Origin of the sequence: Streptomyces sp. NPDC051963 (genome assembly GCF_044593495.1) — a bacterium.
GTDB lineage: Bacteria > Actinomycetota > Actinomycetes > Streptomycetales > Streptomycetaceae > Streptomyces.
On sequence record NZ_JBIUCC010000006.1, the window covers coordinates 1 to 56,583 of the forward strand.

The following is a 56,583-nucleotide window of genomic DNA, read 5'->3' on the forward strand; positions in this document are numbered from 1 at the left end:
CGCCACGATCAATTCGCGCGCCCCAGCCCCCATCATGCCCAGTTCAACGAGCTACCCGGGGCCAAGCCACGGCCAACCGTGCACGAGGTCGTTAGAGGTTGTCCCGTAACCGGTGGGGCGGTTGGTGCGTTGGCCGGGCATGGGTGGGGTGATCTCAGCGCATGATCCGAAGTGGATCGAGCCGTTCTCGACGAGCTCTTCAGCACCCTGTGCCGCGGGCACGGCCTGCCGGGATCAGCCCAGGACTGACAGGCCATCCGACTTGGCGTTGCAGATCACCCATACCGGCGAGACCGCCTCGAATACTTGATCAGGTCCTCGAACGTCAGTCGCCCGATGTGAGGCTGGCTGAGTGATCCAGCGGCATTGCTGCCGTAAATGCGGCGTGTTGGCTGGCACCTTCGCCCGCATGCGCCCCACCCAACGATCTACCGCCCGGCACTGGGACGGCACACCGGTTGTCCCTCATCGTGTGCGCCGTTCCCTGCAGGTCTCCCTCGACGGTGTCAGCCGGCTGCTGCGGTGCGGTCAAAGCGACCGGTGCCGCGACTGCGGCAACCGGATCGAGTGGTACCACCGCGGCAATGAACGGCCCGCGTGTCTCCATCCCCAGGAACTGCCGATCGCCCGGGTGCCTGACGAGTGCCGCTGGCACGTCAGCTCTGGTGTAGCCCACCCGGCCGGGGACGGCAGCGACTGGTGCCGTCTGCCGCACGCCGTCGTCTGTCCCGCCCGGGACGCTCCCCCGACTCCTCCCGAACTCGCCGAGCTGCGCCGGTCGCTGGCCGTGAACTCCCGCCGTCTCATCGATGCCCGCGTCTTCACCCCTGCTCCAGCCCCGCAGGACGGCGCGGCGCCCCATGCGGCCGTCTGCCGCCCGGCCCGGCCCGTCGTGCAGTTGCTGTACGTTCGCTACCTTGCTGCCCGCCCGGTGGATGAGATCCAGTGCGTCGCCCAGACCCTTCGACGTCACCGCTGCACCAGCGCACTGCTCACGTCCGATGGCCCGCACGGCACCTGGATGTTGGCCCCGGCCACCGCAACCAGCGGTCAACTCGCCCTGCCCGCTGCCGTCATGGCCATCTACGAACTCAGCAACCTGCCGTACACGGAGCAGTTGCGCTGGCGCGCCCAGCGCTGCCCTCAGCACGCCGCCACGCCCACGGCCGCCGACCTGGCGGTGACCGAGTGGGAGCCCTTCGATCCGCTGCGCCATCACGAGCACATCAGCACGCGCCTGCCCGCCCGCACTCAACGTCCCGGGCCTGCAGGCTGCGCACGAAGGGCGGTTCAGCCATGAGGCAGCCGGCCATCGCGCGCTGCGGAACACGACATGGCACTGGACTGGGCACCTACCGCTGGGTGATCGAAAGGAGTTTCGCGTGGCTGCACGGCTTCAGGCGCTTACGGATCTGCTGGGAGCGCCGAGCCGACATCCACGAAGCGTTCCTCAAACTCGCCTGCTGTCTCATCACTCACCGACACTCAGGTCACTGTGTGAGCCGCCGCTAGTGCTGTGACCGCGTAGGTTCGCCGGGTTGGTGGTCGTGGCGGTTGGATGTGCGGTGATGTCCGATCCGACCGCTGGAGGCGCGGTGGCCGAACCAGTCCGTGTGCGCAGACTGACCGGCCAGGAGGGCCAGAAGCTGCAGCAGATCGTGCGCCGGGGCAGCACCAGCTCGGTGCGCTACCGGCGCGCGATGATGCTGCTGGCCTCCGCCGGAGGGAACCGGGTGCCGGTGATCGCCCAGCTGGTGCAGGCCGACGAGGACACTGTCCGCGATGTGATCCACCGCTTCAACGAGATCGGCCTGGGCTGCCTGGACCCTAAGTGGGCGGGAGGCCGTCCCCGCCTGCTCAGCCCTGACGACGAGGACTTCGTCATCCAGACGGCCACCACCCGCCCCATCAAACTCGGCCAGCCGTTCACCCGCTGGTCACTGCGGAAGCTCGTCGTCTACCTGCGCAAGGTCCACGGCCGCATCATCCACATCGGTCGCGAAGCATTACGCTGCCTACTCGCCCGCCGCGGCATCACCTTCCAGCGCACCAAGACGTGGAAGGAGTCCCCGGACCCCGAACGCGATACGAAACTCGACCGGATCGAGGAGGTCCTGGACCGCTTCCCGGACCGGGTCTTCGCCTTCGACGAATTCGGCCCGCTCGGCATCAAGCCCACCGCAGGCTCGGGATGGGCCGAGCAACGGCACCCCGACCGGCTGCCCGCCAGTTACCACCGCACCCATGGAGTACGCTACTTTCACGGCTGCTACTCGGTCGGCGACGACCGCCTGTGGGGCGTCAACCGCCGCAGGAAGGGAGCCGCGAACACGCTGGCCGCGCTGAAATCGATCCGCGCCGCCCGGCCCGACGGCGCCCCGATCTACGTGATCCTGGACAACCTGTCCGCACACAAGGGCGCCGACATCCGCCGCTGGGCGAAGAAACACAAGGTCGAGCTGTGCTTCACCCCGACCTACGCCTCCTGGGCGAACCCGATCGAGGCGCACTTCGGACCACTGCGGCAGTTCACCATCGCCAACTCCCACCACCCCAACCACACCGTGCAGACCCGGGCCATGCACGCCTACCTGCGCTGGCGCAACGCCAACGCACGCCACCGCGACGTCCTGGCCACCGAACGCAAGGAACGCGCCCGCATCCGAAGCGAGAAAGGCATCCGCTGGGGCGGACGCCCCCTCAAAACCGCAGCCTCACCCAACCCAGCGGCGACCAGGGCGGGCCGGTCCAAGCCGCGCACCGGCCGCTACAGCCCGCTGACGGTCTCCTCGATCAGGTCGTAGCCGAGATCAAAACGTATGCCGTCGGGATTCTTCAGCCCGTTGTACGAGTACCAGGAGGTGTCGGCCTCCGGGTGGGGTCCGACTACTCCGACCCGGCCCTTGCCGAACGGTGCGACCACCGCGGCCGAGGCCCCGTTGTCGTATGTGGCGAGTATGGATGCCTCGGCACCGTGGTCGAGACGGAAGATCGGTCCGTCCTGGAAGTACATGTGACGCCGTTTGGCCTTCCAGGTCACGGGCACGACCGTGTCCCGCTGGTCGTGGACTGACGCGCCGGGCGAGGTGATGTACTGGTCGGTATCGCCGGGCAGCAGGTCGAAACCCGGATTCCTCCCGGCCAGATAGCCTCCCATGCAGAATCCCAGGTAACGGCCGCCGTCCCGGGTCCAGTCTCGGATCGCGCCCGCAGCACCCTTCAGCCCTGCCCAGGCCTCGTCAAGGTCGTCGTTCCCGCCGGGCTGGACGTACACGTCGGCGTCTGCCAGAGCGTCGGCGGTCAGGGGTACGTCCTCGCTGGGACCCACGTACCTCACCGTGAACCGGCGCGGGGCCCTCCTCAGGAGAGCGGCGCCGGTCTCGGCGCATCCGTCGCAGGCTTCTGGGCCGCGGTAGACCAACGCCAGCAGCGGCTCGGCGGTATCCCGGGCGCCGCCGGCCCGGGAGCAGGCAACGGTCAGCAAGGTGGCGGCTGCCGCGGGAAGGGCCCGGGCAAACAGTCGCCGCCGGTCCATCGAGGGGACGGGAGGTAACACCGGCACTGCCTTGTCTGTCGGGAACACGGGCGACTCATAATTGCCGATCCGTATGGGCGTTCACCCGGCGCTGTGCAAACTCGTTCCTTCCTGATACTCACCAGCTCGCTCCCGGCCGTGATCGGTTCGCCCAGCGGGTGCGGCTTATCCGGGCCATCGACCGGGCTACGCTCGGTGAGCCGGGGCGCTCCGGCACCGACAACAGGCGAGCGCGCGCCGCGCATCACCACCGCGCCACGAGGACGGTTGCGCCAGCCGCTGACGGCGGCACCGTTCCGATACCCGACGAGCACACCATCGCCCGCGCTCGGTCCTCATCCCAGCCATACGGGGACGAGGCCGCAGCTCCGCCAATCCGGCGAACCTTCGCGGTCACAGCACTAGCTGGTTAAGAACTTCGTTGGGGGGTGAAGCTCCAGCCGACCAGGCGCGGCCCGCTCCAGTGATGCCGATCACGAGTCCATCCCGGGCGGCATCGGGCAGTACGCGATCGCACCAGGTGTCCAAGAGCATGGACTCAACGCGGAGTCCATGCCCCCAGATCTTTGCTGCCCTCTGCGCCCGCGGCGAGGTTGACCAGAAGGGAAGACTTCGCGTGCCGTTCGCAGAGAGGTGAGTCGGGCTTCCGTCGTCATCCCGGACAAGCCAGACCACGCTGCTTTGGCGGACGTCTCGGAAGAATGCCGCCGCTTGCGAACCGCTCTGACTCATGGCCACCGAGCCTACCGTTCTCCCACACTCATTTCGTTAGGAGCTCTTATACTGCGGCAGCCCCAGTTTCCGTCCAGATCCTTCCGCACCCCGTGCGGTCGGCGAGGGCTACAGCACCAGCGCGTCCGTGTACATCGAGCTGACCTCCATTGGGCTGCGCGCTGTTCGACTGTCCAGTTGAGGCTATGACCTGCGGAAAATCACCGGACAGCCCTGCCGGTGGTTGTCCGGGCTGTCCGGTTACAGAGGGCTATAACACGCGCGCATGTTGCAGCCGTAGGCGAAACCGACTGCAAAGGGTTGTAGGTGCCGGAGGCACCTTCCTTCTCAAGGTCTGGCCGCACTGCACCGTTTCCGTACCACCCATGGCGGATAGCTATGGTCAACAGCGGCTACAACAGCCGACCCTGATTTGTCGGCCAGGCGCTCGGTGATGACGGCGACATCACCGGTGTCGCTCCGGGCACTCGCCTGTCACTCCAGAAGAGCCGCACCCATGTCGATTGAGCCGGATACCGCGCTGGATCCTCGAATGACACGCTGGTCTTCCTCCGCCGGTGACCTCGCTGACCTGGGAAGCAAGGTTTTCGCAAGGATTCTGTCCACCTTCACGCTGCATTGTCGGCCACGAACGGAGGCAGGGAGACCCCGATGAGAGGGAATCAATCATGCGTAGATTCATAAAGCCACGACACGGTGCCGTCTTGGCTTCTGTCGCGGTTCTCGGTGCGGCGTTGCTGTCAGGTCCTCCGGCAGCCGCAGCGCCGAACAACAGCGTCATGAATACAGGGACAGTACCCATCGGAGCCCTCAGGTCCTTGACTGGGCCTCACCAGCACGGGACCTACGATGACCTGATTCCGCCCGGGCAGCGTTCGGGCTACCCGTTCACAGCGGGTGTCTACGTCGGAGAGGGCTACTGCCTGAGGTGGCGCTATGTGCAGGACGACGGGGAAACTGGTAAGCCTCATCTCGTGCAGGGCCCACGGACCGAAGAGCTTTACAGCGGGAACAGTTATGAAATGAGGGCGCTGCGGAAGCCCAATTCCCTCTGCGAGCATCTGTAGTCGGGTGCCAAGGTCCATAACGCGTACGCGAGCCCCCGCATGGGCGGTGCGGGGGCTCTGTCGCGTCTATGCGGCAGTGGTGGCGTGCTGTCCGGTCCAGATGTGCCCGCACTTGGTGCAGTGCGCGACTGGGGATGCGCCGGCGCCTCCGTACATCTCCAGCTGGCCGCTGCACTCCGGGCACGGGCGTACGAGTGAGGATGTGCGGGCTCCGATGTCGAGGGCCCGCTCGACGCGCGCGCTCGCCTCCTCTGCGACGTTGCCGATCAACTGCTCCCACCCTGACCGGCTCACCACCGCGCCTCGCGCACCCGGCCATCGCGCCCGCGACCGCCTCCAACGCGGGCAATACCAGCGCTTCCGCTGGCGGATCCTGCCCGCCGAGCACCAACTGCTCCAGCACACCGCCCGCACCCTGCTCGACGCACACGGCATCGACGAACCCGCCCAACGGACCCCCCAGCTGCCCGCCCATGCGATGCGCCATCTCGTCCTCCCCGGACCGGACCCGGACAGCATCACCCCCGACCGGCTCCACCAGGCCATACCCGGCAGCGACTTCTCCATCGCCCAGCTCGCGCACACCCTCAACACCACAACCGCCCACGCCATCTACCTTCTCGCCCAGCACCCCGTCGACTGGAGCCCACCCCAGGTTCCGGCGCACCCAGCAGACGGCCACCCGCGTCCCGCAATGAGGGGTGCACAACCTGAATCTCCGCTGGTCAGCGGTGCTGGCGTGGGAGGCCAGTGGCGTACTCGCGGTGGTGGGGCGGCGGGAGTCTGGAGCGTAGATCATCTGACACGTCGGGGATGGGGCTTTCCGGGTTTGTCCGCGCCGCAGCGGTCGGGGTTCCTACGATCGCGGGCGGGGTGCCTGATCGTTCGGGAGGGGAAGCGTGTCGTCGCTGGAGAAGATCGCAGCTCGCCGGGTTGAGTTGGACCAGCTCGCGGAGGCGCTGGCCAAGCAGCTGGCCGAGGTGGACGCCGAGCGCGAGGAGTTGGCTGTCGCGGAGCGGGTGCTGCGGCGTCTGTACGAGCAGGAAGTCGAGGCTGTCGCCGAGGAGGCGGACGCCGGGGCACCGCAGCGGGTGAGGTCTCGGGCCGGTCGGTGCTGAAGGTGCCGCACCGCAGCGACGTTCCGGATGCGTCCGCGCTGCCCGGTGACTACCGACGGATGCTTGGGATAGTGAAGGCGGCGGGCGGGCCGGTGATGGTCAAGGACGTCGGCGCCGAGCTGGGGATCGACGCCTCGGTGCCCGGCCGGCTGGAGCCGCTGCGCGGGAAGCTGTCGAAGCTGGCCGATCGGGGCTGGCTGCACAAGCTGTCGAACGGCACCTTCACCATCCGGGCGTGATCTCCCGCGGTGAGGCCGTAACCAGGCGGCCCCCGGCCCGAGTTGATGACGTATGCCTACAAAGTCTCCCCCGGCCGGGGCCCACACCGAGCTTGTCTACCCGTGCCGGCTGACGCTGGCCACGCAGACCCTGACCTTCCTGACCGGGCTGCTGCGCGCCCACCTGAAGCAGATCCGCTCCCGGTGGCGGAAGCTCCCGGCCGGGCGGATCGCGGTGATCGTGCTGGCCGCGCTGCGGCATGACCAGCGCCTGGCCGACCTCGCCGGCGGCAACGACATCTCCCGTACCACGGTGGACCGGTGGCTGAAGGAGATGATCGACCTGCTGGCCGCGCGAGCCCCCAGGTTGGAGCGGGTGCTGGCGAAAATCGCCCGGGAGGGTGGCAGCGTGGTTCTGCTCGACGGGTCGCTGATACCCACCCAGCGCCAGACGGGCCTGCCCATGCGGCGGCGCTGGTCGGCGAAGCACAAACGGCACGGGCTGCTGGTCATCGCCCTGACCGACGTCAAGGGACGGCTGTTGTGGACCTCCACCGCCCGCCCGGCGCGCGGCTCGGAGATCACCGCCTGCCGTCACGACGACCTGGTCGGCCGGCTCCGCGAGGCCGGCCTCGCCGCCATCGCCGACCTCGGCTTCGTCGGCCTCGACGACGGCGGCCCGGACGCCGACCCGGCGGTCATCACCGGCTACAAGAAGCCCAAGGGCAAGAAGCTCCCGCCCGCGAAGAAGCTGGTCAACCAGCTGATCGCGGCGGAACGGGCGGTATGCGAGCACGCCTTCGCGCATCTGAAGAACTGGCGGATACTAGCCAAGCTCCGCCTCGACGTGAAGTGGGCCACCCGACTCCTACGGGATGATGATCCTCACCTGGCACGAGATCGCCCGCTGACCGACGATCTTCACGCCAGACAGGCCCCCGCGACCAGTACCGGTACGGCATCACCCGGCCACGCCACCCCGCGACTGCGCGTTCACGTAGAACACAACTCAATCGGGAGCGTTTCGCGTTCGATGTGTCCACGTGGCGGGCGGTCGTGTGATGTCCCGAGGGCGTGGGAGGCCCTTCCGTGCGTCCTTCAGGTCGAGGGGAGTACCGACGCGCCTGCCTTGGCGATGATCTCCTGCAGGGCCGCGACGTGCTGATCGAAGGCGGCCCGGCCGACGCTGGTGAGCCGCGCCGACGTGCGCGGCCGCTTTCCGACGAAGCCCTTGCGGATCTCGATGTAGCCGGCGGCCTCGAGCGTCGTGAGCTGTTTGGACAGGGCGGAGTCCGACAGGCCGGCGCTGTCGCGCAGGAACTTGAAGTCGGCCCACTCGGTGGCTGCGAGCAACGAGACGAGCGAGAGCCGGGTGGGTGCGTGGATCAGCTCGTCGAACTTGGGCTTGGTCACCGACGGCTCCCGGGCCGGTTCGCGAGCATGAGGCGCTGAAGGTACCGCGTTTGCATCGGTCCACCGACCACAAGCACCACGGCGGTGACCGAGACACCGATGGTCCCGGGGTACGAGACCCCGGACGCCTTCAGGGTGAACGTGGCGGCCAGCGATACGCCGACGAGGACCGCCGCGAAGACCAGAGCCGCGACCACTAAACGGGGGACGGGCAGGCTGGTGCGCGGCTGGGGTCTGCGGACCGCGCGGAACGCCACCAGCCCGGCGGTGGCGAGCACGCCGGCCACCAACACGGCGGTGCCGATCACGGCGACGAGCCCCTGCCCGGTCTCGGCGACCGCTGCCATCGCGACCATCAGGAACGCGATGGCCCACCAGAACCAGTTGGGAGTGCCGGCCATCCGGATGACCTGCTCCTGCCGCTGGCCGATCTCGGTGAGTGCGCGTGCGGCCTCCTCCGGACGTACCTGGTCAGACATATGCCCTCCTCGAAGTACTTTCCTAGAGGGAAAGTACCAAGCATTTTCCTAACTGGCAAGTACTTTCCCAGGCGGCGAAACACTGCCTCGACGGCTGAGGTGACGGCCAACGCCTCTGCCGGTCGCAGGGCACCCCTGACCTGCTCGAACCCCACATCACGACACCCCAGCTATGGCTTGAAGAGGAATCCTGCCATGCAGTTCAATGAGCACAGGTGTTCGAATCCTGCCGACCGGAGGAGGCTGGACAACCTTGCCGGCCGGATAGCCGACGACGCGCACGCCATCGCCCAACTCGCCGACTGGTGCCACGCGGTGAAGAACTCCCCAGGAGTGACCCCGGAGTTCGAACCGGTCGCCACCGGGCGACGAGCCACGGCCGGTGCTACTCGACCAACCGAAGGCGTCGCCCTCGACGAGCGACGCCTGAAGATTTGCACAGAACTGCGCACCGCCGAGAACCATCTGCTCCACGCCGCCGCCTACACAGCCGGCGTCAAAGCAGCCCTCGACCGGGTCCTCGACGCCTGGGAAGGACGCGCAAATGTCAGTCACGGGAGGACTTCAGAACATGCCGCATAGACGCACGCGTACACGCAGACACGCCGCCAGAGCCGCATCCCCCAACTCGTAGGCCACCGGCCCCATTGAGCTGTGTTCAACGTGAACGTGCAGGTCGCGGAGGTGGCGCGGCCGTGACACGCTTCCCCTCCCGAACGATCAGGCACCCCGCCCGCGATCGTAGGAACCCCGACCGCTGCGGCGCGGACAAACCCGGAAAGCCCCATCCCCGACGTGTCAGATGATCTACGCTCCAGACTCCCGCCGCCCCACCACCGCGAGTACACCACTGGCCTCCCACGCCAACACCGCTGACCAGCGGAGATTCAGGTTGTGCACCCCTCACTCGCGAGGTCACCGGTCACGCAGACGGCCAACCACTGCCTGTGCTTGGGCCGTTGCCACAAGAGCGTCCTGGACGGCACGCCCCTGTGCCCGCGCTTGGCTGAGAGTGGCCGTGCTCACGCTCGTGCTGTTGGGCAGAGCAACGGCGAGCAGGCGTCCAAGCGGGCGACGACTTCGGTGACGGCCCCAGTGACCTCCTGCTCGAAGACGCCACCCGCGCAGTCGAGTTCATACTTCAGGGGACGCAGAACCTGACAGTCGGTGACGCTCGCCACGGCATCCTGGTCGGCTACTGAACTTGAACTCGTGATGTCGGCGGTGCCGTAGAGCTCGCTGGGCGTTGGTCGTTCGGGATCAAGAGCGTGTATGCAGCCAGTGCCGCGCGGCGGCCAATGTCACTTCGATGTCGTCGTTCCATGAACAGACTTCCAGCCACGACAGGTAGCCGTCCCGGGTGAAGACCAGGACCTCACCGGGGCACTCGCCGGCTTCGGTGACGAGCTGCGCTTCGGCCGCCACGACCGTGCCGGGGCCGGTGGGCGCAGGATCCACCTTGCTGGTGTCGAGTTCGAAGTAGGCGGTGCCGCACCCGCATGTGCAACGCGCTCGCACGGTGAGGCGCGGAACCTGCCTTCGGAGCGCGACATGAACTGGGTTGTCCGCGCTCAGGACTGCCGCAAGCGCGTCGGCTACGTCGGCAGGCAGGCTCTCGTTCATCCCGTCACCGTATCTGACCAGCAACTTTAGTCTCCGGCCGTCCTCGCTCCATCGTCGTTCTACCGGCCACGTGTTCACACGTCCAGGGCCAGGCCGGTGCCGGCGAGGCAGCCGTTGATGACTTCCGGTCGGTACTGCAGCATCTTGAGCTTGCGCTTCACGGCACGGGTGATCTGGCTGGCGTCGGCTGCGGCAAGGTTGCCGATGTCGCGCTTGACCAACGACCAGATGCCCTCTCGCGGGTTCAGGTCGGGCGCGTAGGTGGGCAGCTGGAAGACCGTGAGCCAGCCCACGTTCGCTTCGATGAACCCCCACAACGACTTGGTCAGATGCAGGCGAACGTTGTCCCAGACCAGGACGATCGGGCCGCCGAGCTGGATGCGGGCGCGGATCAGCAAATCGCGGAAGTCGCGCCGGCCGAAGCCCTTGGGCTGGTCTTTGCGTCCGGTGTACTCGCGGACGGAGTGGAACAGCCGGGGCGCTCGCCGCATTTGTAGCAGGTCATGCCTGCCATCGATACCCGGCCCGAGCCCCGGCCGCGCACGCGGACCACAGGAGTGCACCCCCGGCGGCCCCAAGTTCTGGCTCGCGGCGGCGTCAGCGACTGACCGGCCTCGTCCTCGAAGACGATCCATCCATCGCAGGCCGCCGCGACGCTCTTACCCGCGGCCAGACCTCCTTCTTCCACAGGTCCACCGCAGCGCCGTCACGCTCGATCGCGCGGCGGGCAGGTTGCTGCCACGACCAGCCGTGCTGCTTCAGCAGCCGCCACGTCCCCTCGACGGTGTACGACACGTGGAACAGCCGGCCGATCAGCGTCTTCACACGGGCCAGCGTCCACCGCTGGTCGGCCCAACCGTGGACCAAGGGGCCGCGCTCCAACTCCCGCTCCAGCTTGGCCACCTGTTTCTCGCTGAGCCTCGGCCGCCCGGGCGAGCCTTTCGACAAAACTCCAGCCTCGCCTCGCTCGCGCCACTGGCGGCGCCACCGCTCCACCGACCGCTCGCTGACTCGCAGTGCGGCAGCTATCTCCCGGTTCTTCTCCTCACGCTCGAAGCGTTCCACGGCCCGCAGCCGGATCTGCTCCCGCGCGGCCCTCTCCGCGTCGGTCAACCCGCCACCCTGCGCGTATCTCACGGTCCAGAGCTACCGGAGCTGAGCAGCCGCCGTCAGGCGAACGGCGCCGACATCACCCAATCAAGTTCAGCAGTTCGGATAAGCAGGCATGTTCGTGAATGCAGGGCGTGCCGAATGCCCGAGCGCAGATGCCTACGGGGAGTTTGCGGCGTTCGAAGTGGCCGAGGAAGGAGTCCCATTCCTCGGTGGTGGGGGTCCGGCATTCCTCAGAGGGGCGCAGGGCGCGACAGCCACCGTTCACCACGGGTGTCGAGTGCCACACAGTGGTGATGCTCCTTGCCGATGTCGACTCCGGCCCAGATCCTGAACATGACCGCCTCCGTCAGCTGTTCGTTCTGCGGTCCCGCGGACGGCCTTGCCGACGTTGTCCTACACAGCGATCAAGTCGCGTATCCCCATGAGGGGTTGTGACCGTCACGTGCTCCGGGCGGCCAAGTCTTTTCAGCCATCGAGCGGCGACAAGCTCACTGCCATACCCGGAACCCTCGGGCCCACCGATCCTACGAATGACCGGCGTAGACCCGCGCCAAAACGGTGGGACAAGCTCAGTTCCTCGGCAGGTGCACGTTGCTGCCGCCGAAGCGGATCAGTGGCGCAAGTGCGCGGATGCCGCCGTATCGGCCGGGGTGGCCCAGCACCAGTGTGTGGTCGGCCACGGTGATGGTGTGCTCGACCTGGCAGACCGCCGTGGCCAGCGCCTCGTCCAGGAGCGGCACACCTTCGACGAGGTGGTGGGGCACCTCCGCGAACCGGTCGCCGGGGGCGGTGGCGAAGTGGCCGGCGAGACCGGTCTGTTCGGCGGAGAGCACGTTGACGCCGAACGCGCCCTGTTCCCGGATCGCGGCCAGGGTGCGGCTGTCCCGGGCCAGCGAAACCAGCAGCAGCGCCGGTCGCAGCGACACCGAGGTGAGCGCGGTGACCGTGCAGCCCATGGGCCGCTGCGCCCGTCGGCTGGTGACCACGGCGATCCCCGTGGCCCACGTGCGCATGAACCGGTGGAAGTCGTCCTGGAGGGGCCCCGGGGTCGGGGCCACGTCGGGTGGCAGCGGGAGGGCGGTCATGCCGCACCGGCCGGCACAGCTTGGCCGGACGCCGTGCGAGCGGCGTCCAGGTCGGCGCGCTCCGCAGCCGGGTCGCCCAGCTCCCGGTGGCACAGGGACCGCTGCCGGAGCAACTCGCCCACGTCGGCGTCGGGGAGCCCGAGCGCCTGCGTGTAGTCGGCGACCGCGGCCGCCCAGCGTTGCGCCGCCTGGTACACGTAACCGCGGTTGTACAGCAGGTCGGAGTTGTCGGGGTCGGTCTCGACGGCGCGGGTCAGGTCGCTCAGCGCGGAGTCGAGGTCGCCGGATTCGACGGCGAGCGTGGCGCGGCTCGCCAGCGCCGGAACCAGCTCCGGGTCCGCCTCCAGCGCCAGGTCGAAGTCCTGCCGGGCCAGGTCGGCCCGGCCGGACTCCCAGGCGAGTTGGCCGCGTACCAGGATCAGGCGGGCGTCGCCGGGGGCGAGTCGCAGGCCCTCCTGGAGTAGGGGGTCCACCGCGTCGGCCTCGCCGGTTTCGAGGAGCAGGCCGATGAGGTTGACGCGGGCGTCGAGCTGGTCGGGTTCGAGTTCGACGACGCGCGCCAGGTCGGCGATCGCGCCGTCGGTGTCGCCGAGCCGGGACCGCAGGTCGGCCCGGTTGAAGTGGATTTCCCAGAACGGCGGGCCCAGGGTGATCGCCTTGTCGTAGTCCGCCAGGGCGGCGGAGGAATCGCCCAGCTTCTGCAGGAGGGAGGCACGATCGAGGTAGTAGTCGGGGTAGTTCGGGTCGATCTCGATGACCCCTGTGAAGTCGGCCAGGGCTTCGGGGAGCCGGCCGAGGGCCCCGAGGACCCTGGCCCGGTTGTGGATCAGGGCCGACCGGTGGACCTGGTGCCGTTCGGCCGGAAGTTCCCGGTCCATCTGTTGCAGCCCCTCGTCCACCAGACGGAAGGACTCCGCGAGGTTGCCCAGGTGCATCTCGACCAGGGCGAGCCCGTTCCGCTGGAAGACCGAGTGGAACGTCCGCAGCTCGGGGTCCGGCAGCAGGGCCGCCACGGCGACCGAGCTGTTGACGTAGGCCTTCGCAAGGTGGTGGTCCCGCCGCTCCGGTGGGTGAAGGCGGGTGTAGAGCATGGCCAGGGCGTAACCGCTGAAAGTCTGGGCCAGCGGCTGGGTGTACCGGCCTCGCACCTCCAGGTAGAAGCGTTCGGCCTCGGCGCTGCGCCCCAGGAGGGCGAGTGCCGTGGACATCTTGCCGGTGAGGTGCCAGTAGGTCTCCGCCCGTTCGGGGCTGGCCACCGCCCTGCCTCGCGGGGAGAGGTCGAGTATCACGTGCCAGAACCCCATGCGGGCGCAGTAGGACGCGGCATCGAGGAAGGCTTCGCCACCCGCCTTGGCCGGGTCGCGGCCATGTTCGAGGTGGTAGGGGATGGCTCCGAGACGCAGGCTCCAGTCGCCTTGGCGTACGAGCTGCGCGGCCCGTTCGTCGTGGAGTTCGGCCCGGACGGCGGGATCGGCGGCGCGGTGGGCGGCCTGTTCGTCCGGGTTGTCGGAGGTGCCGTCCGCGTCGATGTACGCGCGCAGCAACCTGTCCTGATCGCGGACGTCCCCGGCGGCGGAGCTTTCGACGAGTGTGCAGGCAGGACGGGCGTACCGGCTGAGCGCGGATGCGAGTTCGTCCGTCAGATCGGCGCCCCGGGTGCCGACGGTGATGGCGATCGGGCGTCCCTGGGTGCGCCGTAGCAGGATCGCCAGAAACTCCTGGTCGGTGTGGTCGGCCTCGTCGACGTCCGCGAACGTCAGCCGCAGCGCGCCGAGACCGCTCAGCGTGACGTAGGCGTCCAGGAACTCGACCAGGCCGTGGGCCAGCCGACGGGTGCGTACCGGCGCGTAGATACGTGTCTGCTCCTCGGGCACTGCCAACGACGTCAGGGTCCCCGGCGCGGCCCCGATGCGCTTCTTCAGCTCCGGCGCCACGGAGAGGATCTCGATGGCGTGGTCGCCCACCAGGTCGGGCCACCGTTCGTACACCGCGGGTACCAGCGACCGCATCAGGCTGCCGGTCCCGGTGTACGGGCCGCGGAGCCGCCGATGGCAGCTGACCGTCACATCGGCCGGCTCCGAAGCCGTTGCGTCGGGCCCGGAGCGCCACAGTCGGGTGTTCATGGAGTCTCCTTTCATCGTGGTTTTGTGCCCTTACGTGCCCCACGTGCCGCCTCGCGGCGCGAGACCATGACGAGGAGGGCGAGATCGGTGAAGAACAGGGCGAGCGACACGATGGCGTCCCAGAATCCGGCTCCGCCGGCCGTGCCGTGTGCCAGTTGCGGTCCGAGCCGGGTGGCGAAGCCCCACAGCAGCGGTACGACGGCCAGCGCGGCGGTGGCCAGCAGGAAGCCGACGCCGCAGACCGTCACCAACGCGAACCAGGGAGCCATGAGCCGGTCCCGCGGCGACCACGCCGACCCGTCGAGGTCTGATGGCCGTACGCCCGGCAGCCGGCTCAGCTTCGTGCGCAGGTAGGCAGACGTCGCGTCGTGCAGGGCGGAGCAGCCGAGCAGGGTCGTGAACACGTAGTACAGGTCGGTGCGCAGAAACAGGTAGAACTGCCAGACCAGGCGGAACAGGATCGTGTAGGCGACGGCCAGCGCCGGCCCGGCCGCCCACGAAGGGCCCGACCCCGCCAGCAGGGTCAGCGCGCTGAACAACAGCACGTCGGCCAGCATCCCGGCGAGGAACGGTACGTACCGCTTCCTCCTCGGGACGCCGTACAACCCGTCGAGGTCGGTCTCCACCACCAGGAAGTACAGCCGCCTGCTCATCGACAACCGGGTCGGCACTCCAAGCCGCCGCCCGGCCAGCACATGGAAGAACTCGTGCCAGCTCACGGCCGGCGCCTGTGCCAGCGCCAGCGACAACTGCACAACGACGAGCGAGGGGCTGAAGAACACGTTGTCCGTGTGGGGCCTGACCCCGGGATGCGTCACCAGCATGACGACGCATGCGGTCACCAGGGCCGCGTATCCGGCCCAGGCGGCCGGCGAGAAGGCCCATGCGCCCAGCCGCCGCAGCCGCAGAGGCGGCAGCCGGGCGGGGTCGTCCGTGCCCTCCCTGACGAAGCCCAGCTCGCGCAAGGTGTCGAGGAAGTCGGTCATGTCGACGGACTCGCCGAACTCCGTGTGGTACCACTGGGCGGCTTCCTCCAGGGTCATACCGGAGGCGAGCCGGCGCAGCAGGGCCGCGCCGTCGTCGGGCAGCACGGCGTAGGACTGCGTGTCGGAGCGGCCCACCACGACGCCGTCAGGTTCGTCGACGAACGTCAGCGGGTGGAATTCGACGGCTGTCATGAGTGACCCGGGCCTCCTCACCGGCTCGAAAGGCTCTGCAAGTGATGCGGTCCGTACCCCACCCGACGACCCACGGCGAGTACGGGTACGGACCGGCTACGTCAGCACCCGTCGGGGCTGTAGAGCGACGCCGAAGACGTGAGCTTGATGGACCCGGGCTTGCGGACCGAGATCTTCTTCATGTGATTCACCTCCCTGTGCTGATCGCTGCTGTCACGGAGAGGCCGCCGGAAGCGCGGCCCGGTGAACGACAACGACACTGCCAGCGGCGCCGTCGTACGACATGGGGGGAATGCCCCCATATTCCTGCGGCGGGCGGCGACCGCATCTGGGGGCGCGACCCCCATGCGGACGGGACCCGACGGGGGCAGGGTGATCGCATGCGAGATGACGCCCTGTCAGTGATCGCCTGCGGATCCAGCGCGGCGAGCCAACTCCCCGTCTACCTCATGTGGTTGCGCCAGGAGATCGACCTGGACCTGCGGGTGCTGCTCACCGGCAGCGCCACGCGGTTCATCCAGCCACAGGTCGCCGCCTGGCATGCCGACGAGGCCTACACCAGCGACGACCCGGCACTCAATCCCACCGAGTTCGCGAAGCGGTCCGCGGCGGTGGTCGTACTTCCCGCCACCGCCAATACGCTCGCCGCCGCCGCGCTCGGCCTGGCCGCCACTCCGGCGCAGACGGTCCTGCTGGCCGCGGACCGACCGGCGATCTTCTTCCCCAACATGAACCGCTCCATGTGGGTCAAGGAACCCACCAGGCGCCACGTCGCCACGCTTCGCGCCGACGGCCACACCGTGGTCGATCCACAGGAACAGGTGGTCTACGAGCTCTGGCGGCGCGAGAACGCGCAGGGAATCACGATGCCGCCGCCCGAGGAGGTGGTGGAGACCGTCGTCACGTGGCTGGAGAAGAACCTTGTGCCGGGCGACTGAGACACCCGTGGGCGGCCTTCGACTCGGAAGGCCGCCCACGGCGTCTACGGCTCGTCCCGACGTCTACCGGTCGTCCCGGTGTACCCGGTCGTCCCGGTGCATTTGGGCCGCGTACGCGTTGAGCGCCGCCCGGTTGGGCTGGTCGGTCTTGAGGATCAGGCTCGCGACGTGCTTCTCGACCGTACGCGGGGAGATGAACAGGCGGGCGGCCAGACTGCGGTTGTCCGGCCGATCCGTCATCAGGAGGAGCACCTCGTACTCCCGTTCCGTCACGCCGAGAAACCGGAGCCGCTGCGGCACCCGGCCGGCGGCCACGCGATGCGGCACCACCACGCCGGTGCGCCGCAGCAGTGTGCGGCAGACCCGCGCGACCACCGGAAACCCTGTCTGGTGGAAGTACTCCTCGGCCCTGCGCAGCCACCGCACCGGTTCGCCCCAGTGGTCGGCACAGGCTGCCTCGGCGACCAGCCGCAGACCAAGATGTGCGGCCATCGCATACGGCTCTCCGAGCGCCGCGGCCTCCTCCCTGGCCGCGGCAGCCTCCGCGCCCCGCCCGTCACGGCCCAGCAGGACGGCCTTCGCCAGCAGCAAGAAGTGCTGGTTCCACCGCAGTTGACTCGCCTCGGCGGCTGCCACTTCGTGGTAGCGCGTCCAGTCGGCGTCTTCCGCCAGCACATCCAGCAGCAGGGCCAGCCCGTACTGTCCGGCCAGCGGATAGGGCGCCGGCAATGCGACCTCCTCGGCCGCCGCATCGGCCAGGTCCAGGCGCGCCCGGTCACGGTCCTCCGCCAACAGCGCGCACACCGCCTCGCCCAGCCCCCGGGCGAGCGGCGTCCACGGTGACGGCTCGGCCGCTCCCCCGACGGCCGCTCCCCCGACCTGCACGAGTTCCCGCGCGTTGCGCCGTCCCTGGTGGGCGGCGCTGATGGCGCGGACCGCCGACAGGAACCGCGCGTCGCTGCCGGAGAGAAGGGCGCTCCCCTCCTCGGCCTCGGTCAGGGTGTCGGCCGTCGTGTACTCGCCGCGCAGAACGTGGTCCAGGGACAGCAGCAGGTCGACGCCGGTACACAACGCCGTCGCGCCCAAGTGGCCGGCGTGCCGACGTACCCGTACGAGTGCGGCCCGGTCTCCGGAGACCAGCCACTGCTGACCTGCGCGGTGGAACATCGCGCGCATCCGCCACAGGGGCAGGTCGTGTCCGTCGGCCACGGCCTGCATGCGGTCGAAGCAGAGGGCCGCTTCGCGCGAGCCCCGCTGTTGGGCGACGAGACCGCGTACCTGCCATGCCAGGCAGGCGAGCGCCGGCAGGCCCGCCCTCTCGGCCTTGCCGACGGCCTGGGTGGCGAGCTGCTTCGCCCGCTCCGGTGAGTCCACGATCAGCCGTGCCCATACGGCCTCGACCTGAGCGGTCTGCCGGTCCTCCGCGTCGGGGCCCAACACGGTGAGCGCGGCCTCGACATGGGCCAGCCCCTCGGCCCGCTGCCCGTCGGCGTGGTACAGCCAGGCCAGCCGGGTGTGCAGGGTCGCCACGCGTTCGGAGTCCACGGCGGGGCCGCCCAGCTCGTCCAGGGCGGCGGCGAGCCCAAGGCCGCGCTCGGTCCGGCCGCTGGCCGCCAGCGCCGACATCAGCTCGGCCAGGACGTCGGCCCTCAACCGGGTGTCGTCACAGCCGTCCAGGAGTTCCCATGCCTGGGTCAGCGGGCCGACCGCGGCTTCGGCACGGCCCGCCGTGAGCGCCCGCCGACCGGCCTCGGCGAACAACCGCGCGGCGCCCGGCCGGTCGTCGGCGGAGCGTTTGAGGGCGGCGCCGAACAGGCACCACTCGCCCGGCAGTCCGGGTTGCAGTTCACCCACCGCCTCGGCGGCCTGCCCGGCCAGGGCGACCCGGTCCGCCGGGGTGAGCCGGCTCAGCAGGGCCGCGACGGTCATCGGGCCACGGAACGCGTACCAGTCGGAGGTCGGTCCGTCGGCGGTGAGCAGGTCGGCCGCGACGGCCGATCGCAGATACCCGAATATCTCGGTCTCCGTCATACGGAGAGCGTGCCGGAGCACCGAGACGGGGAACCGCTCGCCGATCACGCCCGCGGCCGACAGCAGCCGGTGCGCTTGGGGCCCGAGTCGGCCGACGCGCTGGACGATGCTGTGCTCGACGGCGAGCGGGATCCCGGGACCGGTACCCGGTACCGGCCGATGCCCCCGGGGACCGTTCGCCGGGTGGCCGGTGGCGACCATGGTGCGCAGCAGTTCCTCGGCGATGAACGGGTTGCCGCCGCTGTCGCGGTACAGCTGGTCGAGAGCTTCGGCGGGCAGGGCCGTGACGCCCGTGTCCGGATGGGCAGCGGCGAGCCGTTCCACGTCGGCGCGGTTGAGCCGGCGCAGCGCCAGGAGCGTGCCGCTGCGCCGCCGGGTCAGGGCGCGGGCCAGGTCACAGGGGACGCCCGGACCGGACCGGAACGTGACGAGGAGGACGATGCCCTGGCGGGAGAGGTTGTCCGCCAGGTACTCCACCACTGCCAGCGTGCCGACATCGGCGTCGTGGAGGTCTTCGAGCACGAGCAGGCTGCCCCGGCCCTCCCCGGCGGCCGCGACCAGACGCAGGACGGACTCGGCCAGCAGGACCGGGGACGCGTCCGGCTCGGCGTCGTCGGGCCCATCGGCGGGCGGGAGTTCACGCTCGGAGGCGGGCCCGTACTCGGGTACGAGGCCGCCCAGGACGGCGCGGTAGGAGCCGAGGACCTTCCTGTCAGGCCCCTGTCCCTCGCGGAAGAGACACGCCAGCGCTTCGGCCAGGGGCCGCAGCGCCACCGTCGGGCCGACCGGGCTCGCCCGCCCCTCCAGCACCCGCATGCCGTGGTGGCGCCCGGACCGGGCCGCTTCCAGGGCCAGTCGGGACTTCCCGATGCCGTCCTCGCCGGTGATGAGAACCGTGTGTCCGCGCCCGTGACGGGCCTCCTCCAGCGCCTCTTCCAGTACGCGACGTTCCAGGTCACGGCCCACGAGTTCGGCGAAGCCAACGTTGTCCACGATCTGCATGCACACACCCCCGTGTGTTTCTGAAGTCGTGTCGTGCGAGTCCTGATGGTTTATGAACCGATGTGCGATGAATTGCCGGTAGGCAGCGTGGTTCCGGGGAACCTGCCGTGTCACGGCCGGTTCCGTTGAGCGGACCGGGGCGTGGCGCGGACCTGGGGGCCGCGGAGCCGGTGGAGCAGGCCGGCCCGCTGCGGATCCGTTTCGGGGAGACCGAGTTCGTCGGCGATGGCCAAGGCGCGGCTCCAGGCGCTGTGCGCGGCGTCGTGGCGGCCGGTGGCGCGGTGGATGTCGCCGAGGCAGACGAGGCCCGCGGCTTCGCTGTGCAGGTCGCCCGTCCGCCGGAAGAGTTCGATGGCCTGCCGGTAGCAGTCGACGGCTACGGCATTCCCGCCGAGGCCGTGGTGAATGTAGCCGAGGCTGTCCCAGGTGTGGGCCTGCCCGTTGAGGTCGCCGGTTTCCTGCGCCAGCGCGAGTGACTGCCGGCAGTGCACCAGGGCCTGTCCCTGGGCGCCGAGTTGCGCGTGCAGCCATCCGACGTGGTTGAGCGCGGCCGACTGCCCCGCCCTGTCTCCGGCGGCCCGGTAGTGCGTCAGGCTGTGGTGCGCGTGGTCGAGGGCCTGCTGGTGAAGCTGCTGAGCGGCGGTCATCCGCGCGAGGTGCTGATGGGTGCGGGCCTGTCCGGGATGGTTTCCGAGTGCGTCGAACAGCCGTAGCGCGAGCAGGTAATGGGTGTGTGCCTCATCACGCCGGTTCATACGGTCCTGGGCCAGGCCGAGGCCACGGTGGGCCTCGGCCTGGCCCGCCGTGTCCTCCTGGCGTCGCGCGGCCTCCAGGGCGGTTGCCTGTACGGCGGCCAGCGCCCGCCAGTGTCCGTGCCGGTCGAGGAACGTGGTGAGCGCCGAGGCGAGCCGGCAGGTGTGGGTGTCGAATCCGGCGGACGACGCCTTCCGCACGGCGGCGAGCAGCACCGGATACTCGGCCGTGAACCAGGTCTGGGCCTGCTGATGGTCCGACAGCTCCGTGGGCGCGGAGCCCTGGTCGGCCGCAGGCAGCGGCTCCGGATGGGGCTGGGGAGTCAGCAGTACGTCGGCCCGGTGGGCGGTGTGCAGGTAGTGGTCCAGCATCCTGCGGGTCGCAGCGCGGCCGACGGCGTCGTCGTCGTGCGTGGCGACCAGGTCGGCGGCGTAGGCGCGCAGCAGGTCGTGGAAGGAGTACCGGCCCGCAGCGGGCTCCGCGAGCAGGTGTCCGCGCACGAGCTCGGTGAGCGGAGCACGGATCTCTGCCACCGGAACTCCGGCCAGAGCGGCAGCCGCCGGCAGTCCGATGTCCGGTCCGGGGTGCAGGCCCAGAAGCCGGAACAGGGTGGCGCTCTCGGGGTGCAGCGCTCGGTACGACCAGGAGAACACGGCACGTATCCGGCTGGCCGGGTCTCCTCCGTCGAGCGCGTCCAACCGGCTCTCGGCGAGGCGTAGTTCCTGGGCGAGCCGGGCGAGCGGCAGACCGGGCTGCGCGGCGGCGCGGGCGGCCACGATGGCCAGGGCGAGGGGCAGCCCGGCGCAGCGGTCGATGATCTCCCTGATGGCTGCGGGATCGGCCGCGGTCCGGTGCGGTCCCAGCCGGATGGTCAGCAGGTCCAGGGCCTCTGCGCGCGAGAGCAGCCCGAGCGTGAGGAGGTGGGCGCCCTCGGCCGCGGCCAGTCCGGTCAGTTGTCGTCGGCTGGTCGCCAGCGCCATGCAGCCGGGCGCACCGGGCAGGAGCGGCCTGACCTGCTCGGCGTCACGAGCGTTGTCCAGCACCACCAGCATCCGCCGTCCGGTCAGCAGACTGCGGTACAGGCCCGCCTGCGCGTCCAGCCGGGCGGGGATGCGGCTGGGCTCCACACCCAGGGCGTCGAGAAAGCCCCGCACGGCTTCCGCCGGGCTCATGGCCGGGCCCCCGGGAGCGAATCCCCGCAGGTTGACGTACAACTGCCCGTCGGGGAAGGCCCCTTGTGCCGTGCGCGCCCAGTGCACGGCCAGTGCCGTCTTGCCCACGCCCGCGGTGCCGGACACCGCGGAGATCACGACGGCGGACGGCTGGTCGGCCGCCGAGGCGAGCACTTTGTCGAGGTAGGCGAGCTCCTCCTGCCGTCCGGTGAAACCGCGTACACCCATGGGCAGTTGCGCGGGCACCCCACCCCGCCACGGGGCTGCCGCCGGCCCGGAGAGGTACTCCCCGTGGGCCGGGGAGTCGGATGCCGCCGCGGGGGCGGGTGTCGAGGCGGTGGTCGGTATCGAGGCCATGGCGGCAGGTTCGTCCGTCCCGTGGTGCGTCGGCCAGGGGCCGTGCTGGGGCAGGGTCCCCCGCAGGATGGCCTGGTGTACGCCCTGGAGGCCGGGCCCGGGGTCGGAGCCGAGCTCTTCTGCCAGGCGCTGCCGCAGCGCGGCGTAGCAGCCGAGCGCCTCCGCGTCCCGATCGGCGGCGTGCAGCGCACGCATCAGCACCTCGGTGAGCGGTTCCGCCATGGGGTACTCGCCGAGCAAGTCGCTGAGCAGCCCTATCACGGTGACGGTGCCACCGGCGCGCAACTCCAACTGCGCCCACTCCACAGCGGCGTCCACGTGCTGCCGTCGCCAGGCCTCGCGCACGCGGGCCGCCCACTGGCCGCTCAGCCCGGCCAGAGGCTCCCCGCGCCAGAGCCCGAGAGCCTCGCTCAGCAACGACATCCGCTCCTTGTCGCTCGGGCCCGCTTCTCGTGCCTGGTTCACCAGATGTCGGAAACGGAGGATGTCCACCCGGTCCGGGTCCGCGTCGAGGAGGTATCCGCCCGAGCGGCGCACCAGACGAAACCGCACGTTGTCCGCGTCGCCGGTGGTCTCGCACAGCCTTCGGATCCGGGTGATGTGTGCGTGCAGCGCGCGGCGTGCCCCGTCCGGGGAATCGGTGCCCCAGACGCGTTGGATCAGCACGTCGGCCGCCACCGGCAGAGCCGTGTCCACGGCCAGCGCGGCCAGCACGGCCCGGCGCTGCGGCGGTCCCACCTCTCTCGCCCGACCGCGTTCCGCGAATTCCACCGGGCCCAGCAGTCGTAAATGCACCACCATGTCCGCACCCCCGTGCAGATCGCCGTTCAGCGTTGCGCATCCGCTTGGACTGTCCTAGTGCTCTGTCCTAGTGCTGAGCGACAAGCTATCGACAACGTTCCGCCCCACGCTCGCAGTCCACGCTGATGCAGCGGTCGAAAGTGCATATGCACGCGGCGATTTCGCGACGGCTGTGGCGCCAGGACATCGAGTGCCGCAAGCGGGGGAAGTGACGGGGCGATGGGCGTGAACGAGACGCAGAGCACGGCGACAAGGGACGCGGAGAGCACAAGGGACACAAGAGATACGAGGGATACGAGGGATACGCAAGGGCGTTCGGTAAGGCGGTGGGGCCGACCGCCCGCGCCGGTCGACGTGCCCTCTGCGGACACCGGCGGACGGAGCGTACTGGAAGGCGCCTTCGGACTGCTGGCGGCGGTGGAGCACGCCCAAGTCGCGGGTTTGACCAGGCTGGCAGCCGATTGCGGGCTGCCCAAAACCACCGCCTACCGGCTACTGGAACAACTGGTGGACCTGGGGGCGGTGGAACGCATCGACGGCGGATACCGGGTGGGGCCGAGGATGTTCTCGCTCGGTCAGCGATGGGAGCCCCACCCCGGACTCCGGCCGGCCGCACGGGAACCGGCCCGCCGTCTGGCACAGGTCACGGGTGCCATGGTCGGTGTCAGCGCGCTGTGGGAGGGCCAGACACTGGTCGTGGACTGGGCGCCGTCCGCGCCGGATGACACACGCGATCGGCTGCGTGACGAGGTGACGTGGCCGTGGAACACCGCGGCGGGCAAGGTGCTGGTGGCCGGCGCACATCCGCGGCTGCCGCTCGGGCCGCTTCCCGCCACCTGGCAGCGGGAGGCGGAGGCGATCCGGGACCGGGGTGTCGCTTTCGACCGGGAGGAGTTGGTGGCGGGCGTGTGCTGCGTGGCCGTGCCGTTGACCGCTTCCGGCGGTTCCCCGGTGGCGGCGTTGTGCGTCGTGACCGATCCCGCGCACCGACTGGACCGCCTCGCCGATGTCGTCCAGCGAGCCGGAAGGACCATCAGCGCGAGGCTGCGTGGCGGGGCCCTCTGATCAAGCAGGGCTCACTGATCTCGCTGACCTCTCCGATCGAGCGGATCTCACTGATCCGACAGCGGCCGCCGTCCCCTCCCCTCCCGGGGGCGGCGGCCGCGTTCGCGGGTGTGTCTTCGTGGGCGTGTATCAGTTCGCCGCGTTCATCAGGTCGAGGGCGCCCTGCTGGCGGGCGGCGTCGGTGGAGTCCAGAGGGCCGGCCCAGTGCAGCCCGTACGCGTCAAGTGCGTTGCGATCGTTGGCGTAGGCTGCGTCGGCCTGCCGCCGGATGTACGACGTGTAGGGGCGGTCGGACAGTCCGACGTTGAAGGCACTCAACCCGCGGACGTACGCGCCCTTGAAGGACGGTCCGTCGCCGCCGCACCCACCCGTCTCGCACGGCTCACGCAGGATCCCGCCCGAGTTGAGGTAGGTGGACGAGGTCGAGGCGTCCGCGATCTGGCAGCCGGTGGTGAGCAGGGCGGAGTCACCGGTCGCCCGGTGCAGCTCCGCATGACCCGACTGGCCCGGGAGTTCACCGCGTTCGTCCAGCGCGAACCATAGCCCGCCCTGCGCCACTCGGACGCACTGCTCCTGGACGACCAGCACTACACCCAGATCTTCTCCCCCGCCACGACCTGGACATCTACCGCCTCCGCCTCGACGTCCACACCCGTCTACGGACCTTCCTCACTCAGTACGCCGAAGACCGCCCGCTGCTCGGAGAAACCCTGGAGAACCGGCTCTACCCCCTGGCAGCTATGTCCGCCCACACCCTGACCAAGCTGAGGCAGCCCACCCCCTCGGACTTGCTCAACATTGACCTCGACCACCTCAGCGACGACCTCATGTCCCGTATGACGGGCACGCTGGAGCAGAACATCAAGAGCGCCCTGCGTCAGAGCAAAGCCGGCGGTGTCGACCGCATCGCCCGCACACCTGAATTCACCGCCAAGCTCCGCCAGGCCGTTGTCTCTCAAAGCCGATACCACATCGGACGTTGACTGGCAGGTAGTAAGAGGTCATCTCGATTGGTGGATCGAGGCGCGGGCGACCCTGCGGGCTGAGCCAATGGGTGCTGGTGCGACGCTGCGGGGACGCGCGAGGTCAATGAGCTGATCAACGTTGACGATCCAGCCTGGCCGCCCTTCCTTCAGGAGCTGTCCGGCACCGGCGTACCAGTTGAGGTGCTGCCCGGCGATCCCGAGACGGGCCGCGCCTCGCTGCTGCAACTCCAGGTCTCCGCCCGATCACATTTGGGTGGCATCGTATTGAAGTGCGGCGGCACGCTCGTGGACAGCGGATGGCTGCGGATCTTCGGAAGCCCCAGTGGTGTCGGCGCAGAAGGATTGCCCGGCCTGGCCGAGATCAACGCGATGCCCGCGACGTTCGATCCCGCATGGCCGTCGGGTGCAGGACTCGTGGTCGCGCACGACGTGCTGGGCGGGGTTTTCACCCTCAACGGGGGCAACCCCCGCCAGGCTGGTCGGCCCGGAGAGCCGGGTGAAATCCTCTACTTCGCACCCGACGCCCTTGGCTGGCAGGCCCTGGGCGCCGGCCACTCGGCATGGCTGTCCTGGATTCTCTCCGGAGGGCTCCAGAAGTTCTAAGAGGGCCTGCGGTGGGACGGCTGGCGCGACGAAGTCGCTGTGCTCAATGGCCGGCAGGGGCTGTCGTTCTTCCCGCAGTTGTGGTCCACCGAAGCCCGTCAGGATCTGCCGGCGGCCAGCCGTCGTGCGGTGCCCATGGCGGAACTCCTGAGCCTGAGCCGCAACTCATGCCTTCAGTTCGACGGGGCCGATCCGGGGTTTCTCGGAGTTGCATGAACTGGTTCACCCACCCAGACGCCGGTAGCAGATGAGGGCGGCGGCGATGCCGGCGAAGGCGAGGAAGTGTTCGGCCTTGCGCTCGTAGCGCCGGTGCAGACGGCGGCAGTCGGCAAGCCAGGCCACCGTCCTCTCCACCGTCCGATGGCGGCCCAAGCGCTGAGAGGGCTCGATGCCTTTGCGGGCGATGCGCGGGCCGATGTTCCGTGAGCGCAGCCACTGCCGCACGTGGTTGTAGCCGTATCCCTCGTCGCCATGGAGTTTGGCGGGTCGTCGTCGACGCGGTCCACGGCGTGAGCGGATGGGCGGGATGCCGCGCACGAGGGGTTCGATTCCCTGGCTGTCGTGAGTGTTCGCGGCGGAGATCCCGATCGAGAGGGGTAGGCCGGACCGCTCGGTGGTCAAGTGGATCTTTGATCCCTTCTTGCCGCGATCTACGGGATTCGGACCTGTCAGGTCCCTCCTTTGAGGGCCAGCATGTTCACCGAGTCGATCGCTCACCGCGACCAGTCCAACTCCCCGCGGGCGCCGAGTTCGTCCAGGACCAGGCGGTGGAGCTTGCCCCACACCCTGGCCCGGCTCCACTCGGTGAACCGGCGGTGCGCGGTCGGCCCGGACGGACCGAAGACCGGAGGCAGTTGCCGCCAGGTACAGCCCGTCGCGGCCACGAACAGGATCGCCGCGAGCACTTCGCGATCGCCGTACCGCCGTCGACCACCCTGCGGACACACCGGAGCAGCCGCTGAAACAACTCCCACAGCCCGTCCGGAACCAGACGTCCCACCCACGCAATCACGATAGCCAGCCTAATGATCAAGCCAGTTGAGACGACCTCTAACGCAGAGCCTCAAGGGGCATCCTCGTTACACGTCAGCACGGGTCAAGGTACCAAATTGGGTCCCAATAGACGCGCATCCCACGAATGTCTACATCACAGTATGTGTACTTCTTATCCTGACCGGCCAAGCCGACCTGACTGACTCCGGGCTGATTGTTGACGATGGCGCCATATCCCAGGAAGTTGGAGAGGGTACGTTCGCCGCAGTAGTAGAGCTTGAATACGGTGTGCAGACCGTTACCCTCACCGGCAGCAACGCATAGGAACCCGGTCTGACAGTTGTTGATGATTCGGTTTCGTTCATCCGTGGTCAAATGTGGTAATGCAGACTCTTTCGCGGTATATAACGGGCTCACCCCCGGGGACCAGGCCATTGCTCCGACGTCAGCCGCATGCCCCGCGCTTTTCGCTTCCGTTGCCCGCACCGTCGGAGCGGTCATCGAGAATACCGAGAGCAGGATGCCGAACACAGCGACGATAGCCAGCATCCCCTTCCGCGAGACACGCGGCGTGTTTGCCATGATTCCCATGCCCATCGACCTTCCTACTCTTCCCCTTGCACATGGTCGTTGACGAGTCGTTCATGCTCCTGGCAGACCAAGTCATCTTGATTCAGAAGGCGCGGATCAGCTTGCGTGCAGCCGAGAAGTGAGCGCCCGCCACTATCGCGGTCGTGGCCGGCGTGACTTTCCGGCACTCGCGCTGATAGTGATGCTCCAGTGTCGCTCGCGGCTTCCTCTGGATCCTGTCTTCGGTCTCGTGGCCCATGCTGTCGTCGGTAGCCACGTCACCGCCACACGTTTCGACGGTGCTCAAACAGTGAGCCTCCGCCAACTTGGAGTCTCAGGTCAAAGGGCTGGTGTGACGATCTTTCGGGATGCTCGTGCTGGTCGCGGGCGGCAGTCTGCTGAGAAGATCGTCTGCCGGGCTGCGCCAGAACCATCCTTCTGTGACGCTCGGTGTCCAGTTACGGCTGACGCCGATAGCCCTTTCTGAACGGAGGCCGTGACGCTTCAGCCGTGTTGGTGTCTGGCGGCCATCGTGTGGAATATCTTCTTCGGTTCCCAGCGGGCCTCGTCGAGCACCCGGACGACGCCGTACGAGCCAAGGTCGTGCTGCCTGGGCCTGCTGTAGCCGGCGAAGGTAAACCAGAGCGCGGTGTCCACGCCTTCCTCTTCGAAGATGTCCAGCAGCTCGGTGAAGTAGCGTGCCTGTTCGTCTTCGTCCGGCACCGCGCCGTGCGGCACTTGCCAGGCCATGCCGCCACGTTCGCCCGCGCCCTGGTAGGCGCAGGTTCCGTACTCGGTTACCGCGACGGGCTTTCCGTGGGCGAGGTGGCCGCGCAGTTCGTCCCGGAAGCTGTCGGCGTTGTAGGCAGCCCGGTAGGCATCGATGCCGACGAAGTCGAACGGATGCCAGTCGACGAACTCCCAGGGCGCCGAGGCGTAGGTGACCCGCCCGCCGAAGTGCGTGCGGGCGGTCGCGGCGGCTTCGGAGAGGAAGTCATTGAGGCGTTCTTGCACCGGTCCGAGGGAGGACCACCACTCCATGTCGGCGCCGGCCATGGCCTGCAGGCGTTCGCCGTAGGTGTCGCCCGGGATGAAGCCCCCGCAGAACGCGCTGATCTCGCAGCCGGCGACGAACACCACGTCGGCGCCGGCCTCCCGCACAGCTTCGGCGCGTTGGGCGCAGTCGGCGAAGAACGGGAGTAACTGGCCGTGAGGGAGGTCCACGGGAAAGGGGGCGAACCAGACTTCAAGGCCCGTGTCAGCGGCATGCCGGGCAGCGATGCTCAGCCGTTCGGGCTCTCGCCCGGAGATACGAACGGCGTCGCAGTGGAGCTCCCTGGAGATCACCGCCATGTCGTGGCGGACTGTCTCAGGGGCGAAACCCTTGCGGGAGAGTTCTTCCCCAGGCAGGAATCCGGTGTCGTAGTTGATGCCCCGTGCGCGCACGCCCTTGCCCCTTTTCGCTTGACCGGTGCCGTGTTCTGGCAAGTCAATGCCGTGCCCGGGGTCCTTGGCCAGAGGGGGAACGCTCCGGACGAACGTCGCGCATTGCATGCGGCGTTGTCTCAGCGGCTGACTTCAAGGTTCGTCAGGACGAGCAGGGCGCGCAGGAGTTGGGTGGCGCGGGCGGGATCGGCGCGGAGTTTGGTCAACACGCGCCAGTTCTTGAGGTGAGCGAAACCGTGCTCGACTGGGGCCCGTCCGGCGGCCAGCACGTGGTTCGCCTCCTTCTGCCCGGGGGTGAGTTTGCAGTAGCGGGTGGCCTTGAAGCCGGTGACGATGACCAGGTCATCGGGGTCGTCGGGTTTGTCCACGCCGAGGAAGCCCAGGTCGGCGAGGGCGCCGAGGCCGGCTGCTTTCAGGTGGTTGACGAGCTGGTCGTGGCGGGCGGCGGTGGCGTCGTGGGTTCGGCCGGGCCGGGGGGCGGAGATCCAGATCAGCCGTCCCTTCTCGTCGGTCAGGGCGAGGAAGTGCAGGCCGTGGCGGTGGTGCTTGCCGGAGAAGTTCTTCCGGTTGTCGCGTCCGGTGCGGCGCTGGGTGGGGATGAGGGTGCCGCCGACCAGGACGACTTCCCCGCCCCGCTTCGCGATCTTCTTCAGGGCCCCGTCCAGGCGCAGAGCGCGGGCGGCGAGCAGGTGGATCATCTCGTCGCGCCAGCGGCGGACGGTGGACTCGGCGACGTTGTTGCCGCCGGCCATGTCGGCCAGGCGCTGGTCGTGGCGGAGCACGGCCAGGACAATCAACGCGATCTTCCCCGGAGGCAGCGACCGCCAGCGCGAGCCTATCGATTTCAGGTGGCGCCGCAGCAGGCCAGCGAGGTGGTTGACGGTACTCGTGGACAGCGGCAGACGGCACTGGTAGACAAGGGACACGGTGTCCCCGGCGTGCTCTTCGGTTTTGGTCACACATTCCCAACGAGCCCCGGGGGCCACCGCAGTTACGGCCCCTTGTACCGGCTCCCGCCTCACGGGCGGACGGTGAACCGCCCGTCGGGACGTTTGCGCAGCCAGCCCCGATCGGCCAGTTTGGTCAGCTTCCCGCGCAGCGGCTCCAGCTTGCCCCGCACCCCGGTGTCCACCCCGAGCGTCTCACCGATCTGACGGACCGTGACCGGCCCGCCCGCATCACGTACCTCGGCGAGAATGCGCTGGTACTCCGGCGGAAGCGCAGTCTCGGTGAGATCCGGGGCGCGGTGCGGGATCAGCAACGCTCCCTTCCCGCCCACCTGTGCGACGGCCGGCGCCGTCGCGGCCCGCTCGGCGGCAATCTGCTCGCTCATCCGGGCCAGGACCCGCTCGGTCGCGGCGAGGTCCTCCCGCCCGGCCCGCACCTCGGCCAACTGCTTGACCAGCTGTTCTTCCAGATCGTCCAACTCCGCGCGGCGTTCCGCGATCCGCTCGGTCACCTCGGGATCCACCATGCGCCAGATCGCAGGGAGGGGAATGAGGCGGCGGACCGGATCGGATGAACGCCCTGCCCGACGATCTACATGCTGGACACTGCCCCACCACCAGCCCGAGCAACCTCACTCGCCATCACGCCAGAGGACCTGACCAGCCGAAATCAAGATGGCGGAACTTCAGTGCTGGTTGAAGGCTGGAGCCCCGTCCGCTCCAGCTTTGCGCTCTGCGGGACGTGCAGGAGGGTGAGGCCCGCGGAGGTGATGGTGTGCAGAGTGTGCCTGCCGTGGCGCACGCTCAGCAAGAAACCGGCCCGGCGCAAGACGGTGGTGTGGTGTGTGACGGTCGCCGCGGTGACGCCGAAGCGGGCTGCCAGTTCGCCTGTGGTGCGCCCAGTGACGACGTCCTCCAGGATGGCGGCCCGGGTGTGGCCGATGAGCGCGCCGAGATCCGTGGGCCGGGGATGTGTGCCGGGCTCGCGGGCCCAACTGAGGCTGTGCTGGATCGGGTAGACCAGGATGGGTGCCAGATCCGGGTCGGCCAGTGTCACGGGCCTGCGATGGCAGAAAAAGGACGGCTGCAGGAGTAATCCGCGGCCAGCCAGGTGGAGTTCGCGGTGGACCGGATAGTCGGCCTCCAGAACAGGTGGATGCCAGCGCAGTGCGGGACAGAAGCTGGCCAGCAGTCCATCGGTGCCGCCCTCCAGTACCGCCCGGGCACGGACGGCCCGGTCGGCGTCGACTTGGGCGCGGATGTGTGGCCAGAACGGGGCCAGGGCCTGCCGGTGATAGGCGCGCAGGGAGGAGCCGAGGCGGCGCAGGGCTTCGGAGTCGCCGCCGGCCAGGGCGCGGATCTCGGCCTGCAGCGGGCGTAATCGGCGAGAGGAGGCGGCGAGCCTGGTCAGGTCTCTCTTGAGGTCGGCCCGAGCGGTGCCGAGTACAGCCTCGACGGCGCCCGTCAGGTCGAAGCAGCCCCCCAGATCGGGGGTGAGGAAGTCCGGCGAGTAACCGCGCGGCGGCAGCAGCGCGGCCAGTAGCTGGCCGACCCGGGGCACGCGGGGCCGCACGAGACGCCGCCACTCGCCGAACAGCAGGGGCGCCTCGTTCGTGATCAGGACCTGGAAGCTGTTCGTGATCTCCCAGAGGGGGTCGGGAGCGGCGGCGACACGGACGCGTGCGATGTCCTCGGTCGTGAAGTGCACTCGCAGCGGCATGGGGTCTCCACAGTCATGTGTGAGTGAGGACCCCAGCATGCCTGCCTCCGCGCTGGCGGACATCGCCTCCGGAGGGACGGCCCGGCGGGGCTTCCATCCAAGGGCTCCGCCGCCTGGACCAACCGCTGGATCAGCGCGCCCAGGGCCTCATCGGAGGTCGAACAACTTCGAATCCGCAGGTCACCGAGGCTGGTATGAGTCGGCGTTCTTGCACTCGTGCTGGTCATGCGGGGCCTGCTCCCACCTGAGCGCCAGGCCCGGCCGCCACGTCCGGCAGCGGAGCCGATCGCACACCCGCACCGGGGCACGCCCGAGTACGGGCTGGCTCCCTGCCGGCAACTCTGCGACGCCTCCGAATCGAAGGTCGTCCTCCCTGGGACGGATGATGTCGGCGAGGACACACCGGCGCGGGAGTCGTTCACGGGAGTCGGAGGGCGGTACCAGCAGGGGCCGGACGGTGGGGTCGGTGGACACCGTGACGTGCTCGCGCGCCCTGGCGAGGTGGTCCTCGATACGCCTGCCGCCTGGTTGGCGTATGAGTGCCAGGGAGCCGGTGTGCAGGCAGGCCGCCTCGTCCTGCCGGGTGGCGGCGAGTTCTTCGTCGGTCCACTGCAGGTCGGCCGCGTTGTCTGCGTAGAAGGTGTACGTGGCCTGGCCGGACTCGTCGAGGTCGGCGACGGCGAGGGTGCTCGGCTGGGAGGCGGCGGTCACGCTTCCGGTCAGGTCGACGCGTGAAGCGCTGAGGCGGGCGCGGAAGAGGGTGCCGAAGACGTCGTGGGCGTGGGATAAGCGTCCGCGAGGAAGCGAGTGGGGGTGCCGAGCCGGGCGAGCGCGACGGCACTGTTGGCGGGTCCACCGCCGGGCAGGGCGCGCAGCGTGAGTTCGCTGGGCCGGACTGGCCGGGGTCGATGAAGGCGTCGGCGACGCACTCGCCGAGGACGGTGACGCTCGCGGGGAACCCGGGTCGGGCCGTGGTCGCTGTCTGCCTCTCTCAAGAAGGGTGTGTGCTGCCGCCTTCACGTGGCTCTGGCCGGGGCGGGCGTCCCGCGTCCGTACCGGGGTAGGGCACCGAGCTGGTGGCTTGATGCAGGCCTGGCACAGGTATTGACATGCCGCTCAAGACGGACGTAACTTCCCTGCCACAAGGAAGTAACGCGCGTTATTAAAGCGCGAAACCGGAGGCGTTGTCTCGTCTCCGGTTGGCCGAAAGGGACTGGAAGTGGCCACGAACAAGTCGCATCGCGTGACCATGAGCGATGTGGCCCGCCATGCGGGTGTCTCGCGGACCACCGTCTCCTTCGTCCTCAACGACAAGCCCGGCGCCGCCATCCCCGAGGAGACCCGTCGGCGGATCCTGGCGGCGATCGACGAACTCGGCTACCGGCCCAACGCCGGGGCGCGGGCGCTGGCCGCGAACCGCAGCGGGTGGTTCGGGCTGATCACCGAGATCGTGACCGGCCCGTTCGCGGGAGAGGTGATCACGGGCGCACAGAGCCGCGCCTGGGGTGACCGGAGGTTCCTGCTGATCGCCGCGAGCGAGGGCGACCCCGCCCAGGAGGCCGCCGCGCTCGACCAGATGCTGGAGCACCGGGTGGAAGGGCTGCTGTACGCCACGACCTGGCACCGCGCCGTCACGCTCCCCAAGGCCGCCCGGGAGGTGCCGACGGTGCTCGTCAACTGCTACGACGCGGCAGGTGAACTGCCGTGCATCCTGCCCGACGAGGTGTCGGGCGGATACAAGGCGACCCGCCGGCTCCTGGACGCCGGGCACACCCGCATCGGGTTCATCAACCTCGACCCGGCGATCCCGGCCGCCATCGGCAGGCGCGAAGGATACGAACGTGCCCTGCGCGAGGCCGGGATCACCCCCGACCCCTCCCTCGTCGTCCCCGGCTGGGCGACCGCCGACAGCGCCTACACCGCCGCCTGCGAACTGCTCGACCGCCCGGCCGGCGACCGGCCGACCGCGCTGTTCTGCGGAAACGACCGGATGGCGATGGGCGCGTACGACGCGATCAAGGAACGCGGGCTGCGCATCCCGCACGACGTGGCCGTGGTGGGGTTCGACAACCAGGAACTCATCGCCGCCTATCTGCGGCCGAAGCTGACGACGCTCGCCCTGCCCTTCGAGGCCATGGGCACCAAGGGCATCGACATGCTCGCCGCTCTCGCAGCGGGGCAGCCGCTCGACACCCGTCAGGTGACGATCGACTGCCCGCTGCTCGAACGCTCGTCGGTCTGACCGCTAATCAGTCCGCCGAGGAATCCCATCCCGTCTTCGCCCTGTGTGTTGAAGAGAGGAAAAGAGTTCTCCATTATGGCACCCTCCCGCATACCCTCCCGCATACCTTCACGGCGGCCCCGAGCCGTCCTGAGAGCGGTCACCGCGACCGCCGCCGCGGCCCTGGTCCTGTCGGCCTGTACCAGTGGCTCGGGCGCCGCCGGCGCCGGTGACACCTCCGGCAACCAACTGCTCACCATCCCGCGCGAGGATCTGGCGACGTTCACACGCAACTTCAACCCGCTCTCCCCGCAGGCCGCCCCCATGACCCTCCAGTCTGTCTACGAGCCGCTGGTCGTGCACAGCATGGCCGACGCCAAGGACACGCCGTGGCTGGCCACCAAATGGGAGCAGGCCAAGGACGGCAAGTCCCTCACCTTCACGCTGCGCGACGGCGTCAAGTGGTCGGACGGCCAGGCGCTCACCGCCGACGACGTCGTCTACACCTTCGAGCTCCAGAAGAAGGTGCTCGGCGGCTTCGACTACCTGGACAAGGTCACCGCGGCCGACGCCCACACGGTGAAGTTCTCCTTCAACAAGGCGTTCTCGACCGCCTTCTACGAGATCAGCAACCACTACATCCTGCCGAAGCACATCTGGTCCAAAGTGAAGGACCCGGCGAAGTTCACCAACCCGAACCCGGTCGCCACCGGTCCGTACACCAAGATCGAGAAGTTCCAGAGCCAGTCGTACGAGCTGCGCAAGAACCCCGACTACTGGCAGCCCGACAAGCAGCGGATCGCCGGCATCCAGATGCTTGCCTTCTCCGGCAACGACAGCGCCAACATCGCCTTCACCAACGGCGAGGTGGACTGGACGCAGTCGTTCATCCCGGACATCGAGAAGTCCTTCGTCGCCAAGGACAAGAAGCACAACCACTACTGGTTCCCGGCCACCGGCGCCATGATCAACTGGCAGCTGAACACCACCAAGGCGCCCTTCAACGACCCGGCCGTGCGCAAGGCGCTGAGCATGGCCGTCGACCGCGACCAGATCACCAAGGTCGCGATGAACGGCTACGCCGAACCCGCCGACTGCACGGGCCTGGCCCGCACGTACGACAAGTGGCGTGACACCTCGCTGGCCGCCTCCTGCACCTGGACGAAGTACGACGCCGCCGCGGCGGCCAAAGCTCTCGACGCGGCCGGCTACGAGGAGAGCGGCGGCAAGCGGAAGCTGAAGAACGGCAAGGACTTCACGCTCGACATCTCCGTCGGCTCCGCCTCCTCCGACTGGATCTCGGTCGCCAACATCATCAAGCAGGACCTCGCGAAGGTCGGCATCACCGCCACCGTGAAGACGCCCGACTGGTCGGCCGTGCAGTCGTCGTACAACACAGGCACCTTCGACACCGGCATCGTGTGGAGCAACAACGGCGCCACCCCGTACGAGTACTTCCGCGGCGTGATGTCGACCAAGATGCTCCAGCCGGTCGGCAAGCAGGCCACCGAGAACTACCACCGCTTCGGTGACAAGAAGGCCGACAAGCTCATCGACGCCTTTGCCGCCGCCACGGACGAGAAGACACAAGCCGAGCAGATGAACGGCCTGCAGGCGCTGTACAACGAGGACGCACCCGTCGTCCCGCTGTTCACCGGCCCCGAGTGGGGCGCGTACACGGACGCCCGCTTCACCGGCTGGCCCACCGAGGAGAACCCCTACGCCACCCTCGGCAACCGCAACGGCAGCACGATCCTCGTGCTCACCTCGCTGAAGCCCGTCAAGGGCTGACGCCGCCCGCGGACCGGCGGCCGCCCTCCTCCCCGGACGGCCGCCCCCGCGCACCGAGCCACATGTTCACCCCCCACCGACAGGGAGCACGACCCGTGCGTCTGATCCTGCGCAACCTGGGGTTCTATCTGCTCGCCTTCTGGGCCTCCATCACCCTGAACTTCGTTCTCCCGCGCTTCATGCCGGGCGACCCGGTCTCCCGGATGTTCACGCAGGCCCAGGGCACCATGCAGCCCGACCAGATAGCCCAGCTGCGGAAACTCTTCGGCCTCGACAACCGGCCCCTCTGGGAGCAGTACGTCTCCTACGTCAAGAGCGTCTTCACCGGCGACCTCGGCATCTCCATCTCCCGCTTCCCGACCCCGGTCTCCGACGTGATCGGCTCGCAGATCGGCTGGACACTGCTCCTCGGCGGCGTCGCGCTCGTCATCGCCGCCGTGCTCGGCAACCTGCTCGGCATCGTCGCCGCCTGGCGGCGCGGCGGCGTCCTCGACTCCGCCTTCCCGCCCCTGCTGATCTTCGTCGGCTCGTTCCCGTACTTCTGGCTGGCGATGGGCGCGCTGTACCTGTTCGGGGTGAGCCTCGGCTGGTTCCCCATGCGGCACGCCTACGACGTCGGACTGACCCCCGGCTTCAACGGCGAGTTCCTCTCCAACGCCGCCACCCACCTGGTGTTGCCGGCCCTGACCATCGTGCTGGTCTCCATCGGCGGCTGGATGCTCGGCATGCGCAACACCATGATCGCCACGGCGGCCGAGGACTACATCACCATGGCCGAGGCCAAGGGGCTCAGCCCCTCGCGGATCATGTTCCGCTACGCCGCCCGCAACGCCCTGCTGCCCTCCGTCACCAACTTCGGCATGGCACTCGGCTTCGTCGTAGGCGGCGCCCTGCTCACCGAGGTCGTGTTCGCCTACCCCGGCATCGGCTACCAGCTGCTGATGGCCGTCCAGGGCCTGGACTATCCGCTGATGCAGGGCATCTTCCTGACGATCACGGCCGCGGTGCTGATCGCGAACTTCCTCGTCGACCTCGTCTACGTCCGTCTCGACCCGCGCGTCCGCGTCCGCTGAGGAGGTTGCCGACATGACCGCTATCGACATCGACATCGCTACGGCCACCACGCCGACGGCCCCCGCGCGTGCCTCCCGTAGGCGCGGACTGCTGCGCCAACTCGTTGACAGCAAGAAGGCGTTGAGCGGGTTGATTCTGCTCGCTCTCTTCGCGCTGCTGGCCCTGCTCGCGCCCGTCCTGGCACCGGGCGACCCGTCGTTCATCAACTCCACGGGCAGCCAGGCCCCCTCGGCCGCGCACTGGCTCGGTACGACCGCCAAGGGACAGGACGTGCTCGCCCTCACCCTGTGGGGTGCGCGCAGCTCACTCTTCGTCGGGTTCACCGTGGGGCTCGTGGCGACCGCGGTCGCCATCGTCGTCGGCCTGGTGTCCGCCTACTTCGGCCGCGTCGTCGACGACGCGCTGACCCTGGTCACCAACATCTTCCTGCTGCTGCCCGGCCTCCCGCTGCTCATCATCCTGGCCGCGTTCCTGCCGCCCGGGACCTCCACCGTGATCCTGGTCCTCGTCGTCACCGGCTGGGCGGGCTCGGCCCGGGTCCTGCGCGCGCAGGCCAAGTCGATCCGCGGCAAGGACTTCGTGGCCGCGGCCGTCGTCACCGGGGAACGCCCGCTGCGGATCATGTTCCGCGAGATCCTGCCCAACATGGCGTCCGTGGTGATGACCACGCTGCTCGGCTGCGTGATCTTCGGCATCGGCGCCCAGGCCGGCCTGGAGTTCCTCGGCCTCGGCGACAGCAGTGTCGTCAGCTGGGGCACCAACCTGTACTGGGCCAGCAACGACGGTGCGCTGATAACCGGAGCGTGGTGGGCCTTCGTCCCCTCCGGACTGTGCATCGCGCTCGTCGCGTTCGCGCTCGCGCTGGTCAACTACGCGGTCGACGAGATCACCAACCCCAGGCTGCGCAATCGCCGCGCCCGCCGTGAGAGGAGGGGCTGAGCCATGGAACCCGTAAGGGAACCCGTACTTGAGGTGAACGGCCTGCGCGTCGAATACCGCGGCGACGGACGCACCGTCGTGGGCGCCGACGACGTGTCCTTCTCCATCGGCGCCGGAGAGGTATTCGGCCTCGCCGGCGAGTCCGGCTGCGGCAAGTCGACGATCGCCAACGCGGTGATGCGGCTGCTGAAGCCCCCGGCGGAGATCACCGCGGGCAGTATCCGCTTCCAGGGCCGCGACGTCCTCGCCCTGGACACACGGGAGTTGCGCGCCTTCCGCTGGCGGGAGATCGCCATGGTCTTCCAGTCGGCGATGAACTCGCTCAACCCCGTCCTGACCATCGGCGAGCAGATCGTCGACATCTTCACCACCCACGAGAAGATGAAGAAGAGGGCAGCGCGGGAGCGGGCCGGCGAGCTGCTTCAGCTGGTCGGCATCGACCCGGGAAGGCTGAAGGCGTACCCGCACCAGCTCTCCGGCGGTATGCGCCAGCGCGTGGTCATCGCCATGGCCGTGGCCCTGAAGCCAAGGCTGCTGATCATGGACGAGCCGACCACCGCGCTCGACGTGGTCGTGCAGCAGGAGATCATGGCGCAGATCCGCGACCTCCAGCGGGAGCTGGGCTTCTCCATCCTCTTCATCACCCACGACATGTCCCTGATGATCGAGCTGTCGGACCGCATGGGCGTGATGTACGGCGGACGGATCGTCGAACTCGCAGGCGCCAAGGACCTGTTCGCGGGACCGCTCCACCCCTACACCGAGGCGCTGATGAACGCCTTCCCGCCGCTGACCGGCCCGCGCCAGGAACTCACCGGCCTCTTCGACGCCCCGCGCACCGCCGACAGCTGCGGCTTCCACGTCAGCTGTCCCGAGGACCGCTCGGACTGCTCCATGAACATCCCCGACCTGCGCGAGATCTCGCCCGGCCGCTGGGTGGCCCGCAGCCTCGAAGGAGCCTCCCGATGACCGAACCCCTGCTGTCCGTACGGGGGCTGACCAAGGACTTCCAGGTCGGCACCGTCTTCTCCCGGCGCCGCGTCCGTGCCGTCAACGACGTGTCCTTCGACCTGCCGGCCGGCCGGATCACCGCCCTGGTCGGCGAGTCCGGCAGCGGCAAGTCCACCATCGCCCGCTGCCTCGCCCGCCTCGAACAGCCCACGTCGGGTGAGGTGTTGCTGGACGGCGAGAACATCCTGCGCACCGAGCGGCGCCGGGCGTCACGGGCGTACCGCCGCAAGGTCCAGATGGTCTTCCAGGACCCCTTCGGCTCACTCAACCCCGTCCACCGCATCGAGCACTTCCTCACCCGGGCCCTCGTCCTGCACGGCCACTCCGCCACACCGGAGGCGCTGCGCGAGCTGGTGGAAACGGTCGGCCTGACCGAGGACATGCTCCAGTCCTACCCGCACGAGCTCTCCGGCGGCCAGCGTCAACGCGTCTCCATCGCCCGCGCGTTGGCGGTGGAGCCGCGCCTCGTCCTGGCCGACGAACCGACGTCGATGCTGGACGTCTCGGTGCGCGTCGGCGTGCTCAACCTGATGCGACGCCTGCGCGACGAGCGGAACATCGCCATGCTCTACATCACCCACGACCTGGGCTCCGCCCGCTACCTCGCGGACACCACGATGGTCATGTTCGCCGGCGAACTCGTCGAGGGCGGCGACGCGTTGGCCGTGATGGACGCCCCCGCCCACCCCTACACCCGCCTGCTGCTGTCCGCCGTACCCGACCCCGAACGGGCCGCCGGCTACGACCCCGTCGAGCGCGCCAGGCTCCGCGAGGCAATCCTCAATCCCGCGTCCTGCCCCCACGGCGACGACGGCACGTGCAGCCGCACCGAGCCCGTCCGCCACATCGTCGGCGAAGACGACGGACAGCCCCATTGGGTGCGCTGCCATCTGCGCGCACCCGCCTCCGACATCGCCCGCCGCGTCCTGAAGGCCACGGACCGGCCGGACGGCGAGGCCACCGACGCCCCCGACGCCACTGAGAAAGCGGAGACCACCGCCGCATGACCCACGACCTCACCCTCCCCACCGCCGAGGGGCTGGCCGAACGCGCCCTGCGGGACCCCCACCGCCCCCGCTTCCACTTCACCTCGCCCGGCGGCTGGCTCAACGACCCCAACGGTCTGAGTCACTGGAACGGCGTCTACCACCTCTTCTACCAGTACAACCCGCTCGCCGCCGCCCACCACCGCATCCACTGGGGCCACGCCACCAGCACCGACCTCGTGCACTGGGCCGATGAGCCGGTCGCCTTGGTGCCGGGCTCGGACGGCCCGGACCGCGACGGCTGCTGGTCAGGTGTCCTGGTGGACGACGGCGGTGTGCCCACGCTCGTCTACTCGGGCAGGCACGGCGAGCATGAACTCCCGTGCGTGGCCAGGGGATCGGCGGATCTGAGGTACTGGACGAAGGACCCGGCCAACCCGGTCATCACCGCCCCGCCCGAGGGCATCGACATCACAGCCTTCCGCGACCACTGCGTGTGGCGGGAGGGCGAGGTGTGGCGGCAGCTGGTGGGTTCGGGAATCCGAGGCGTCGGCGGAACGGCTTTCCTGTACGAATCCGACGACCTGCGCAGCTGGCGCTACGTCGGCCCCCTGCTGACCGGCGACGCCTCGCAGAACCGGGGCGCTCTCGACTGGACCGGCACGCTGTGGGAGTGCGTCGACCTCTTCCGGCTCGGCGAGGACGAGGACGAGGAGGCCGCCAGCACCGACGCGCTGGTCTTCTCCGCGTGGGACGAGGGCACCACCCACCACCCCCTGTACTGGACCGGCCGCTACCAGGGCGACGCCTTCACCCCGACCGCCCTCCACCGGCTCGACTACGGCGGCCGCTACTTCTACGCCCCCCAGTCCACCCGCGACGAGCACGGCCGCCGCATCATGTTCGGCTGGCTCCAGGAGGGCCGGACGGACGAGGTGAACGCGCAGGCCGGCTGGTGCGGTGTGATGTCCCTGCCGAGGGTCGTCACGCTCGCCAAGGACGGCGGCTTGCATCAGGCCCCGGCGCCGGAGCTGACCGGGCTGCGGCGGGAGCGCGTGGAGGTGTCTCCGGGCCGGCTGGCCGACCCGTACACCCGGCTGCACGCCGTGCGCGGGGACCAGCTGGACATCGAGACAACCCTGCGTCTCGCTCCCGGAGCGACCGCCCGGCTCGTGCTCCGCGAGACACCGGACGGCGCGGAACGCACGGTGGTGGAGGTGAGCAGGGCGCCTGACGGAGCGAGCGGCACGCTCCGCCTGTGCCGCGAGGCCAGCAGCCTCGACCCGACGGTCGACACCGAACCCCGGTACGGCGAGCTGCCGTTGGACCCCGACGGGCGGGTCGACCTGCGCGTCCTCGTCGACCACTCCGCACTGGAGATCTTCGCCAACGGGCGGCCCCTCACCGCCCGCATCTACCCCACCCGCCCGGACGAGGCCGTCGGCGTCGGTATCGGTGCCGACGGCGACGTGGCCCTGGAGCGCTTCGACGCCTGGCAGATGGCGTCGGCCTTCACCGACGGACCCCGGCCGCTGTGGCCGTGACGGTCTTACCCACGACGACGGCCCGCGGGGTGGACGCCCCCGGGCCGTGGCCCACCCTCCCCTGCTCTCATCAGGGGCTGCCATGAGCGTGTCCCGCCGTATCCTCCTGCTCGTCGGAGGAAGCGCCGCCACCCTGCTGCCTCTCGGAGGCATCGTTCCCGCAGCACAGGCCGCCACCCCGAGCGCCGCCGGAGCGGCCCCCGCCGCCACCCTGATTCCCGACCCCATCCCCATCCCCGTCACCGGTACCTGGGTCCGCACCTCCGACGGCGGCCAGAAGGCGACCGCCGGCCGTCGCGGGCCCGCCCTCGCCCTTGTCTGAGCAGCAACTCGCGGCCAAGAGCACGTACGCGGCCCGCGTCCCTCCCCAATCCTCTCCCTCCATAGGCGCGTTGGTGTTCCGGGCAGCCCTGTACGGCTCGACCGGATACGCGGTCGCCATCGACCCCAGCCGCGCCCGCATACGGCTCTACGACCTGGCCGACGGCGACACACTCGCCACCGCTCCGCTTCCGGGCGCGCGGACCGGAAAGCCCCATGACCTCGAAGTGGCAGTCGACGGACCCGAGATGACGGTGCATGTTGACGGCAAGCGGCTCCTCCACACCGAGGACCACCGCCAGGACACCGGCCCGATGGGCCTGCTCGCCCGGAGCGGCACGGTCACCTTCGGTCCGCCCTGCCTCTGCTCGGTCACACCAACCTCACCGGCTGGACCACGAGCGGCGGCACCTGGACGGCGAGTCCGCTGGGCTGGCGCGCGGCCCCGACCCCGGGAGTTATCACCCGCGCCATCACCACGACCAGGACGTACGACACCGCGCTCCAGGCCGACCTGCTCCTGCACGACGCTTCCGCCATCGCCTCACCGCTGGTGCCCACCGACGCCAAGGCCACGCACGGCTACGGCGTCCAGGTCGACGCACACCAGGGCAGCCTGAGGCTCTACCGCATCGACGGCAACGTCACCCTCGGCACGTACGCGACCACGATCAAGGCCGACACGGTCTACCGCCTGCGCGTCGAAGCCGGCACGCATGCGGTCCAGCAGGACGACGGCGTTGCGGCCGGCTTCAGGCGGGCTTCGTAGCCGCCGGAGCCGTTCGCGGATGCACGCAGGCCGCAGGCCCCAGATCCGTCGGCACTTCCTCCGCGCGAAATTGGTCGGGGGCGCAGGCGCGGCAGTTCACTCGATGAAGCGGGCGGTCCGTCACGGAGCGGGGCGGGTGAGCTCAGTGACGCGGCCAAGGAAGTCGGCTGCGTCGGCATGGCGTTGGTGGGGCCGCAGGCACTGGAGGGCTGCAGTCAGGCGCTCGTCGGCACGAGCAGATTTGAGGCTGGGGTAGGTGTCGAGGAAGGCGCGCCAGTGGGTGAGGGCGGCATCGAGGTGGCCGAGTCGTAGGTGGGTTTCGGCGAGGCGGGCGCGAGTGAGTGCGGCGGGCAGTTGTTCGGTGGAGGTGCGCAGGCGCAGGGAGGTGGTCAGCGCGGTGAGGGCGGCCGGATCGTCGCCGAGGGTGGTGAGGGTCTGGGCGCGCTGGTAATGCAGTGCGCCGGCCGGATAGCTGCTGAAGGGGCCGGGGGCGGTGTCGGTCTGGGTGTGGAAGCGTTCAGCGCGGGCGAGCGCGGCCTGGGAGGCGTAGCGGTCGTGGTGAGCGTGGAGGACGGCGAGGTGGATATGGGTGTAGGCGCGGACCGCGGGCGGGGCGTGGCGGGCGTGCCGGTCTGCTTGTTCGGCGAGGTGGAGGACGGCGGGGGTGTGGTGGCCGAGGTCGTGGGCGTGGGTTGCCATGGTGCGCAAAGTGATGGCGAGGGTGGTGTGGTCGCCTGCGTCGGTGGCGAGGCGGGCGGCGATTTGCTGGTAGTGCTGGGCCAGGGCGTGGTGACCGCTGTCGGCGCACATCGAGCCCAGCAGCAGGGTGAGTTGGGCGGTGGCGGACAGCAAGCCGTGGTGGATGTCTGTGCGGGCGGGACCGTCCAGGAGGGGGGTGACCTCGTGGGCGAGGTAGGCGGCCAGGGCGGCGCGTACACGCTGGCCGCCGTGCCGGTCGGCGGCGGTGGCGAACACCGCGGCCATGGTGCCCAGTTGCTCCAGATCGCTGGGCCCGGCGCGGCGGTCGGCGGGTGCTGAGCCGTCGGGCACCGCGGCGCTCATGATCCCACCCTCGCTTGGCAGCGCCAGTGCCGTGGCGGCGAAGACGCCCGCGCCGAGCAGGGCCCGGCGGTGGGGGTCGAGTTCGGCGCGGGTGAGGTGGGCGAGTTTGCGCATCGGGTCGACCTCCCAGGCAGGATCCACGACGACGGCCGGGGCTCGGGTGAGGCCAGCGTCGTACGCCGTGATGCGCCTGCTCAGACGACGGGAGAGACATTCCAGGAGCAGCGCGGGAATGGGGGGCCGGGGCTGGGCGCCGTCCAGCCAGCGCCGTGCTGTGGTGCGGTAGACGGTCAGTGTCAGGCCCTCTTCGGCGGCGATGCCGCGCAGGGCGGTGGCCAGCTGGGACGGATTCCAGCCGGCGGCCTGTAATAACAGGGCGAGCCGCGTGTTCGGGGTGCGCGGCATGACTGCCTCCCGGGTGCGCGAGCCGGTCGGGTGCCTGCTGGCGCATGGAGATGGGGTGTGTCCCGCACCGCCGCCGTGGTGTCTGTGAAAGCGGCTTCCGCTGCGATGGCGGGGGTGCGGATGGGGCAAGCCGGACTTCTGTCATGTGTCAGGCGACTATCGAGCCAACCGCTCCGGCAGATCATGGATCCGGCGGCGCGGATTCCCGGTTGCCGGCAGCCCTGGGCAGCACCAGTCTGCGTCTTGTGGACGGGCCCGTGCGGGAGATCCCGATGCCGGCAGGACGTCTACTACCGGGGCCGGGGGTCCAGCGGTCTGCCACGGGGCCAGGATGTCGGTGACTAAGAAGGGATCTTGCACGGCAGGTTCGCCTTCCGCTCATGCGTACTGTCTGGGGGCCGGGCTCAGGGTGCAGTCAAGCGAGAAGGCCCGGCCGGAAGTAAGCGTGCGCGAGCGGCATTTGCGTGACGTCGATTCCCACTCCCTGCGCGTGGCGCATGCCCCCGGTGCGGCCGCGCACACGGGCGGGCAGCCGACCGCCGCCGCAGAGTCGGGAGCGTGCGCGGGGGTATCGCCGGCCGCCGGCCGGTGGGCCGTCGGCGCCGGGCATGCATCACCGGCACCAGGAGCATCAGGATGGCGTGGTGGGTCACGCCGTGCGGCTGCCGCATTCGTCCGCCCACGCGTTTCACAAACTCACTAGGTGGCTCGCTGTGTGCGCAATCCGTTGCCGGTACGCATGTTGGGACCGCAGGCCGCAGTGCTGAACTGGTCGTCGCTGCTCGTTGGCACAGCACCATGTCTGGCGCCGGCCGGTTCGGCCGCGCCCGTTCCCCGTACTGCTTTCCGTTCCCGAGGGGGCCAGTGGGATGACGCGCTCATCTGCCCTGTCGGTCGAGGGAAAGGCTCAACTGCGGTTCCCTGATCTGGAGGATCTGCGGGGCCTTGCCGCGCCGCAACTACAGCGCCTCGCCCAGGACATCCGCTCGTTCGTGATCGAGCGCGTGTGCGCGACGGGCGGGCATCTCGGCCCGAACTTGGGTGTGGTCGAGCTGACCGTGGCTCTGCACCGGGTCTTCGACTCCCCCGTGTTCGTCGAGGAAACGGCCGACGTACCCGAGGGCAGCGTTGTCATCTTCTCCGCTCACGGCGGCGCCCCCACCGTCCGCGAACAGGCGGCCGCACGCGGCCTGCGGACCATCGATGCGACCTGCCCGCTCGTCACCAAGGTCCACAAAGAAGCCGCCCGCCATGCAGAGCAGGACTACGACATCCTCCTCATCGGCCACGAAGGCCACGAGGAAGTCATCGGCACCAGCGGCGAGGCCCCGACCACATCCAGCTCGTCGACGGCCCCCACGACGTGGCCAGCGTCCAGGTCCGCGACCCGGACAAGGTCGTGTGGCTCTCCCAGACCACCCTCTCCGTCGACGAGACCACGGAAGCGGCCACAGCCCTCAAGGAACGGAGCTTCGATGTGTCGCCAGTCCGCCACCGTCTGTCTGATCAAGTCGCCCACGCGTCAGCACCGTGTGACCGGTCCGCTGGGCCTGCGGCTGCAGACGCCGGCCGATCCGCGGTGTCGGCGCGGGAGGCGTCACCCTTTCATGGCCGTCATGTTGGTGGCCTGCTCGGCGGTGGTCGCCGACGCGAAGTCCTGCGCGGCTATCGGGCAGTGGGCGAAAGAGGCTCCGCAGGCGCCACTGCCCCGGAGAACCAGATCGTCGAACGATTCCTCGAAGAAGCCCTCCGTCTCGCCGAACGCGGCTGACGACGGGCACCCAGAGGGGAGCCATGGAAACTCATACCGATCCCGAGTCCACCTCGTCGATCCTGCGGACGCCGCCGCTGCGGGACGCCGAGGGTGCGATCGCTTATCTGCGCCGCTGCGCGCTTGGCGAAGGCGCGCCGCCGGCGCTGCTGACCCTTGATCCCCGATTCGAACGCGCCTTCCCCGGGCCGCAGGCCCGCGAGGTACTGCGTGAATACCTCGGCGCCGAACCCGGGTTCGACCTGACCGAGGAAGCGTTCTCATCGATGCTCTCCCTGGTGCTCCTCCTACCGCCCGCAACCCCGGCCGAGCGGGACCTCGTCGCGCAGTGCGCCGCGCACGTCGATCAGTGCCGCTGGCAGCGGCGCTACCGCTTCTTCCGCGGAGCCAACGGATTTCCCGCCGACACCGACTGCACGGCCATCGCCGCAGGCGCCCTCTACGAGCACGGCCTGCTTTCGGACCCAGACTTCGAGCGCGCGAAGACGGATCTGTTTGCCGCGGCCGCACCGGCCGAGGAGGAGCCCGCGCACGACGGACCCGCGGATGACGCCGAGCTGCACCCAGGCGTCTTCATGGTCTATTGGGAGGACGGAGCCGAGCCCGGCACCGAGCGCCGTGGGCGCAAGCACGACGCGGTGGCCTGCGCCAACGCCCTGTACACCGTCCACCTGGGCGACACACGACGCACGGCTGATACGCGATCTGCCATCACCGCCACGACACGCTACCTTCGCGACATTCTCAGCTCGCGGCGGTACCTCGCCGGCACCCGCTACTACCCGGCTCCCGACGTGCTGCTCTACGCGGTATCTAGGTTCTGCGCTCGGTTCCCCCAGACGCCGTCTGCCGCGGCGCTGACTCCAGCCCTGAGACGGGCATTCCACGATCTCGATGCAACCGCGCCCGCACACGATCCCGCCGCCGAAACTGGCAGCGCGATGTCGATGGCGCTGCGTATCTTGACGGCCGACCACCTCGATATCACCGCAGGCCAGCCGGAACGGCGCACGAGGCTCCAGCGGGCACAGCGACCCGACGGGTCCTGGCCCGCCTGCCCCTACTACCGAATGGGCCGATTTCCCCTCTACTTCGGCTCGCCCTACCTCACCACGGTCTTCGCCATGAGAGCGCTTCGACCGCGAGAGCAGGCCGATCCATGACTACGCACCCCTCTACCCACCTCGGGCCCTACCAGGCAGACATGATCAGTCAGCACCATCGCGATTTGACCGAGGAACTGCTCGCATGGTCTCTGCGCGCATGTACCTGCCAGCGCGGGGCCGCCTGGCATGCCAAGAGGGCTTTCGTCGCGTCCACGTTCGAGATCAACGGCGCCCCGCCCGACGCGGCGCCGTGGGAGAACCTGCTGTGCGCGAAGTACCTTGTCTTCTTCCTCGGCCTCGACGGCGGCTCGGCGCACGAGATCAGGGACCTCGCCGACCGGCTCCGCACCGGGCGCAGGGCTTCCGGAGAGCTCGGCGAGATGCACCGAGCCCTGCTGACGGACATCGGCGTGCACGCCGCGAGCACCGCGCGCCTTGAAACCGAGCTCGTGCAACTGTGCGCCGCCACCTCCACCGAAACGCAGCCGGATGCCGCCACCATGACCTGGGACGAGTTTCACGCCGGGCGACTGAACCTGATCGGCACGCACCCCTACCTCACCTGCTGGAGGAGTATCCGCGGACTGCTCGACCCCCAACCGGACCCCGAAACCGAACGCCTCGTGGAATGCGCGGTCGAGGCGACCTACCTCGCAAACGACCTGGCATCCCTGGAGAAGGAAACACGCGCCGCAGAGCCGGTGACATCCAACTCGGTACGCTTTCGCGCACAAGTTTCCGGTGATCTGAACGCGGCTGCCGACGCGGCCGTCGACCGGTACAACCACATCGTCGAGTTGTTCAGGCGAACGTCCCCTGCGCCACTGATCGCCATCCTGTCCGGTGTCATCGACGGCAACGTCAGCAGCCACCTGCACCTGTCCGCACTGGAATACCCTGGCGCTGCGGCGGCACTGCGCCGATTGCTGACCATCACACCCACGCGAACCTGATCTCCTTCTCTTCGACGGGTGAGGGCGGTCAGAACGCCGGTGTCCTACGCATTGGTGTCCTCCTGGTTGGTGTGGCGGATCATGCGGCGCAGGCTGGTGCCAGGGCGATTTCAAGGTCGAGATGATCTCGTAGGTGTGCAGGTCACGGCGGTGTGACGATGATCGGTGGGCGCGCGACATACGCAGCGAAGCCCCGTTGTGGAGGTGACCTTCCCAAGTCGCCTTTGCCCAACGGAGCTTCGATGTGTCACCAGTCTGCCACCGTCTGTCTGATCAAGTCGCCCACGCGTCAGCACCGTGTGACCGGTCCGCTGGGCCTGCGGCTGCAGACGCCGGCCGATACGCGGTGTCGGCGCGGGAGGCGTCACCCTTTCGTGGCCGTCATGTTGGTGGCCTGCTCGGCGGTGGTCGCCAGCGCGAAGTCCTTCGCGGCTATCGGGCAGTGGGCGAAAGAGGCTCCGCAGGACGCTCTCGAACGGCTCGGGGCCCGTACCGCGACGGCGTTCGCCGTGCGTATCGGGCCCAGTGGCGCGACGATCCGGCGGGTCGTCCAGCGCACCTGTCCCGGCGGGCCGGCTGACCTGCTGGGATGCGATCCGGCGGGGGCCGACACGCTTGCCGTGGACGGCAAGAGCGCCCGCGGCTCGCGGCACGACGGCACTCCGGCCCCGCACCTGCTGGCCGCGATGACCGGCGGCGGCCAGACCGTCACCCAGTTGCGAGTCCCGGCCAAGACCAACGAAATCCCCTGCTTCACGTGCCTGTTGGAACCGTTCGACCTGACCGGGGTGACCGTGACCGCTGATGCCCTCCATACCCAGCGCGAGCACGCCTGCTTCCTCGTCAAGGACAAGAAGGCCCACTACGCGTTCACCGTGAAGAAGAACCCGAAGGGACTCTATGAGCAACTTCGTGCCCTGCCCTGGAACCGGGCCACCGCGAAGTTCTACGACCGCAGCACCGGCCACGGAAGGCTGGAGACCCGCGTATTGCAGGCACTGACTGTCACCGATCTCGGCGTCGACTTCCCGCACGCTGCCCAGGTCGCGAAGTTCGTGCGGCACCGCACCTCGGCCAGGACCGGCAAGCGCACCCGCGCGACGGTCTACGTCATCACCGACCTCACCAGCAGACAAGCCTCCCCCGAACGGATCGCGAAGGCCGTCCGCTCGCAGTGGACCATCGAGAACCGGCTCCACTTCGTGCGAGACACCGCCTTCCGCGAGGACGCCTCCAAGATCCGCACCGGACACGGACCGGAGAACATGGCCACTCTCCGCAGCTTCGCGATCAACCCCCTCCGCGCAGCCGGCCACACCAACGTCGCGCCGGACTCCGCGAGATGGCCGTGCGCCCCTTCGAACGGCCACTGGCCGGTTGTGGAGGGTCGCCATGGCCCGGGGTGCGGACCCGGCGTGGACGGTGGAGGCGTCCTCGGCGAAGGTGACGTCCCTGATGTGGTGCGAGGAGTTCTCCAATCCCCGGTGTCCGCGGATCGTGGCGGCCAGGTCGGCGGGGCCGGCTTGGTGGGCGTCGAGGCTGGTGACGGCGTAGACGCTCCCGCGGGTCTCGCGTGCGCCGGTCTGCTTGCGGCGGCGGTGGACGCGGATGGCCAGGCGGGCATGGGGAAAGGCGATTCCGCCGAGTTCGTCGGCGATCCCGCACGTCTTGATCGAGCGGGACTCGCGGCATCCGTGTCCGGCCCCGGAGGCGGCGTGCTGGACTGTGATGGACTGCCAGGGCAGGGCGTCGAAGGTGACGACGGTGCCGGTCAGGTCCAGCAGTGCCAGCAGCGGCCGGAAATGTGCGGTTTCGTTCATCTTCGCACCGACCTCCACATGAGCGAGCGTCACGACGGTGCCGTGAGTGACCGCGGAGAGCAGATGTCGGCACGTCGCGGTGAGACGGGCTGATCCCTTGAGTGCTTTGCCGTCGACAGCAAGCGCGCGGCCGCCCGGACGCGGAGAGCGACGGCACCCGGGCGGGTTCGGTGGCGGTACGGTGCCGGTCGGCCAGGTAGGCGCCGACCGCCCGCTCCAGGGCGTCACCGTCAACAGCCCCCAGCACACGGCCGATCGCGGCCGACGCCGGAGTGCGCCGCCATCTGAGCAGGTAGCGGCGGATCCCGATCACTGTCAGGAGTGCGTTCGAAGCACGCTGACCCCACTCGGCGAGTTCGTCGATGCTTCGCGTTCTCGGATTCCACCCAACGACCGTATCGTCAGCCAGCGTCCCGGCTCACACACTCTTACGGAACAGCCCTTGGGGCTAACTGGCTCTAACAAAAGCTGTTGATCATGTGGCTGCTGGCTTGTCTGCTCGTTGGTCTGGTCGTGGGGACGAGACAGTCGCGGCCGTGGATCGTGCCGGATGAACTGTGGTCGCTGATCGAGCCGTTGCTGCCCGAGCCGGCGCCGAAGCTGGTCGAGGGGCGGCCGCGGGTGCCAGACCGGCAGGCCCTGTGCGGGATCCTGTTCGTGCTGCACACCGGTATCCAGTGGGAGTACCTGCCGCAGGAGTTGGACTTCGGTTCGGGCATGACCTGCTGGCGGCGGCTGGCCGCCTGGAACGAGGCCGGCGTCTGGGACCAACTCCATGTGGTGCTGCTGGAGAAGCTGCGGTCGAAGGACAAGCTGGACTGGTCCCGGGCGGTGATCGACTCCTCGCACGTCCGGGCGGCTCGGCGAGGCCGAAAGAGCGGGCCCAGCCCGGTCGACCGCGCACGGCCGGGCAGCAAACACCACCTCATCGTCGACGGGCAGGGCATCCCGCTCGCGGTGTCGCTGACCGGCGGAAACCGCAACGACGTCACCCAACTCCTGCCCCTGCTCGACAAGATTCCGGCCGTCGCGGGCAGGGTCGGAAGACCACGCCGACGCCCGGACGCGCTGCTGGCCGACCGTGGCTACGACCACGACAAGTACCGCCGACTGCTCTGGCAGCGCGGAATCCGCCCCGTGATCGCGCAGCGAGGCCAGCCCCACGGCAGCGGCCTGGGCATCTTCCGCTACGTCGTCGAGCGCACGATCTCCTGGCTGCACGGCTTCCGCCGGCTTCGGATCCGCTGGGAACGACGCGACGACATCCACGAAGCGTTCCTCGGCCTCGCCGTCTGTCTGATCACCCACCGACACGTCCAACGGCTTTGTTAGGGCCTTTAAGCCCAGTGCGGCTCTTCCCCACTGACGCTTTCCCCAGCGAAATGATCTCCGGGTAGGCCACGAGGTCGGGCAGGCGTGAAAGCCCCTGGTGAAACGTCACGAAGGCTCCGGCGGTGCGGCGACCGAGGTGGTGCGAGTAACGATCTCCCGGAAGGTGGTGTCGACACTACGAAGTCGCCGTGCCTCAGCCCACCGGTTAGTCCGGGTGATCGTCTGACCGCCACAACCAGCGCAGGGCATCGGGAAGCAGAACGCCGCCGTGGTTGGGGCTGTGGCCGCCATCGCCCAGGACAAGACGGAAGTCGTAGCCGGCTTCTGCGAGCGCGGCCGCGACGCGCAGGTTGTCGGCGAGCCAGTTTGCATCGGGCTCGTTCCAGCGCAGGTCACGATGGCCCGCTTGCATGAAGATGCGCAGCGGCTTGCGAGGGACACGGGGGATGAGTTCGGGGTATGGGTTACCGCCTGGCATCTGCGTGAAGCTGGACAAGTACCCGATCACCCGGCGGAATTTGTCCGGGCGCAGCCACGCCGCGGTAAAGGAGCAGTTCCCGCCGCTGCTGCCACCACAGATGCCCCACCGGTCGGGGTCCTCGGCGATCGAATAGTGCTTCGTGACCTCAGGAATGATCTCTGACAGGAGAAAGCTGACGTACCGATCGTCGTAGGCGTCGTACTCGGTATTGCGGTTCTTCGGATCCTCAGCATCGGGGAAGACACCCGGGGCGACGAACACGCCGATGGTGACCGGGATGTCACCGCGGTGGACGAGATTGTCCAGAACGATCGCGCCGCGGACCTCCCCTTCAGGGTCCAGATACCACCATCCGTCCTGGAACACCATCAGCGACGCCGGCTCCGAGGGGTCGTACCGCGCGGGCACATGCACCCAGAACTTCCGTGACGTGCCCGGGTAGGTCGCGCTGTCGCTCCAGTCGAACTCGATCGTCTCGCCAGCGGGCACGCCGGGCTGCACGGCGGAATCGGGGCCATGGGCGTAGCGCACGTCTGACTGGTGAATCGGAAGCGGTTGGAATGGCACCTCGATCGTCACGCGGGCCAACCTAGGAGAGATCACGAACGGTCTCAACGGGGTTTATGACTCCCCGCACACACGGCTTGACTTCTCCATTGGGAAGCCACTTGAGTCCTGCGGCATTTGGGCTGTGGCTGAGCGGCAGATCTGGTCGCTGAGTGCTTGATTTGGTCGCTTGAGCGCCGCGGTTGACCGGCTGAACACACGACCGCGGTTTCTGCGCAGGGGGACTGACTCGAGCGGAGTTCGGTCTGTTCGCTCAGTAGCCGGGCGGGATCCGGTCCTGCTGCCCGTCGGCCGGCTCTACCGCGCCGTCGTCCATCTGCGCCCGCTTGGCCACGGCCGGGTCGGTCGAGTCCGAGACCAGCTCCGCGATGCGCAGGGTGCACTCCCACTCCGTCAGCTTGCCTTTGATCACCACCAGGTATGACTCCTGGTCGGCGAAGCGGTACACGTGACGCCGTTTCTCGACGATATTCTTGCTCGGTACATACGTGTGTACGGCAGCACGGAGTGCCTTCAGCGCCTGATCCTTCGTTTCCTGCCCACGGCAGATGAACTCGGTCCTGTACACGTCGCTGTAGTACTCCGCGATCACGACCCAGCTGCCCATGCCCACTCCCCCTCGGCGCCGTTGCCAGTCAGCCACAGCCCAGCTGCCGGAGCAAGAGTGATGCAGACCGAGGATGGGACTGGATGCGAGGGCGGCGGACGGTACGCGCTGCTGACCACCCCCCGCCGAGACGGGCCAATGTCGAGACCACAGTGGCCAACTATCTCTGAGCAGAACGGCCATGCGCCCCTTGAACACGGCTGCTCGCCAGCGGCCTCCCCTCATCCCTGGCCACCTACCTGTGACTGAGCGTCCTACTTGGTTCTGACCGCTCTTCCGTGATGACTACGGCTGAAGGAGGACGCGGGCTCTGAGCAGAGCGAACGAGGCTCGACCATACATTTGCCGTTTGATCGTTTTGATTCTGTTGACGTGGCCTTCGACGATGCCGGAGCTGTAGGGCCAAGGTGAGGCCGGCAGTGACGGCCTGGAGGTCCTGGCGGATGGAGTCGGCGAAGATGCCGATGGCGTACGGGCCGCCCAGCTCGGCCTTCTGGATCCAGTCCCGGAGCAGGTGGCCGCGGCGATGGCGGAGCATGTCCGTGAAGTCCCGCGCGAGGTCAGAGACCGAAGCGGTCTCCAGGGCAGGCGTTGCGGACAGTTTCCAGCTGGGCGATGTCCAAGGGGCTGAGTGTCTCCTCGGACCGCATGATCCATGAGGTGATGTCGCGAGGGCTGGGTGTCACTGCCCGGATGGGGGGTCGCGACGCCCTTCCGCATGGCCGCCACGTAGCGGTTCACGACGTGGTACCCGCCGGTGTAGCCCAGGGCAGACACCTCGCGATAGAGCTGCATCGAACTGGTGCAGCCCGCCTGGAAGCGGTGCTGCACGTGCTCGATGAACGGGTCGAGGACACCGTGCCCGCGGTCCTGCGCCGAGGAGAGGAGCCCTGCGAGGTCCTTGTTCCGGTAGCGCCGGACTGTCTTGCGGTCCAGTTGCAGACTGGGGCCGATGGCGCTGAGCGACAGACCGGTGGAGGCGAGCTCGTTGACCTCCGCGTGGCGTCGTCGAACCCGTTCCAGGAGCGGACTCTCACGTGTGGCCAACGGTGGGATGGCCTCTGCTCCGGCCGGCTGCCGAAGGCACTCACGGTGCCGTCGGCAAGTCTTCTCGACGGCCGTCGAGAGGTTCTGGAGGAGGTACCAGCGATCTGCCACCTCCAGCGCGTCAGGGGCGGCCTGCCTGATGGCCTTGGTGAACGCCATCAGGCGGTCCCGGCAGATGATCTCGGCGCCGGGGTGCTACTGGAGCCAGGCGGCGACCGTGCCAGTCTCTCGATCGGGCAACACGTCCACCGGCCGGGAGGATTCGATGTCGACGAGAACGGTGCCGTAGGTCCGACCCTTGCGGAAGGCGAACTCGTCGATGCCGAGGATCCGTGAGGCCCGTGCTGGCACAGGCGGAGCGGTCAACTGTCCCAGGTTGGTTGTCCGTCGGCCGTAGAGCCGCAGTTTCGTGCTGAGGCGGGCGCCCGGTCGGCCGCCGAGCTCCACGGAAACCGCGTGCATCGCCGATCGCGCCGCTGTCGAACTGCGGCGTCGTGGCTCGCTCATGCCCGATACCTGTTCCACGAAAGTCCGGCGCGGGCACCGGACTTGATCGCAGAAGAACCGGCGCACGCGGAGACGGACGATCAGCCGGTGGCTGCTGACGGGGAGCCCGGCTGTGTGACGCCAGTACCGGCTGTGAACGCGTGCGGCGGGCTGCTGACACTGAGGGCATGCTCCTGGCGGCCCGCAGCCCGTCGCGTCGATCATCAAGCCGTCATCCACTACCACGGCCTGCCGCACTGCAAGGTTCAGGCCCTGGAAGAGGACGTCTTCGAGCGTCTCCGGCTTCATGACGACGTGATCCCCTGGCGGAACGGTCCTGCAATCTCCGGCCTTCAGCGCATGCTGCCAGGTGCGACGGGCTGCAACTGAGCGCTCAGGGAGCCTGGTAGAAGGGGATCGGGATGTCGTGAGCCTTCAGAGCCGCTGTGTAGCGGGCCAGCAGTTCGTCGACGTTGGATAGGAGGATGGCCGCCGCCTCGCGAGCTTCACCGACGTCGCCCTGGTCGCAGGCTTCTACGATTTCGGCGATTTCGGCGCGAATGATCGAAAGGGAATCGCCCTGAATCAGGACGCCCGGAAAATTACGCGGGGGCAGACGGACGACCGCGTCGTTCCCCGGATCTGTGAACAGCTCAGCCTCGACACGTTCCATCCGGTCATCCAACCTGAGACCCGCCCCCTTCTCCAGGCGTAGTCATCACGTGCAAGATCGCCGTCACGCAGAGCATCCATGCGATCCATGAGGCGGGCCCGCCCCTGTGAGCAACCACACCGGACGTACACGTCAAAGTGAACGCCCGTGACGCCGTGCGGCTGTTTCGGGACGGACGCCGACCGCCAGGGAATGATGAGCGACCGTGCCGCGTGATCACATGACCGGGCACGAGATGTGTGCCGGGACGGGCCAGCCGCGCGGGAACGTGCGCGCGACACCCAGCCCGACCCCTTCGGCCACGGTTTGTGACGTCGGCGCCGCCGGCTCCGAAAGCGACACCGGGGCGGCCGCGGAGTCAGTACTCCAGTTCGGGGCGCAGGGAGCCGCCGACCGCTTGGAGGTGCCGCAGCACTTGAGCGTAGGAGTTGAGGAGTCCGGTCTCGTAGTAGGCGATGCCGTGCCGAGCACAGCACGCGCGCACGAGTTCTTGGGCATGGCGCAGGCTGGGCCGCGGCATGGAGGGGAACAGGTGGTGTTCGATCTGGTAGTTCAGTCCGCCGAGCGCGAAGTCGGTGAGCCGGCGGCCTCGGATGTTCCGTGAGGTCAGTACCTGCCGACGCAGGAAATCGATCTTGTCGTCCTTGGCGAAGATGGGCATGCCCTTGTGATTGGGGGCGAAGGAGCATCCCATGTAGAGCCCGAACAGCCCTTGGTGCACGAGGAGGAAGCACACGGCTTGAAGGGGCGGCAGTACCCAGAACACGGCGGCGAGATAGCCGCCGAGATGCGCCGCCAGCAGGCCCGCCTCGGCCAGTTTCGCCGCCCGCGAGGTCGCGGTACCGGTGCGGTCGAGCGATGCCCGTACGCCGGCGACGTGCAGGGCGAGTCCTTCCAGAAGCAGCATGGGGAAGAACAGCCAGGCCTGGTGGCGAGCCAGCCAGGCGTGCGGTCCGCGGCGGGCGCGGGCGTGGTCCTGCGTGAAGGCGATCGCGCCGTCGGCGATGTCGGGGTCGCGGTCGACGTAATTCGGGTGGGAGTGGTGCCGGTTGTGCTTGGAGACCCACCAGCCGTAGCTGAGGCCGATCAGCAGGTCGGCGTGCACGCGGCCGAGCAGGTTGTTGACGCGCTTGGAGGCGGCGATCTGGTGGTGGCCGGCATCGTGCCCGATGAACCCGGTCTGGGTGAACATCACGGCGAGGAAGGCGGCGGTCAGCAGCTGCCACCACGACTGCCCCAGCAGGGCGAAGGCGGTCCAGCCGGCGGCCAGCAGGAGCAGGTTCGCCCCGATCTTGACGGAGTAGTAGCCGGGTCGCCGCTTCAGCAGCCCGCTCCGCTGTACCTCGCGGGACAGCACGGCGTAGTCGCTGCCCCGGCCGCCGGGCGGGGGGTTCGTGGTCTCGGCGTGGTCCGCCGGACCGGTGCCCCGGTTGATGATGTCAGTGGTCACGTTTTTCCTCTCGGGGTGCGCGCGGACCGGTGCCGACGGCGCGGGGGCAAGGCGCCGGATGCGGGAAGCCCGTATGGAAACAGCTCGAGGCAGGCCCGCGGTGCGGGCCTGCCTCGGCAAAGGGTGTCCTCAGAGCGCGCGGGCCTGGTCGGCCTGCATGCCCTTGGGCCCATGGCTGGCGGTGAACTCCACCCGCTGGTTCTCCTCCAGGGAGCGGAAACCACCCGTGTCGGTTGCCGAGTGGTGGACGAAGATGTCGGCGCCGCCGTCATCGGGGGCGATGAAGCCGAAACCCTTGTCCGGGTTGAACCACTTCACGGTTCCTTGAGCCATGTGATGTCTCCTTCGAGCTGACGAGTAGGGCGGAATGCGCACTGCTCGCGCGATCCCGGGCTGCTGGTCGTCGGCCGTCGAAGAGAACTCCCCCAAATAACCACGAAAAGCCCGCTGTCAGAACTCCGCGGGCGCTTCCACGTTCGCAAACTTCAACTACAACCACCGACTTCAACGTCCGGAGCGCCGCGAAGGTTCCCTGCGCCCGGCAGGGTGGCTGCCTGGACGGGGAAGGGGCCGGTGACGCCTGGCGCTCAGCGACGGCGTGCAGCTCGCTCCGGGTCCGAAGGGGTGTACGGTCGCGGCACCGAGCGCACCTCGCATGCCGTCATCCGTTGCGGCGCCGCCCTCGGAGAACGGCAATGGCCGGAGCACATCGGACCGGCAAGACAGGACCGCACCATGCCTCCTGGCTCGTATCCTCGCGCCGGCCTCCATGCCCTGTTCCGCGCCTCGCGGTAGCGGATGTCTGCGGCGAGGTCGTGCTGACCATCGTGGGTGGCGGGACCGAGGCGTTCGGCTTCGCGCAGGATGTGCGTGACTGATCGGCGTTGTCCGGGGAAGCCAGCAGGCAGCGGTGCAGCCACCGGGGTCACGTGTGGTTCGCCGTCCATCGGCAGGAGAAGTCAGATGCTTGCATTCGTGGCGGGTGCGCTCTTCGTCATCGCCTTCATCATTCGCGTCACCGAGACGACGACCGAGGTGATCTTCAGCCCGACTAGCCTCATGTTCGTCGGACTCGCCGTCCTTGCCGTGCACTTGGCCG

The 56,583-nt window shown here is 68.9% G+C and carries 49 protein-coding genes and 8 pseudogenes (1 of these 57 only partly in view); 27 read left to right on the top strand and 30 right to left on the bottom strand.

Going from position 1 to position 56,583, the window contains the following annotated elements; all coding sequences use genetic code 11:
- Positions 1-472 precede the first annotated feature (472 nt).
- From ACIHFB_RS24410 to ACIHFB_RS24420, 3 genes and pseudogenes are all read left to right on the top strand, one after another.
- Complete coding sequence (locus ACIHFB_RS24410; protein ID WP_400127885.1) at positions 473-1,300, top strand: DUF6083 domain-containing protein; 828 nt, start codon at positions 473-475, stop codon at positions 1,298-1,300.
- A gap of 2 nt (positions 1,301-1,302) precedes the next feature.
- Positions 1,303-1,512, top strand: a pseudogene (locus tag ACIHFB_RS24415) (transposase); the annotation flags it as partial.
- An 83-nt stretch (positions 1,513-1,595) separates the two neighbouring features.
- Positions 1,596-2,714 (top strand): annotated as a pseudogene (locus tag ACIHFB_RS24420) (IS630 family transposase); the annotation flags it as partial.
- A gap of 53 nt (positions 2,715-2,767) precedes the next feature.
- On the opposite strand, the gene ACIHFB_RS24425 reads toward ACIHFB_RS24420, so the two are convergent.
- From ACIHFB_RS24425 to ACIHFB_RS24435, 3 genes are all read right to left on the bottom strand, one after another.
- On the bottom strand, positions 2,768-3,484 hold the full coding sequence (locus ACIHFB_RS24425; protein ID WP_400128264.1) for a BPL-N domain-containing protein: 717 nt from the start codon (positions 3,482-3,484) through the stop codon (positions 2,768-2,770).
- A gap of 444 nt (positions 3,485-3,928) precedes the next feature.
- Complete coding sequence (locus ACIHFB_RS24430) at positions 3,929-4,267, bottom strand: DUF2750 domain-containing protein (protein WP_400127886.1); 339 nt, start codon at positions 4,265-4,267, stop codon at positions 3,929-3,931.
- A 1,133-nt stretch (positions 4,268-5,400) separates the two neighbouring features.
- Positions 5,401-5,628 carry a hypothetical protein gene (locus ACIHFB_RS24435; RefSeq protein WP_365287466.1) on the bottom strand — a complete coding sequence of 76 codons (228 nt, stop codon included), beginning with the start codon at positions 5,626-5,628 and terminating at the stop codon, positions 5,401-5,403.
- A 605-nt stretch (positions 5,629-6,233) separates the two neighbouring features.
- On the opposite strand from ACIHFB_RS24435, the gene ACIHFB_RS24440 reads away from it, so the two are divergent.
- Genes ACIHFB_RS24440 through ACIHFB_RS24450 form a run of 3 tightly spaced genes read left to right on the top strand, consistent with a single transcriptional unit; the run spans position 6,234 to position 7,835 of the window.
- Complete coding sequence (locus ACIHFB_RS24440) at positions 6,234-6,452, top strand: hypothetical protein (protein ID WP_400127887.1); 219 nt, start codon at positions 6,234-6,236, stop codon at positions 6,450-6,452.
- 2 nt (positions 6,453-6,454) lie between these two features.
- Positions 6,455-6,691 (top strand): hypothetical protein, encoded by a 237-nt coding sequence (locus ACIHFB_RS24445; protein ID WP_400127888.1) that lies wholly within the window; start codon positions 6,455-6,457, stop codon positions 6,689-6,691.
- A 52-nt stretch (positions 6,692-6,743) separates the two neighbouring features.
- Positions 6,744-7,835, top strand: a complete 1,092-nt coding sequence (locus tag ACIHFB_RS24450) for a transposase family protein (RefSeq protein ID WP_400127889.1) — start codon at positions 6,744-6,746, stop codon at positions 7,833-7,835.
- On the opposite strand, the gene ACIHFB_RS24455 is transcribed toward ACIHFB_RS24450, so the two are convergent.
- Together ACIHFB_RS24455 and ACIHFB_RS24460 are read right to left on the bottom strand one after the other, a co-directional pair.
- Entirely contained in the window at positions 7,769-8,083 is a 315-nt protein-coding gene (locus tag ACIHFB_RS24455; protein ID WP_306935027.1) for a transcriptional regulator, read from the bottom strand. The genes ACIHFB_RS24450 and ACIHFB_RS24455 overlap by 67 nt on opposite strands.
- Positions 8,080-8,562 carry a hypothetical protein gene (locus ACIHFB_RS24460; RefSeq protein ID WP_400127890.1) on the bottom strand — a complete coding sequence of 161 codons (483 nt, stop codon included), beginning with the start codon at positions 8,560-8,562 and terminating at the stop codon, positions 8,080-8,082. Before ACIHFB_RS24460 ends, ACIHFB_RS24455 begins: the two co-directional genes overlap by 4 nt.
- A 195-nt stretch (positions 8,563-8,757) precedes the next feature.
- Between ACIHFB_RS24460 and ACIHFB_RS24465 the strand changes: the two genes are divergently transcribed.
- Positions 8,758-9,144, top strand: coding sequence for a hypothetical protein (locus ACIHFB_RS24465; protein ID WP_400127891.1), 387 nt, complete (start codon positions 8,758-8,760; stop codon positions 9,142-9,144).
- A 678-nt stretch (positions 9,145-9,822) separates the two neighbouring features.
- Here the strand turns inward: ACIHFB_RS24465 and ACIHFB_RS24470 are convergent.
- The 6 genes from ACIHFB_RS24470 to ACIHFB_RS24495 all read right to left on the bottom strand — a co-directional run bounded on the left by ACIHFB_RS24470 (position 9,823) and on the right by ACIHFB_RS24495 (position 15,684).
- The gene (locus ACIHFB_RS24470; RefSeq protein ID WP_400127892.1) at positions 9,823-10,185 is read right to left on the bottom strand and encodes a hypothetical protein; all 363 of its coding nucleotides are present in this window, start codon (positions 10,183-10,185) and stop codon (positions 9,823-9,825) included.
- A gap of 74 nt (positions 10,186-10,259) precedes the next feature.
- Positions 10,260-10,676 carry a transposase gene (locus tag ACIHFB_RS24475; RefSeq protein ID WP_400127893.1) on the bottom strand — a complete coding sequence of 139 codons (417 nt, stop codon included), beginning with the start codon at positions 10,674-10,676 and terminating at the stop codon, positions 10,260-10,262.
- Between the two features lie 106 nt (positions 10,677-10,782).
- Positions 10,783-11,322, bottom strand: a complete 540-nt coding sequence (locus ACIHFB_RS24480) for a winged helix-turn-helix domain-containing protein (RefSeq protein ID WP_400127894.1) — start codon at positions 11,320-11,322, stop codon at positions 10,783-10,785.
- 545 nt (positions 11,323-11,867) lie between these two features.
- Positions 11,868-12,383 (bottom strand): flavin reductase family protein, encoded by a 516-nt coding sequence (locus ACIHFB_RS24485; RefSeq protein ID WP_365287480.1) that lies wholly within the window; start codon positions 12,381-12,383, stop codon positions 11,868-11,870.
- The gene (locus ACIHFB_RS24490; RefSeq protein WP_400127895.1) at positions 12,380-14,506 is read right to left on the bottom strand and encodes a tetratricopeptide repeat protein; all 2,127 of its coding nucleotides are present in this window, start codon (positions 14,504-14,506) and stop codon (positions 12,380-12,382) included. The genes ACIHFB_RS24485 and ACIHFB_RS24490 overlap by 4 nt, the downstream gene beginning before the upstream one ends.
- Positions 14,507-14,517: 11 nt before the next feature.
- Positions 14,518-15,684 carry a hypothetical protein gene (locus tag ACIHFB_RS24495; RefSeq protein WP_400127896.1) on the bottom strand — a complete coding sequence of 389 codons (1,167 nt, stop codon included), beginning with the start codon at positions 15,682-15,684 and terminating at the stop codon, positions 14,518-14,520.
- 380 nt (positions 15,685-16,064) lie between these two features.
- Here ACIHFB_RS24495 and ACIHFB_RS24500 point away from each other — a divergent pair, with 380 nt between their 5' ends.
- A complete protein-coding gene (locus tag ACIHFB_RS24500; protein ID WP_400127897.1) occupies positions 16,065-16,622 on the top strand; it encodes a flavoprotein in 558 nt (185 codons plus the stop codon).
- A gap of 63 nt (positions 16,623-16,685) precedes the next feature.
- Here the strand turns inward: ACIHFB_RS24500 and ACIHFB_RS24505 are convergent, their stop codons facing one another.
- Positions 16,686-19,655, bottom strand: coding sequence for an ATP-binding protein (locus tag ACIHFB_RS24505; RefSeq protein ID WP_400127898.1), 2,970 nt, complete (start codon positions 19,653-19,655; stop codon positions 16,686-16,688).
- Between the two features lie 110 nt (positions 19,656-19,765).
- A complete protein-coding gene (locus tag ACIHFB_RS24510) occupies positions 19,766-22,738 on the bottom strand; it encodes an AfsR/SARP family transcriptional regulator (protein WP_400127899.1) in 2,973 nt (990 codons plus the stop codon).
- A 354-nt stretch (positions 22,739-23,092) separates the two neighbouring features.
- Here ACIHFB_RS24510 and ACIHFB_RS24515 point away from each other — a divergent pair, with 354 nt between their 5' ends.
- On the top strand, positions 23,093-23,803 hold the full coding sequence (locus ACIHFB_RS24515; RefSeq protein WP_400127900.1) for an IclR family transcriptional regulator: 711 nt from the start codon (positions 23,093-23,095) through the stop codon (positions 23,801-23,803).
- Positions 23,804-23,932: 129 nt separating this feature from the next.
- On the opposite strand, the pseudogene ACIHFB_RS24520 reads toward ACIHFB_RS24515, so the two are convergent.
- Positions 23,933-24,295 (bottom strand): annotated as a pseudogene (locus tag ACIHFB_RS24520) (glycosyl hydrolase); the annotation flags it as partial.
- A 248-nt stretch (positions 24,296-24,543) separates the two neighbouring features.
- On the opposite strand from ACIHFB_RS24520, the gene ACIHFB_RS24525 reads away from it, so the two are divergent.
- Both ACIHFB_RS24525 and ACIHFB_RS24530 read left to right on the top strand, forming a co-directional pair.
- The gene (locus ACIHFB_RS24525) at positions 24,544-24,786 is read left to right on the top strand and encodes a hypothetical protein (RefSeq protein WP_365287494.1); all 243 of its coding nucleotides are present in this window, start codon (positions 24,544-24,546) and stop codon (positions 24,784-24,786) included.
- 114 nt (positions 24,787-24,900) lie between these two features.
- Positions 24,901-25,608 (top strand): annotated as a pseudogene (locus ACIHFB_RS24530) (DUF2625 family protein).
- 6 nt (positions 25,609-25,614) lie between these two features.
- On the opposite strand, the pseudogene ACIHFB_RS24535 reads toward ACIHFB_RS24530, so the two are convergent.
- The 8 genes and pseudogenes from ACIHFB_RS24535 to ACIHFB_RS24570 all read right to left on the bottom strand — a co-directional run.
- Positions 25,615-26,392: pseudogene (locus ACIHFB_RS24535) on the bottom strand (IS5 family transposase).
- Positions 26,393-26,478: 86 nt separating this feature from the next.
- Positions 26,479-26,982: a hypothetical protein gene (locus ACIHFB_RS24540; RefSeq protein WP_400127901.1), complete on the bottom strand. Its 504-nt coding sequence runs from the start codon at positions 26,980-26,982 to the stop codon at positions 26,479-26,481.
- A 76-nt stretch (positions 26,983-27,058) separates the two neighbouring features.
- Positions 27,059-27,262 (bottom strand): hypothetical protein, encoded by a 204-nt coding sequence (locus ACIHFB_RS24545; protein WP_365287498.1) that lies wholly within the window; start codon positions 27,260-27,262, stop codon positions 27,059-27,061.
- Between the two features lie 197 nt (positions 27,263-27,459).
- Entirely contained in the window at positions 27,460-28,401 is a 942-nt protein-coding gene (locus ACIHFB_RS24550) for a hypothetical protein (RefSeq protein WP_400128265.1), read from the bottom strand.
- Positions 28,402-28,520: 119 nt separating this feature from the next.
- Positions 28,521-29,360 carry a transposase family protein gene (locus ACIHFB_RS24555; RefSeq protein ID WP_400127902.1) on the bottom strand — a complete coding sequence of 280 codons (840 nt, stop codon included), beginning with the start codon at positions 29,358-29,360 and terminating at the stop codon, positions 28,521-28,523.
- A gap of 59 nt (positions 29,361-29,419) precedes the next feature.
- A complete protein-coding gene (locus tag ACIHFB_RS24560) occupies positions 29,420-29,875 on the bottom strand; it encodes a hypothetical protein (RefSeq protein WP_400127903.1) in 456 nt (151 codons plus the stop codon).
- Positions 29,876-30,018: 143 nt separating this feature from the next.
- On the bottom strand, positions 30,019-31,068 hold the full coding sequence (locus ACIHFB_RS24565) for a transcriptional regulator (protein WP_400127904.1): 1,050 nt from the start codon (positions 31,066-31,068) through the stop codon (positions 30,019-30,021).
- A gap of 360 nt (positions 31,069-31,428) precedes the next feature.
- A pseudogene (locus ACIHFB_RS24570) lies at positions 31,429-31,978 on the bottom strand (PfkB family carbohydrate kinase); the annotation flags it as partial.
- A 309-nt stretch (positions 31,979-32,287) separates the two neighbouring features.
- Here ACIHFB_RS24570 and ACIHFB_RS24575 point away from each other — a divergent pair.
- The 8 genes from ACIHFB_RS24575 to ACIHFB_RS24610 all read left to right on the top strand — a co-directional run bounded on the left by ACIHFB_RS24575 (position 32,288) and on the right by ACIHFB_RS24610 (position 40,956).
- The gene (locus ACIHFB_RS24575; RefSeq protein WP_400127905.1) at positions 32,288-33,310 is read left to right on the top strand and encodes a LacI family DNA-binding transcriptional regulator; all 1,023 of its coding nucleotides are present in this window, start codon (positions 32,288-32,290) and stop codon (positions 33,308-33,310) included.
- A 75-nt stretch (positions 33,311-33,385) separates the two neighbouring features.
- Positions 33,386-35,080 carry an ABC transporter substrate-binding protein gene (locus tag ACIHFB_RS24580; protein ID WP_400127906.1) on the top strand — a complete coding sequence of 565 codons (1,695 nt, stop codon included), beginning with the start codon at positions 33,386-33,388 and terminating at the stop codon, positions 35,078-35,080.
- Between the two features lie 95 nt (positions 35,081-35,175).
- Positions 35,176-36,153: an ABC transporter permease gene (locus ACIHFB_RS24585; protein ID WP_400127907.1), complete on the top strand. Its 978-nt coding sequence runs from the start codon at positions 35,176-35,178 to the stop codon at positions 36,151-36,153.
- Positions 36,154-36,166: 13 nt separating this feature from the next.
- Positions 36,167-37,093, top strand: coding sequence for an ABC transporter permease (locus ACIHFB_RS24590; protein WP_400127908.1), 927 nt, complete (start codon positions 36,167-36,169; stop codon positions 37,091-37,093).
- Between the two features lie 3 nt (positions 37,094-37,096).
- On the top strand, positions 37,097-38,062 hold the full coding sequence (locus tag ACIHFB_RS24595) for an ABC transporter ATP-binding protein (RefSeq protein WP_400127909.1): 966 nt from the start codon (positions 37,097-37,099) through the stop codon (positions 38,060-38,062).
- Positions 38,059-39,111 (top strand): ATP-binding cassette domain-containing protein, encoded by a 1,053-nt coding sequence (locus ACIHFB_RS24600; RefSeq protein ID WP_400127911.1) that lies wholly within the window; start codon positions 38,059-38,061, stop codon positions 39,109-39,111. Before ACIHFB_RS24595 ends, ACIHFB_RS24600 begins: the two co-directional genes overlap by 4 nt.
- Positions 39,108-40,634, top strand: coding sequence for a glycoside hydrolase family 32 protein (locus ACIHFB_RS24605; protein WP_400127912.1), 1,527 nt, complete (start codon positions 39,108-39,110; stop codon positions 40,632-40,634). Before ACIHFB_RS24600 ends, ACIHFB_RS24605 begins: the two co-directional genes overlap by 4 nt.
- Positions 40,635-40,716: 82 nt before the next feature.
- On the top strand, positions 40,717-40,956 hold the full coding sequence (locus tag ACIHFB_RS24610) for a hypothetical protein (protein WP_365287522.1): 240 nt from the start codon (positions 40,717-40,719) through the stop codon (positions 40,954-40,956).
- A gap of 371 nt (positions 40,957-41,327) precedes the next feature.
- Here ACIHFB_RS24610 and ACIHFB_RS24615 read toward each other — a convergent pair whose 3' ends face one another.
- A complete protein-coding gene (locus ACIHFB_RS24615) occupies positions 41,328-41,495 on the bottom strand; it encodes a hypothetical protein (protein WP_400127913.1) in 168 nt (55 codons plus the stop codon).
- Positions 41,496-41,508: 13 nt separating this feature from the next.
- Between ACIHFB_RS24615 and ACIHFB_RS24620 the strand changes: the two genes are divergently transcribed.
- Positions 41,509-41,724 carry a hypothetical protein gene (locus tag ACIHFB_RS24620; protein WP_400127914.1) on the top strand — a complete coding sequence of 72 codons (216 nt, stop codon included), beginning with the start codon at positions 41,509-41,511 and terminating at the stop codon, positions 41,722-41,724.
- 120 nt (positions 41,725-41,844) lie between these two features.
- Here ACIHFB_RS24620 and ACIHFB_RS24625 read toward each other — a convergent pair whose 3' ends face one another.
- Positions 41,845-43,191 carry a tol-pal system YbgF family protein gene (locus ACIHFB_RS24625; RefSeq protein WP_400127915.1) on the bottom strand — a complete coding sequence of 449 codons (1,347 nt, stop codon included), beginning with the start codon at positions 43,189-43,191 and terminating at the stop codon, positions 41,845-41,847.
- An 869-nt stretch (positions 43,192-44,060) separates the two neighbouring features.
- Here ACIHFB_RS24625 and ACIHFB_RS24630 point away from each other — a divergent pair.
- From ACIHFB_RS24630 to ACIHFB_RS24655, 6 genes and pseudogenes are all read left to right on the top strand, one after another.
- Positions 44,061-44,219 (top strand): annotated as a pseudogene (locus ACIHFB_RS24630) (1-deoxy-D-xylulose-5-phosphate synthase N-terminal domain-containing protein); the annotation flags it as partial.
- Between the two features lie 60 nt (positions 44,220-44,279).
- Positions 44,280-44,659: pseudogene (locus ACIHFB_RS24635) on the top strand (4-hydroxy-3-methylbut-2-enyl diphosphate reductase); the annotation flags it as partial.
- Positions 44,660-44,985: 326 nt separating this feature from the next.
- Positions 44,986-46,125, top strand: coding sequence for a hypothetical protein (locus ACIHFB_RS24640; protein ID WP_365287526.1), 1,140 nt, complete (start codon positions 44,986-44,988; stop codon positions 46,123-46,125).
- A 41-nt stretch (positions 46,126-46,166) separates the two neighbouring features.
- Positions 46,167-47,021 (top strand): hypothetical protein, encoded by an 855-nt coding sequence (locus ACIHFB_RS24645; protein WP_400127916.1) that lies wholly within the window; start codon positions 46,167-46,169, stop codon positions 47,019-47,021.
- 383 nt (positions 47,022-47,404) lie between these two features.
- On the top strand, positions 47,405-48,934 hold the full coding sequence (locus ACIHFB_RS24650) for an ISAs1 family transposase (RefSeq protein WP_400128266.1): 1,530 nt from the start codon (positions 47,405-47,407) through the stop codon (positions 48,932-48,934).
- Positions 48,935-49,318: 384 nt separating this feature from the next.
- Positions 49,319-50,173, top strand: coding sequence for an IS5 family transposase (locus ACIHFB_RS24655; RefSeq protein ID WP_400127917.1), 855 nt, complete (start codon positions 49,319-49,321; stop codon positions 50,171-50,173).
- A gap of 205 nt (positions 50,174-50,378) precedes the next feature.
- Here ACIHFB_RS24655 and ACIHFB_RS24660 read toward each other — a convergent pair whose 3' ends face one another.
- From ACIHFB_RS24660 to ACIHFB_RS24685, 6 genes are all read right to left on the bottom strand, one after another.
- On the bottom strand, positions 50,379-51,233 hold the full coding sequence (locus ACIHFB_RS24660; RefSeq protein ID WP_400127918.1) for an alpha/beta hydrolase: 855 nt from the start codon (positions 51,231-51,233) through the stop codon (positions 50,379-50,381).
- Positions 51,234-51,474: 241 nt separating this feature from the next.
- Complete coding sequence (locus ACIHFB_RS24665; RefSeq protein WP_400127919.1) at positions 51,475-51,828, bottom strand: hypothetical protein; 354 nt, start codon at positions 51,826-51,828, stop codon at positions 51,475-51,477.
- Positions 51,829-53,070: 1,242 nt separating this feature from the next.
- A complete protein-coding gene (locus ACIHFB_RS24670; protein ID WP_400127920.1) occupies positions 53,071-53,670 on the bottom strand; it encodes a transposase family protein in 600 nt (199 codons plus the stop codon).
- Positions 53,671-53,755: 85 nt separating this feature from the next.
- A complete protein-coding gene (locus ACIHFB_RS24675) occupies positions 53,756-54,034 on the bottom strand; it encodes a DUF6959 family protein (RefSeq protein ID WP_365288660.1) in 279 nt (92 codons plus the stop codon).
- 358 nt (positions 54,035-54,392) lie between these two features.
- Complete coding sequence (locus tag ACIHFB_RS24680) at positions 54,393-55,484, bottom strand: fatty acid desaturase family protein (RefSeq protein WP_400127921.1); 1,092 nt, start codon at positions 55,482-55,484, stop codon at positions 54,393-54,395.
- 129 nt (positions 55,485-55,613) lie between these two features.
- Positions 55,614-55,817 (bottom strand): cold-shock protein, encoded by a 204-nt coding sequence (locus ACIHFB_RS24685; RefSeq protein WP_365288656.1) that lies wholly within the window; start codon positions 55,815-55,817, stop codon positions 55,614-55,616.
- A gap of 630 nt (positions 55,818-56,447) precedes the next feature.
- Here ACIHFB_RS24685 and ACIHFB_RS24690 point away from each other — a divergent pair.
- A protein-coding gene (locus ACIHFB_RS24690; protein ID WP_365288654.1) for a hypothetical protein crosses the window boundary here: on the top strand, positions 56,448-56,583 show its 5' portion. Its footprint extends 47 nt past the window's final position; 136 of the gene's 183 nt are visible here — the first part of the coding sequence; it begins with the start codon at positions 56,448-56,450; its stop codon lies beyond the right edge, outside the window.

Bases quoted from the DNA above. Each gene is read 5' to 3' on its own strand.
- ACIHFB_RS24645 (WP_400127916.1), top strand. From the start codon at position 46,167: ATGATCAGTCAGCACCATCGCGATTTGACCGAGGAACTGCTCGCATGG.
- ACIHFB_RS24475 (WP_400127893.1), bottom strand. From the start codon at position 10,676: ATGCGGCGAGCGCCCCGGCTGTTCCACTCCGTCCGCGAGTACACCGGA.
- ACIHFB_RS24665 (WP_400127919.1), bottom strand. From the start codon at position 51,828: ATGGGCAGCTGGGTCGTGATCGCGGAGTACTACAGCGACGTGTACAGG.
- ACIHFB_RS24590 (WP_400127908.1), top strand. From the start codon at position 36,167: ATGACCGCTATCGACATCGACATCGCTACGGCCACCACGCCGACGGCC.
- ACIHFB_RS24450 (WP_400127889.1), top strand. From the start codon at position 6,744: ATGCCTACAAAGTCTCCCCCGGCCGGGGCCCACACCGAGCTTGTCTAC.
- ACIHFB_RS24670 (WP_400127920.1), bottom strand. From the start codon at position 53,670: ATGAAGCCGGAGACGCTCGAAGACGTCCTCTTCCAGGGCCTGAACCTT.
- ACIHFB_RS24595 (WP_400127909.1), top strand. From the start codon at position 37,097: ATGGAACCCGTAAGGGAACCCGTACTTGAGGTGAACGGCCTGCGCGTC.
- ACIHFB_RS24525 (WP_365287494.1), top strand. From the start codon at position 24,544: ATGTCCGCCCACACCCTGACCAAGCTGAGGCAGCCCACCCCCTCGGAC.
- ACIHFB_RS24565 (WP_400127904.1), bottom strand. From the start codon at position 31,068: ATGCCGCTGCGAGTGCACTTCACGACCGAGGACATCGCACGCGTCCGT.
- ACIHFB_RS24490 (WP_400127895.1), bottom strand. From the start codon at position 14,506: ATGAACACCCGACTGTGGCGCTCCGGGCCCGACGCAACGGCTTCGGAG.
- ACIHFB_RS24600 (WP_400127911.1), top strand. From the start codon at position 38,059: ATGACCGAACCCCTGCTGTCCGTACGGGGGCTGACCAAGGACTTCCAG.
- ACIHFB_RS24625 (WP_400127915.1), bottom strand. From the start codon at position 43,191: ATGCCGCGCACCCCGAACACGCGGCTCGCCCTGTTATTACAGGCCGCC.
- ACIHFB_RS24460 (WP_400127890.1), bottom strand. From the start codon at position 8,562: ATGTCTGACCAGGTACGTCCGGAGGAGGCCGCACGCGCACTCACCGAG.
- ACIHFB_RS24485 (WP_365287480.1), bottom strand. From the start codon at position 12,383: ATGACCGCCCTCCCGCTGCCACCCGACGTGGCCCCGACCCCGGGGCCC.
- ACIHFB_RS24470 (WP_400127892.1), bottom strand. From the start codon at position 10,185: ATGAACGAGAGCCTGCCTGCCGACGTAGCCGACGCGCTTGCGGCAGTC.
- ACIHFB_RS24615 (WP_400127913.1), bottom strand. From the start codon at position 41,495: ATGGCGGAAGCGTCGTGCAGGAGCAGGTCGGCCTGGAGCGCGGTGTCG.
- ACIHFB_RS24640 (WP_365287526.1), top strand. From the start codon at position 44,986: ATGGAAACTCATACCGATCCCGAGTCCACCTCGTCGATCCTGCGGACG.
- ACIHFB_RS24605 (WP_400127912.1), top strand. From the start codon at position 39,108: ATGACCCACGACCTCACCCTCCCCACCGCCGAGGGGCTGGCCGAACGC.
- ACIHFB_RS24610 (WP_365287522.1), top strand. From the start codon at position 40,717: ATGAGCGTGTCCCGCCGTATCCTCCTGCTCGTCGGAGGAAGCGCCGCC.
- ACIHFB_RS24685 (WP_365288656.1), bottom strand. From the start codon at position 55,817: ATGGCTCAAGGAACCGTGAAGTGGTTCAACCCGGACAAGGGTTTCGGC.
- ACIHFB_RS24465 (WP_400127891.1), top strand. From the start codon at position 8,758: ATGCAGTTCAATGAGCACAGGTGTTCGAATCCTGCCGACCGGAGGAGG.
- ACIHFB_RS24675 (WP_365288660.1), bottom strand. From the start codon at position 54,034: ATGGAACGTGTCGAGGCTGAGCTGTTCACAGATCCGGGGAACGACGCG.
- ACIHFB_RS24560 (WP_400127903.1), bottom strand. From the start codon at position 29,875: ATGGTGGATCCCGAGGTGACCGAGCGGATCGCGGAACGCCGCGCGGAG.
- ACIHFB_RS24495 (WP_400127896.1), bottom strand. From the start codon at position 15,684: ATGACAGCCGTCGAATTCCACCCGCTGACGTTCGTCGACGAACCTGAC.
- ACIHFB_RS24650 (WP_400128266.1), top strand. From the start codon at position 47,405: ATGTTGGTGGCCTGCTCGGCGGTGGTCGCCAGCGCGAAGTCCTTCGCG.
- ACIHFB_RS24655 (WP_400127917.1), top strand. From the start codon at position 49,319: ATGTGGCTGCTGGCTTGTCTGCTCGTTGGTCTGGTCGTGGGGACGAGA.
- ACIHFB_RS24430 (WP_400127886.1), bottom strand. From the start codon at position 4,267: ATGAGTCAGAGCGGTTCGCAAGCGGCGGCATTCTTCCGAGACGTCCGC.
- ACIHFB_RS24505 (WP_400127898.1), bottom strand. From the start codon at position 19,655: ATGCAGATCGTGGACAACGTTGGCTTCGCCGAACTCGTGGGCCGTGAC.
- ACIHFB_RS24540 (WP_400127901.1), bottom strand. From the start codon at position 26,982: ATGGGCATGGGAATCATGGCAAACACGCCGCGTGTCTCGCGGAAGGGG.
- ACIHFB_RS24580 (WP_400127906.1), top strand. From the start codon at position 33,386: ATGGCACCCTCCCGCATACCCTCCCGCATACCTTCACGGCGGCCCCGA.
- ACIHFB_RS24510 (WP_400127899.1), bottom strand. From the start codon at position 22,738: ATGGTGGTGCATTTACGACTGCTGGGCCCGGTGGAATTCGCGGAACGC.
- ACIHFB_RS24500 (WP_400127897.1), top strand. From the start codon at position 16,065: ATGCGAGATGACGCCCTGTCAGTGATCGCCTGCGGATCCAGCGCGGCG.